The organism is Pseudomonas sp. B21-015 (genome assembly GCF_024749285.1).
Lineage (GTDB): Bacteria > Pseudomonadota > Gammaproteobacteria > Pseudomonadales > Pseudomonadaceae > Aquipseudomonas.
In genome coordinates, this window is sequence record NZ_CP087196.1 from 4,573,263 (window position 1) to 4,629,725 (window position 56,463).

Sequence of the window (56,463 nt, forward strand, 5' to 3'; positions counted from 1 at the left end):
CGTGGTGTTGAGCTTCAAAGTGTTCCGTCGGGATGTGCCGTTTGCCCCTTCGTGGTGGGCAATCAGCTTCCCCATCGCAGCTCTGAGCAACGCGGCGTTGAAATATGCACATGCCCAGGAGAACACCATGTTGATGGTCATCGCTGCTGTGATCCTGCTGTTCCTCACTGTGGCACTGACCGTGCTGATGGTGAAAACCCTGACCAGCCTTTTCAGCGGAAAACTGTTGGCCAACTGACCTTTTACCTCCCTTTGGCGAGCCTTAACCGGCTCGCTTTTTTTTGCCTATAAGGTTTTATCGAATGACTTACAACACATCGTGGTTGCTGCTGATCGTTGCCGGATTCCTGGAGATTTTCTTTGCAGTCGGATTGAAATCTGCAAACGGTCTTGAACGGCCCTGGCTGCTCCTGGGCACGGTCGTAACGTTGGCGGGCAGTTTGTGCTTATTGACGATAGCGTTGCGGGTGCTGCCCGTAGGAACCGCCTATGCGGTGTGGACCGGCATCGGCGCTGCCGGCACAGCCATCGTTGGAATGTACTGGTTGGGTGACGCGGTATCGTTCTGGAAACTTGTCTGGATTGGCTTGATTCTCTTGAGTGTCGCCGGACTACGCTGGGCGGCCTAAACAGAGCGAATACTTAATTGAATCGATAAACAACCCTATGTTGAAGACCATTGAGAAAGAGGGATTGTTGTCGTTCGTGACAGGAAGCAATCGGCCATAAGTAGCCCTTCGTGAAAAGTAGCTCACAACTAGAATCGGAACACGATTCACCCTTGTTACCTGGCGCTGACGTTGTGTATTGCCCTGGCGACTAATGAAGCGAACACCACGACGGCCAGGGCCATACCGACTTGCAAGGTCGAGTGTTGAAACAACAACACCAGGGCAATCGACACCAGCGTCATGTACCGATAGGACGAGTAACACGACACGGCACTGACCGACATGCCAACGGCAAACAGCATGACCAGCGCCTGGGCCAGCAGGTCGTCTGCCGGCATGACGGCTAACGCGCCAGCGCCCCAGATACCGGCAGACAACACCAGCGTCACCCAATAGATCCGCTCCCAGCGTTGCGGCGTGCGCTCACTGTCAGGGCTGCGAAAATAGACCACAAACATTAGGATACGCAGTAACGACGAGGCGCTCAGCAGGCCAATCCAGCCGATCATCACGCTGTGATCCATGCGCTCCCAGCACAGCCCGCAGAGCATAAGCGCGGCCAGGTAACTGCCGAACACTGCGGACACGGATTGGTGGAACAGTTGTCGCAATCGGTCACCGCGCACTTGCGCCGCGATGAAAGTCTCCTGGTCGTACCGAAATCCTGGGCCATCAATGTGAACCGCCTGATCATGATGCTGCGACAAAAAAAGCGATTGCGGCACCCTGCCACCTAGACAAACAAATGAATAACACGCCTGACCTCATGCCGATCACACGGACGACACCGCTGCATCACTGCATCACTGCATCACTGCATCACTGCATCACTGCTGCGGCGTAACCATCTTGAACCGGATATTGATGTCGTCGGAAACCATGGTATCGGCATATTCACCTTCGCCGATCTTGAAATCGCTGCGTTTGAGCGTTAACTCACCGTCGAAGATGCCGATGGTGTTCTCGGCTTTCAGCAGGACCGGAACCGCTACATCACGGGTAACGCCCCTGAGCGTCAGTTTGCCGATGATCGTGTATTTGTTGTCGCCAAGCGCCTTCACAACGGTCGATTCAAAAGTCGCCACGGGATAGGCCGCCGAATCGAACCAGGCGGGCTTTTGCAGTTCCGTGTTGGCGTCACTGCTGCCGGCATCGATACTGTCGAGCTGGATGGTGAGCGATGCCCGGGCTGCCGCAGGGTTGGTCGTGTCGAAATCCAGCTTGGCTTCGAATACGCCAATCGTGCCGTATACCCGCGAGGTGAATTGGTTTTACGTAAAGGAGATCTTGCTCGCGGCTTGGTTGACTTGTTTCCGCTTGCGCGCAGGGCAAGTAGCCAACAGTCAGCACGACGGCCAGAACAGCTAACCGCGGGAATCGAACATTCATGGGATACTCCGTCAGGGGGTTCCCATTATGAGCCGAACCGCCCGCACACGTGGGCCAGCGATAGGAGGACTAAAGCAAATAACTCGCGTTTCTTCCACTGGCTGCAGGACTTTCGACCACCTGTCGGCCACTCCGGGGCAGCGCCCGATATTGCCACCTTGGCGGGTGTTACTCCGGGCGTGAAGTAGGCGACACCATTCACCTGACGTCCGCCGCGTTGCAACCGGTGGCCTCGGACGATGTCGCGGCGGCGCTGACCGATATTGCGTTGAAAGCGCCGGTCAATCAGACCGTCGAAGTGGCCGGACCTGATAACCGCCCGCTCGTCGAGTTCGCCAGCGATTACCTCAAGCACACCCAGGACCCGCGCCAAACCGTCGCGGACGACACGGCTCCTTACTTTGGTGCGCCGATCAATGACCAGTCACTGACACCGGGCGCCAATCACATCATTGGCAAAACCCGGTTTCAGGACTGGCTCAAGACCCACTAGGCCACTGTTTGACCAGGAAAACTTAAACGCTGAACGGACCTAACATTGGCTCGCCACCGTCCGCGAAGAAATAGCGGCGTAGTCCTGTTGTTTCACTCGCTGCGTCAACACCAGCATGCTCAGGAAACCCAATGCGATCAGCACTGGATACGCCATCAACAGTTCGAACAGGGAGTATTTCCAGGCCAACGGCCGACCGACGCCCAGCATGGCCGCATACATCCAGGACACGGCCGACAGCGAGCCGCAGAACAGCGCGAGCATCCGTGCGCTGAACCCGAGATAGAGCAAGGAGCCTGCCTTTTGCAGCGCGGGCAATACCAGGCGATGCAACAAGATGCCGTTGTAGGTCAGCAGCATGACAATGATCACCTTGGCGTGAAGTTTCGGGTTCATGAAGTAGCTCATACCTTTTTCCAGGTAATCAATACCGATGACCGCGGCGCCCGTCACCCACAAGGCTATCAAAGCAACGATCACAGACTTCTGCAGACTTTCCATATGAGCATGATCGTGCTCAGTGAATGTTTTTCGCTTTAACAAATCTTTAACCATTGCAATATCACTGGTCAATACCAAACCAATGGCCACACAACAAGACACTAAATGAATGTAAATAACGCCCAACCGCAAAAACTCCATACATTCTTTATTTTCGAGCAGGCTCATAATTGTATTTATCGCCACGGTACTTTCTCCACCTTGTTCGATAGTACAGATCGACAACTAACAGGGCATTTAACTCTTCTAACCCCTGTGCGATCTTACTTTTATAAGAGATGCCAAATCGCAGACCTGACACTGCGTAGCCCATTGATTCACTTGGCAAACCAATGATCGACTTGTTTACTGCCTCCTGAATTTCAGATAAAAAAATCCCCATTTGCAGTCACTGCATATGAGGTTCGTTTTCCACTTCTTTTCTACGATTGCTGGAGCAGATCATGGTGACGCGCTGAAGTATCAGAGGGTGTTACGCCTCGAATGTTCATTTTTTAAGCAGACTACCGACAAACGGTTACTTCAGCGCAAATGATCTAAATCGACAATGAACCGATAACTTCTCCGTAAGCCGCCGGCTAACTGGCCCGCTTTAAATTAGATAAGCCTCAGACTCTTTCATTGGATCCATTAGTTGTTGCGTTACTTACGAAAAGTGCAATAGAGACCCGCTCGCATTTACCCCCATGCACGACTGAAACAGTCATACTTTTTCACGTCAGAAACTCGGGGACCCGCCCCCCCCTCAACCGTCGATCGCCGACGCGAGCGGGAGCCAGACGCACACTTCGAAACCCTCTTGCCGACCTGTTGCAGGGGAGCTCAATTTCATTCTCGCGTTAACCCCCTGCACAATCGTTTTGGCAATCGCCAGGCCCAATCCTGAACCGCTGATCTCACTGTGACCTCGTACAAAGCGCTCGGTCAGGTGCTGCAACACTGGCGCCGGCACCACCGGCCCGCCATTGACTATCCGCAGTTGGGCCTGTTCGGTGAGGCTGACTTCGATCGGTTGCGCCGTCGCGCCATACTTCAGAGCGTTCTCAATCAGGTTGCGCAACAAGATGCCAAAAGCGTCCGGGTCAATGTTCGAGTACACGCTGGCCTGGTGTGGCAGTTGCAACTTGATGCGCTGGCCGCTGCGTTGGTTCCACTCATCGACGCCATGGGCCAACAACGGAATCAGGTCCTGAGGCGTTTCGGACAGCAGCCCACCGCCCTCGGCCTTCGCCAGTTGCATGAGTTTTTCCGACAGCCGCGCCAGCTCGCGCAAGGCGTTTTCGATCTTCGCCGCACGCACTCGCAAAGGGCCTTCAGGCGCCTCCTGGTGCAAACGCTGGATCTGCGCGAGGGTCGCCGCCAGTGGCGTACGCAACTCATGAGCGCTGTTGGCGGTAAAGCTGCGCTCGGCTTCGAGGGCCTTGCGCAAGCGCTCCAGCAAGTGATTGACCGCCTCGGCCAACGGATCGATTTCTGCGGGCAGGCGGGCCACTTTGATCGGTGACAGATCACCCACACCACGCGCCTCGACCGCACGTCGATACGCCAACACGCTACGCAGGCTGATCCGCACGAACAACCAGGTGCCCAACAGGCTGACGGGAATCAGCGCCAACAGCGGCAACAACAAGGCAAACAAGGCTTCCCGCGCGGCTTCACGGCGATGATTCAGCGGCTCGGCGATTTCAATGAACAGCGTCCCGCGCAATGCACTGGCGCCATACAAGCGGTACTTCTCAGAGGTCGAAAAACCCTCGGTCGGCTGTCGATTGAAGATCTTCGGGTTGGCATCGTGGGACTGCATCAGGATCTTGCCACTGGCATCGCGCACCAGGTACGTCAGGTATTCCTTGTGCATTTTCAACGTCGCAACGTGCTGAGCTTCACGGGGTTCCTCCCGGTTGCTGATTTCCAGCACGGCCAACGGCAAGATGCGTTGCGCGGTCTCTTCCAGTGCGCTGTCGAATGCCTCGTCCAACTCATGTTGCACCACCAGCCAGGCGCCGACGGTTGCGCCCAGCCAGAGCAACGTCATGCCCAAGGTCAAACCCAGGCCGAGACGTTTTTGCAGGCTCACGGAAGGCTTCATACGGCCATCAACCGGTAGCCCATGCCGCGCACGGTTTCGATCAGATCGCGCCCCAGTTTTTTTACGCAGCCGGCTGATATAGACCTCGATGGTATTGCTCTCGATTTCGGCACCGAAGGCATACAGCCGTTCTTCCAGCTGCGACTTGGACAACAGTGCGCTGGGGCGCTGCACAAACGCTTCGAACAGCGCCCACTCACGCGCCGTCAGGTCCACGGTGGTGCCGGCCCGCTGCACGGTGCGGGCGTTCATGTCGACCTGCAAATCACCGAGTCTGATCTGCGGGTTGGGGTTGCCACTGTAACGTCGGGCCACCGCGGCCACACGGGCCGAGAGCTCAAACAGGTCGAACGGTTTGACCAGGTAATCATCGGCCCCGGCATTGAGGCCGGCGATACGGTCGGAGATCTGATCCTGAGCGGTCAGAATGATCACCGGGGTCACGTCCCCTGCCGAGCGCTGCTGACGCAAAAAATCCAGCCCGCGCCCATCCGGCAGCATCAGGTCAAGCAGGATCAGGTCGTAAGGCGTGGTGCGTACGCTGTTGCGCGCATGGTCCAGGCGCTGCACCCAATCAACGGCGTGGCCATCATCGGCGATCTGCTCGCGCACCGCCTCCCCCAACCCAGGTGCGTCCTCGACCAATAAAACCCGCATCTGGTACCCCCCGTGATGGTTGTCGTGCAACACCTTAATTGCCTTACCTGACGTCAATCTGAAGATTCAGCTGGTTGTCAGGAATACACCTTAGGGTATGCCACAGACGCCGACCTCGGCAGGAGACAGATCATGAAAACAGGTTTTATTGCCCATGCCGCGCTGTTGAGCCTGCTGCTCAGCGGTTACGCCCTGGCCGATGACGATTGCAGCGACCCGGTGAGCGACTGGCAACCGCGCGAAACCTTGCGCCAGCAGGTCGAGCGGCAATACGGCTGGAGCGTGCAGCGCATCAAGGTCGACGACGGTTGTTATGAGCTCAAGGGCCTGGACCGCAAAGGCAATGCCATCGAAGCCAGCTACTCACCGGCCTCGCTGCGCTTGCACACACTTGAGATTCATTTCCGCGACGACGGCGATGCCAGGGATTACCTCGGCAGCCCGCTCACCGAATGACGCCTCACTTGTCGATGAATTTTTCCTGCGCTTCAGGTTGCTGTCAGCCAGCAGGTCCAGTCTCTCGACCTAACGATCAAAAGGACACCCTCATGAAAAAGATCATCGCAGCCACCTGCCTCGCCAGCGCCATTGCCTTGCCGGGTCTGGCCCAGGCCCGTGAAGTGACCTTGACCACTCAGCTCAAGGACTACAGCGGCAATGATGCCTACCTGGCGATCTACGTCACCGACGCCAATGGCCAATACCAGAAAACCCTGTGGGTGGCCGGCAAGAAGGCCAAGTACTACAAGCACCTGGGCGACTGGGCCCGTGGCAGCGGGATGAACCCGAGCGAGTTTGACGGGGTCAGCGGCGCCAGTGTCGGCAGCGGGCGCACGCTCAAAGTCAGCGTCGAACTGGCAGACACCCTGATTGATGCCGGGTACCAGATCCGCATCGACAGTGCTGTCGAGGACAAACGCGACGCCCGCGCCGATGTCAGCGTTCCCCTGACCTCCAAAGGCTCAGGCAAGCCGGCGACCGGCAGCGCCTACGTCGACTCCTTTACTTACGATCTGTAGCACCCGCCATCTCTGGAGGCTGAACATGCTTCGCCAGTCCCATTCCCTGCCCGGCCTGATCGCTGCCCTGTTGGTCATGCTGTTGGCAATCAGCGGCGCGATCCTCTCGGTCAACCCGGCGCTGGAACGCTTGCACAGCACGTCCACGCCTGCCGGACAACTTAACGTCGGCCAACTGGCCGGGCGCGTTGCCAGCCACTTTTCGGGCGTAGAGCAGATCCAGCGCACAGCGTCTGGCACGGTGATCGTCTACTACAACCAGAACGGCCAGGCCGGGGCGGAAAAAGTCGACCCAATGACCGGCCAAGGCCTCGCGCCCGACGAGCCATCCGCGTTCTCACGCAGGGTGAAAGAACTGCACCGCTCGCTGTTCCTTGGCACGCCGGGCCATGGCGTGTCGGGTGTCGGCGCGCTGTTCATGCTGATGCTGTCGGTGTCCGGCGCGCTATTGCTGGCCCGGCGCCTGGGTGGCTGGCGCAACCTGCTGCGGCCGCTGCGGGGTACTTTCAGCCAGCGTTGGCATGCTGAAGTCGGGCGACTGGCCTTGCTGGGGCTGCTGCTGTCGGCATTGAGCGGGCTCTACATGTCCGCCACCACTTTTGGCTTTATCGCCGACGGCAGTCAGAGTGAGCCCGCCTTCCCCGCCCACGTCAGTGCCGGTCCGGCCTTGCCGGTGGCAAAGCTGCAAGCCTTGCAGGCCACCGACTTGAACGACCTGCGCGAGCTGGTCTACCCGAGCCCCGGCAACCCGCGCGATGTGTTTTCTCTGCGCACGGCCCAGGGCGACGGCTACGTGGACCAGGCCAGCGGCGCCTTGTTGTCCTATCAAGCCCACGACTCGATGCACAACCTCTACGAATTGATCTATCAATTGCACACCGGCGAAGGCCTCTGGTGGCTGGGCCTGCCGCTCGGGCTCTGCGCCCTCTGCGTACCGTTAATGAGCGTGACCGGCATTGTGTTGTGGTGGCGCCGCCGCAAGGCGAGCCCGACCCTCCGCCACAACAGCCCGGCCCACACTGCTGACTGCGTGATTCTGGTGGGCAGTGAAAACAACAGCACCTGGGGCTTTGCAAAAACCTTGCATGACGCTTTGCACCTGGCGGGACACCGGGTGCACAGCGCGACAATGAATCAATACGCCAACAAATACAGCAACGCCCAGCGGGTGTTCATCCTCACCGCGACCCACGGTGACGGCGATGCGCCGGCCTCGGCTTCGCAGTTTCTGGCGCAACTGGCAAAAACCGGCCTCAAGCCTGGGCTGCCCTTTGCCGTACTGGGCTTTGGTGATCGGCAGTTTACGCAGTTCTGTCAGTACGCCCATCAGGTGCAGAACGCGATGTTGCAGGCCGGTGGCTCGCCATTACTGGGGCTGGAAGCCGTCAACCGCCAGTCCTCTCAGGAGTTTGCGCGCTGGGGCCACGCCTTGGGCGAAGTGCTCCAGCATGACCTGACACTGGTCCATACCCCGCAGCAACCACAGACCCATCCATTGCAGCTGACGGAGCGCATTGTCTACGGTGAACAGGTGAACGCACCGACCCACGTCTTGCGCTTCAAGGCACCCGGCAAGCTGCCGGACTTTCTGGCCGGTGACCTGGTCGGGATTTTGCCCCCGGGCAGCCCGATCCCACGCTTCTACTCGCTGGCCAGCGGCTCCCAGGACGGCGTGTTGGAAATCTGTGTACGCAAACACAACGGTGGCGTGTGCTCGGAATTTCTCCATGGCCTGGACATCGGCGGGCCAATCGAAGCGTTTATCCAGCCCAACCCGCACTTTCGCCCGGCGTCGGGCACGCACCCGGTGATCCTCATCGGTGCCGGCACCGGCATCGGCCCCCTGGCGGGTTTTATCCGCAACAACACCGCTCGACACCCGATGCACTTGTATTGGGGCGGGCGTAACCCGGCCTCGGATTTCCTTTATGAACCGCAGCTCAACCAATACTTGTCGGACCGCCGCCTCACGGCATTGCGTGCAGCCTTCTCTCAGGTTCAGGACCGCAGCTACGTGCAAGACCGGCTGATCAGCGATGCCCTGGCCTTGCGCCGACTGATTGAAAAAGGCGCCCAGGTGCTGGTGTGTGGCAGTCGCGAGATGGCCAAAGGCGTGATGCAGGCCCTCGATGAAGTGTTGGCGCCTCTCAACCTGAGCGTGCTGACCCTCAAGGCACAAGGACGCTACCGTGAAGACGTCTACTGAGCTGCAACGCTACAGCCTGAACGGCGAGACCATGGGCACCCGCTACACCGCCCTGTTCTATGCCGCTGCCGGGATTGATACCGACGCAGTGAACCACAGCCTGGCCTGCGCCGTGGCCCGGGTGGATCAGCAAATGTCCACCTGGAAACCCGACTCTGACCTCAATCGCCTCAACGCCGCCCCAGAACAGCAATGGGTGTCAGTGCCTGAAGAACTGGCGACGGTGCTGTCTGCGGCACTGCGCGTCAGTCAGCAATCGGGCGGTGCCTTCGACATCGCGGTCGGTGATCTGGTTGACGCCTGGGGGTTCGGCCCCGGAGAACACGCGATCACAGCGCAGGCGCTCGCCACGCCGTCGTCGCACGCACGACTGTCCGCCAGCGCCGCGCTGGTGGTTGATGCGCAACGCAATCAGGTGCGCAAACGCGCACCACTGCAGCTTGATTTAAATGGCATCGCCAAAGGGTTTGGCGTGGATGAACTGGCCCGTTGCCTGGACGGATTGGGCATCACCCGCTACCTGGTCGGTATCGATGGCGAGATGCGCGCCCGGGGCGTCAAACCTGATGGCCAGTGCTGGGCCGTGGCCCTGGAAAAGCCCCGCCGGGGCGTGCGCGAAGTCATGGGCGTGATGGAACTGGGTGATGCCGCTATCGCGACCTCCGGGGACTATCGACACTGGGTCGACGTCGCCGGTCAGTCCTATGCCCATACCATGAACCCGGCCACCGGCGCGCCGTTGTGCAACCCGCTTGCCGCCGTCACCGTGGTGGCGTCCTCCTGCATGCTCGCCGATGCCTGGGCCACGGCATTGATGGTGCTGGGTGAAACCGCAGGTCCACGCCTGGCCCAGGAGCGCGGGATGGACGCCTTGTTCGTGCTGCGCGACGGCCAACAGTTCAAGGAAATATCCATTGTCGGCGGCCAATTGCAGGCGCAGATTGAAACCCGTCCGATGTGAACCGCCCAATGACAGTGAGTCGCGATCAACCATGAAATTCATGCACAGGCACACCGAGGCACACCGAAGCGATCGTATCGGCTGGCTGCGCGCCGCCGTCCTTGGGGCCAATGACGGGATAGTCTCCACCGCCAGCCTGCTGATTGGCGTTGCGGCCGCCAACGCCAGCCACGCCACGTTGCTGGTCACGGGGATGGCGGGGCTGATGGCCGGCGCCATGTCCATGGCTGCAGGCGAATACATTTCCGTGCACTCCCAGGCCGATACCGAGCGCGCCGACTTGTCCCGCGAACGGGCCGAGTTAGCCAATGATCCGAAAGCCGAACACATCGAACTCGCCAACATCTACAGGCATCGTGGTGTCTCCCCCAAGTTGGCGCATCAGGTGGCCGATCAATTGATGGCCCATGACGCACTCGGCTCTCACGCTCGGGACGAATTGGGCATCAGCGCCACGCTCACCGCCAAACCCTTGCAAGCCGCCCTGGCCTCAGCCGCCAGCTTCGTGGTGGGTGCCGCATTACCGTTGGCGGTCACGTTTGTCGCGCCGGAGCACAACGCAGTGCCGTGGATATCGGGCATGTCATTGGTGTTTCTCGGGACGCTGGGCGCCATCGCCGCCAAGGCCGGCGGGGCCAATGTCATGACCGGCGCCTGGCGGGTGACATTCTGGGGGGCACTGGCCATGGGCATTACCGCACTGGTGGGGCACTTGTTTGGCGCCGTGGTCTAGTTCAGGTTCCTTCGCACAAAAAACAAAGGGCACCCGTTAATGAAAACGGGCGCCCTTTGTACGCTGCCAACCTATGCCACGCCGACAAAATCACTCGCGGTAAGGGCCACATGCCCGACCAGATCAATCTGGAAATCGGCGCCATTGCCGCTGTTTACATTGCCCTCCACATAGGTGTGATCGACCCCGCCGACATTGACGAAGTGGTACTTCAATTGCGCCTGGTTGCTGAACTCGGTGCCGGCGCCGTTCCACTCGCCGAGGAAGGTGAAGTCCTGATTACCCGCGGAACCTGCGCCAAAGGTCCGGGCATCGATCGAGGTCAGATCGATGTGGTCGGAGCGTCATAGACGAAGGCATCGTTATTGAAACGCCCGTCAGCCTTGGCTCCCGAGGTCATCGGCTTGGGCACATAGGCGGTGATGCCGGCATCGTGACAAGCCAGGATTTGTTCACTTTTGAAGTAACCTCGGTCAGCCACTACCGACAACGTTTCTGACGCTATCGCCTCGCGGGCCTGCTTGGCCATTGAACTGAGTTGATCGCGGTCAGAACCGACGTTGGTCACCTCATGTGCAACGATCAAATGGTGCTGAGTATCGACCGCTGTCTGCACGTTGTAGCCGACGATTCCTGTGCCGCGCGTCATCATGGAACGGGCGTCTGGATCGGTCAGTGAGACCTGTTTATCCGGCGATTCGTTGAGCTGGATTTCGATCGCTTGAAGCTCCTTCATTTGCGTCTTCAGCTTGGCGATTTTCTCTTCCAGCCGCACGGCGCGGGGCTCAAAAGCTGTGGGTTCCTGCTGATCGGCAGCATCGAGTGCCGCCAGGTAACGATTGATGCTCGATTCAATTTCTTCCATGCGCCGTTTCAGTTTGGCACTGGTGAAATTGCGGTCGCGGTTGTTGACTGCTTTGAATTTACTGCCATCCCGGTCAGCCACATCAGCTCGACGTTGCGCTGGGCTTCTCGCTCCAAACGTCGGCTCGACTGGATGCGGTTGAGATAACCGTAGATGTAGATCTTCAGCAGGATCGCAGGGTGGTAAGCAGGCCGGCCAGTATCGGCTGGGATGGCACCTTCAAAACCCAGATTGACCAGGTCGAGTTCGTCGACAAAGACGTCGACTACGCGCACCGGATTGATATCGCTGACGTAGTCGTCGAGGCTCTCGGGAAGTAAGGTGCCTTGACCTCGATGTTCACCTTGGATAAAGCGCTTCATGGGCGATCCCTGCGATGAAATCCTCAGAAATCATAGCAAGGGTTCGCGGAGGCGTTTTTACACACTCTGGGCCGAAAGCAGCTCGCCATAGAATTTATAATTGACCATCGTTAGGCCCCTCCACAACGTTTGCTTATCGAAGGGGACATCGAATCACTGCTCAGTATCGCCACTCGCCAACTCGTTCAACTTGATCTCAGCCAGAGGATGCCCGGCCTTCAAAGCAATACGCCAAAACCGCGCCGCTTCCACCGGATCCGGCGCCTTGCTCGCCGTCCCTGCGAGGCTGATCACGCCAACCTGATACGCCGCCTTGCCATCCCCCGCCAACGCCGCCAGGCGCAGTAACCTCACCCCTTCCTCACGAGCCCCAAGACCGACGCCACGAAAGGTCAGAATGTGGCCGTAAAAGCTCTGGGCACCAACATCCCCCAAGTTCGCCATACGCGCGAACTGGCCCTCGAGCCAACGCCAGCCTCGCGGTTGACGCACAAACCACGACCAGTGAAACAACCGGCGGGCCAGCCAGTAGCCGGCTCGCGCCTTGATTCGTAAAAACACTCAGGCTTCCGCCGATTCCGGGTACTCGTATTCAAACACCCGCACCACTTCCGAGGCATGCCAGGACGCGGCAGCCACGCCATCGGAGGGCCCGGAGAAGCGCCCGAGGCGCTCGACACATTCGAAGAACCCGGTGCGCGGCAAGCGGCTCGCGCCCTGGCTGATCACCAACGAGCTGCGCAGCGGCTGCTCGGCCTTGGCGTCCAGCGCGGCCAGGTGCTCAAGGGCGGCGGTCAGGGTTTGCATGGCGGGTGTGGGTAGCTGCAAACGCTCCAGCAACGCCCGATAAGTCAAAAGATGGCGCTGACGACGCGCCTGATCCAGTTCCCCCAGCAATCCGTCCCAATGTTGACGACTGATGCGTACGCTCACGATTCATCCCTCCATCCTGGCACCGTCAATTCCCAGGCCAGGCTGCGGCGAATCGCAGCGTCGGGTTGACGCTCGCCACTTTCGATCAAGGCCAGATAAGACGGGCTGATGCCTACCGTGCGGGCCAGCGCCTCGATGGCGATGCCCTTCCCTTCGCGCAAACTGCGTAGTTGATCCAGACCTGGAAGAATCTGATCTGGTGCCGCCACGGGACGCGTAGTGGCGTCGTGTGGTGGTTGTTGCTTGATGCCTGCTGCTTTCAGTAGAGCCTGATACTGAGCCCATGGCAGAACCGCATATTCGGGTTCGCCTTCGCGTGTAATTATCTGAATATCCATGACTACCCCGTAGGACAACGACACTTAGCGAGTCGGCACTTTTCCCTAGAAGTGTAATCCTAACAGCGGCCAAGGTCGCGCGGGGGTATGAATATGGATGATCCTGAATCGGTTCAGTTTTTTTTCGGGCCCTGAAGTTGCAGCTGTTCCGGGGTATCGGGCAGGCGTTCGACCACTGCGAGCTTTTCCGGCAACTGACGTTTGCGCCAGGCGCGGAAGGCGTTGAGCTCGTCATCGAGGACTTTCATCAGCCAGGCCAGCACGGCAATGTCGTCGAGCATGCCGAATACCGGGATGAAATCCGGGATCGCATCCACCGGGCTCAGGAAATACATCAGGCCCGCCACCACCGAAACCAGTGCTTTCGGGCTGATGGCCCGGTACTCGCCACGCCAGTAGGCCAGGCAGAGTGCCTGCAACAGGCGCAGATCGTCTTTGAGCTTGCCCAGGCGATTGCCTTGGCTGGCCCCTTTGCTGGCAACTGCGAACAGCAGGGTCGGCAAACGACCACGGGCGAGCAGGCGTCCGGCCAGAGGCAGGAAACGAGCGAAATTCCAGGGCGTTTTCATCTTTTCCTCCCACTGAAATGTTATCCACACAAATTGTGGATAACCTTGTGAACAGAGCTGCATTTCACCGCTGGAAGCCCCGTTTCATAAGGGCCTGACTCAGATCGGGCGTTTTTTACTCACATAAAAAAACCCAAGAATTCATTGACTTGGCACCTCGGGCCGTCTAGCTCTGACGTCCTCACGGACTATGACTTCAGCGTGCTGCATCCGTTCGCTTTGTTTACCTCCACTGAACGCCAGATGCAACAACGCCCCGCATAAGCGAGGCGTTGTTTTTAGAGCAGACGCGAATTACTTGGCGGCGTCTTGTTTGGCTGGATCCTTGATGGCCAGCAGCTCCAGGTCGAATACCAGCACCGAGTTGGCTGGAATCGCCGGGCTTGGGCTTTGGGCGCCGTAAGCCAGGTCGCTAGGGATGTACAGTTTGTACTTCTCGCCAACGTGCATCAGTTGCAGGCCTTCGACCCAACCCGGAATCACACCGCTGACCGGCAGATCGATCGGGCTGCCGCGCTCGACGGAGCTGTCGAAAACAGTGCCGTTGGTCAGTTTACCGGTGTAGTGAACAGTCACTACGTCGGTCGGCTTGGGCTGTGCGCCATCGGCCTTCTTGACCACTTCATATTGCAGGCCGGAAGCCGTGGTGATGACACCGGCTTTCTTGCCGTTCTCTTCGAGGAATTTCTTGCCGGCAGCTGCCGACTCTTCGCTCATCTTGGCCAGACGCTCTTCAGCACGCTTCTGCAGTGCTGCGAAGGCTTCAACCAGTTCCTCATCCTTCAGCTTTTGTTCTTTCTTGCCGACGGCATCTTCGATGCCTTGGGCTACAGCTTTGGAATCCAGATCATCCATGCCTTCCTGAGCCAGGCTCTTGCCCATGTTCAGGCCAATGCCGTAGGAAGCTTTTTGCGCCGGGGTTTTCAGCTCTACGCTGGTCTGCGAATCACAACCCGCAAGTACCAGGCCAACCAGGGCCACCGCCGCCGCCAACCGATGCTGTTTCATGCTATTTCCTTGTTCATGCGCCTAAAGGGCAATCGAGTAAAGCCGCGAGCTTATCAGGCCGCCACGACCAATGGCTACCGGCATGAGAGCAGCAAACATCCGATAAGTTCAGGTGCCTAAACGCATTTGGGCAATAGAAGAATGAAGCTTCTGTCATCTTGCGCCCACAGCCCCGGATACCGGTTCCCACAGCCTCTGGAGTAATGGCCTCTTGCCGCACCTCGTCAGCTGAGGCATAAGAGAGCTACAAATTGACAAGGATGTTTCTCTTGCGCCTCATATTCCGCTTGCTGATTCTGATCGCCGTATTGCTGGGCCTGGGCCTCGCCGTGGTGCTGTACTACGTCGCCAACCCGAAATTGCCAGCCTGGTCCCCCGCGCAACAGGTGCATTACCTGGAGCAATGGAGCGCTGCCGACCGCCAGGCTTACTACTTCACGCCTCAGGGCACTCAGGTCAAAGGCTTGCGCTATGACTGGTTCAACGCCCTCGAACTGCCCTTTTCGCAAAGCCGGTTCGCCGCTCCCGAATACCTCGCGCGCTTTGGTTTTCTGATCGACCCAAGCCTGAAAGCCACGCCGAACAATCCCGCAAACCTGCCCGTGGGTTTTACCCGTCATCAAAACCCCGGCAGCCAGGACGAGTTTCTGGACATCACCTGCGCCGCCTGCCACACCGGCGAATTACGCTTCAATGGCCAGGCCGTGCGCATTGACGGCGGTTCGGCCCAGCATGTGTTGCCCTCCAGCGTCCCGACCCTGCGCGGCGGCAGCTTCGGCCAGGCACTGGTGGCCAGCCTCGCCTCGACTTACTACAACCCGTGGAAATTCGAACGTTTCGCGCGCAATGTTTTGGGTCAGGACTACGACGCGCGTCATCAACAGCTACGCCAGGACTTCAAAGTCTCCCTCGATACCTTCTTGAAAGTGGCCTGGAACGACACCCATCGCGGCCTTTACCCCACCGAAGAAGGCCCTGGCCGCACCGACGCCTTCGGGCGCATTGCCAACGCCAGCTTCGGCGACGCCATTTCGCCCGCCAACTACCGCGTGGCCAACGCGCCGGTGGACTACCCGCAACTGTGGGACATGTGGACCTTCGACTGGGTGCAGTGGAACGGTTCGGCGCAGCAACCGATGGCCCGCAATATCGGCGAGGCCCTGGGTGTGGGCGCCACGCTGAACTTCTTCAACAGCAGCGGGCAGCCCCTCAAGGGCGATGACCGCTACCCGTCCAGCGTCCGGGTGCGCGACCTGTACCGGATCGAGCAAACCCTGCAACGACTCAAACCGCCCGCCTGGCCGGAAACCCTGCTGGGCACCATCGACAAGCCCCTGGCCGCAAAAGGCCGCGCCCTGTTCACTGAAAACTGCGCCGGATGCCACGTGCCCCGCGTCACCCAAATCGATGGCAGACCGGTGCAACATCTGAAATTGCTGCCCGTGGAGGTGATGGGCACAGACCCCGGTGCCGCCAACAATATTGCCGACCATCGCTTCGATCTGACGGCTTTGCAATGGGATCCGGCAGAGCTTGCGCAACTGGACGTACAACTGCATCCCAAACCCACGGAACCCTTGGATTTGAGCCAGTTGTCAGTGGCCAAGGGGCTCGCTTATGTCACTGCTTTCGTGAGCAACCAGGCCTATCGCGAAGCCAATGTGACACCGGCGGAGCGCCCGAACCTGGACGGTTTCGGCCTGCCTATCGGCGTTCAGGAGTTGCGCAGCTACAAAGCCCGACCACTGGCGGGCGTCTGGGCCACACCGCCGTTTCTGCACAACGGTTCGGTGCCGAGCATTTATCAACTGCTTTCGCCCCAGGATGAACGCCCGACCACGTTCTACAAGGGCACCTTCGAATACGATCCGAAACACTTGGGCTATCGCACCGAAGCCTTCAACAACGGATTTGTGTTCGACACGCGTATCACCGGCAATCACAACAGTGGCCACGAGTTCCGCGCAGGCGAGCGTGGTAACGGCGTGATCGGTCGCCTGCTGCAACCGGAAGAACGCTGGGCGCTGCTGGAATACCTGAAAGTGTTGGGCGGCCCGCTGGAGTCGCAATTGCCTGACCATCTCCTCAGCGATAAGGATTGACCCATGCTGATCACTCTCTGGTTGCGCCTGGGCGCCTTCCTCGGCAAAACCCTGCTGTGGTTGTTGGGTCTGGGCCTGCTCGGCTGGGCGCTGGTCACGGCAGGGTCCGCCTGGCAGCATCGCGGCCCGGTATCGGCTGAAGAACTGATTCCGGGCGGCGAAGCGGCGATGACACAGGACATCATTCAGACGGCCGTGCGTATCGTCGATCAACACCGTGAAAGTACCCGCTACCTGCGCGACGCCCACGCCAAGGCCCATGGCTGTGTGAAGGCTGAAGTTCAGGTGTTGCCGGATCTGGCGACGGCGTTACGTCAAGGCGTGTTCAGCGAACCCGGCAAAACCTGGCAGGCGACGGTGCGGCTGTCCAACGGCAATGCCTATCCGCAGTTCGACAGCATCCGCGATGCCCGGGGCATGGCGATCAAGTTGTTCGATGTGCCGGGTAAACAGTTGCTGAGTGACCGACAAGGGCACAACGAACAGGACTTCGTGATGTTCAACCATCCGAACTTCTTCGTCAGCGATGTCGCCGAGTATCGTCAGAATGTGGCCGCTCAGGCAGACGGCAAAAAAGTGATGGCGTTCTTTCCGGGTTGGGACCCGCGCACCTGGCAGGTTCGCCATCTGTTTATTGCGTTGGCGACACTCTCCCCTGCCCCCGCAAGCCCGACCCAGACCACCTACTTTTCGGTTTCGCCGTACAAGTTTGGTGAAGCCAACGCCAAATTCCGGGTGATGCCGGATCCTGATAGCTGCCCGGCCTACGTGCTGCCCACGCAAAATCAAAACCTGCCGAACTTCCTGCGCAGCGCGTTGAACCAGCAGTTGTCGACTGACCGGGTGCCGGCGTGTTTCGTCTTGCAGATCCAGCGCCAGGATGCGGGCAAGTACATGCCGATCGAAGACACCAGTATCGAGTGGAGCGAAAGCGATGCACCCTTCGAAACCGTGGCCAGGATCAAACTGCCCGCCCAGGACTTCGACACCCCGGCGCTGAACCTGCAATGCGACAACCAGTCGTTCAACCCGTGGTTCGGCCTGGAAGCCCATAGGCCGATTGGTGGGATCAACCGGTTACGCAAAGCAGTGTACGAAGCCGTCAGCGACTACCGGCACAGCCGTAACGCCGAACAATAGGCAAGACAGAAACGAAAAAAGCGACCTGTTCGGGTAGTGCCAGTCAGTTAAGCAAAATCCCTGTGGGAGCGGGCTTGCCCGCGATGATGGCAGCACATTCACCATTGATGTGTCAGACAGTTCGCTATCGCGGGCAAGCCCCGCTCCCACAGGTTCCGGGCTTAACTGAATGGCATTGACCTGTTCGGGTCGCTTTTTCAGTGGATCCGCTAAAAAGCCAAATCTCAGACAGCAAAAAGCCCGCATTAAGCGGGCTTTCTGTGGTGATCTGGCGTTCAGTGTTCCAGATACCGAATATGGCGCAGCGGACGGGACTCGAACCCGCGACCCCCGGCGTGACAGGCCGGTATTCTAACCGACTGAACTACCGCTGCGCGTAGCGTTGAAAGTGGTGGGTGATGACGGGATCGAACCGCCGACATTCTGCTTGTAAGGCAGACGCTCTCCCAGCTGAGCTAATCACCCTTTACCTTCGTTGCGGGGCGCATTGTGCCACAGATTTTCATAAAGTGTTGATTTAATTGATAAAAAATCAAAAAAATCTGAAAACCGGTAAAACGACACGACCTGCAGGAACAACGTTCAAACCTTGGACAGAAAAAAACCCGCGTTAGCGGGCTTTTCCGTGGTGACCTGGCGTTCAGCGTTCCAGGTTACCGAATATGGCGCAGCGGACGGGACTCGAACCCGCGACCCCCGGCGTGACAGGCCGGTATTCTAACCGACTGAACTACCGCTGCGCGTAACACTAAAGCGAATGGTGGGTGATGACGGGATCGAACCGCCGACATTCTGCTTGTAAGGCAGACGCTCTCCCAGCTGAGCTAATCACCCTTCACTTTCGGTGTGGCGCGCATTCTACGGAGCGACCACACCTCTGGCAAGCACTTTTTTAAATAATTTTTTCAGGCCTTCCAAAGGCTTAGCGAAGGGTTGGCCTATGGCGCCGCTAAGAGAATAATGCCCCCCTTTGTATATAAGGAGAGACTTACCCCATGTGGTTCAAAAACCTGCTTATCTATCGCCTGACCCAAGATCTGCCTTTTGATGCCGAGGCGTTGGAAACTGCACTGGCCACCAAACTGGCGCGTCCATGTGCAAGCCAGGAGTTGACCACCTACGGTTTCGTCGCGCCATTCGGCAAGGGCGAAGACGCGCCGCTGGTGCACATCAGCGGAGACTTCCTGCTGATCGCCGCCCGTAAGGAAGAACGCATTCTGCCGGGCAGCGTCGTGCGTGATGCGGTGAAGGAAAAGGTCGAAGAGATCGAAGCCGAACAAATGCGCAAGGTCTACAAAAAGGAACGCGATCAGATCAAGGATGAAATCATCCAGGCGTTCCTGCCCCGCGCCTTTATTCGTCGCTCGTCGACCTTCGCCGCCATCGCGCCGAAACAGGGCCTGATCCTGGTGAACTCGGCCAGCCCGAAACGCGCCGAAGACCTGCTGTCCACCCTGCGCGAAGTGATCGGTTCGCTGCCGGTGCGTCCGTTGACGGTGAAAATGTCGCCGACCGCCACCATGACCGAGTGGGTCACCACCCAGAAAGCCGCGGACGACTTCTTCGTGCTGGATGAGTGCGAACTGCGCGACACCCACGAAGACGGCGGCATCGTGCGCTGCAAGCGTCAGGACCTGACCAGCGAAGAAATCCAGCTGCACCTGAGCACCGGCAAAGTGGTCACTCAACTGTCGCTGGCCTGGCAGGACAAACTGTCGTTCGTGCTCGACGACAAAATGGTGGTCAAGCGCCTGAAGTTCGAAGACCTGCTGCAAGATCAGGCGGAACAGGACGGTGGCGACGAAGCACTGGGCCAACTGGACGCCAGCTTCACCCTGATGATGCTGACCTTCGGCGACTTCCTGCCGGCACTGGTTGAAGCGTTGGGCGGTGAAGAGACGCCACAAGGCATCTAAAGGCAAATGATTGCCCCTGTGGGAGCGAGCCTGCTCGCGATAGCGGAGTTTCAGTCAACATCATTGTTGAATGTCAGTCCCTCATCGCGAGCAGGCTCGCTCCCACATTGGTTTTGTGGTGCTACTTAACAATAAGGATCAGGCCATGCGCGCATTGGCTGCATTGAGTCGTTTTGTCGGCAACACCTTCGCTTACTGGGTACTGATTTTCGCCGTCGTGGCGTTTGTGCAGCCGGCCTGGTTCATCGGCTTGAAAGGCGCCATTGTGCCGCTGCTGGGGCTGGTGATGTTCGGCATGGGCCTGACCCTCAAGCTCGAAGACTTCGCCGAAGTCGCTCGCCATCCATGGCGCGTGGCCCTGGGCGTGGTCGCCCATTTCGTGATCATGCCCGGTGTGGCGTGGTTGCTCTGCCAGGTTTTCCACCTGCCGCCGGAGATCGCCGTCGGTGTGATTCTGGTCGGCTGCTGCCCAAGCGGCACCTCCTCGAATGTCATGACCTGGCTGGCCCGCGGCGATCTGGCGTTGTCGGTGGCCATTGCCGCCGTCACCACCCTCCTCGCTCCGCTGCTGACGCCCGCGCTGATCTGGCTGCTAGCCTCGGCCTGGTTGCCGGTGTCGTTCATGGAGCTGTTCTGGTCGATCCTGCAAGTGGTGCTGCTGCCGATCGTGCTCGGCGTGGTTGCCCAGCGCGTGTTCGGGCATCGGGTTCGCCACGCGGTGGAGGTGTTGCCGCTGGTGTCGGTGGTGAGCATCGTGATCATCGTCACCGCTGTGGTGGCCGCCAGCCAGGCGAAGATTGCCGAATCCGGTCTGCTGATCATGGCCGTGGTGATGTTGCACAACAGCTTCGGCTACTTGTTGGGTTACTTCACCGGGCGCCTGTTCAACCTGCCACTGGCTCAGCGCAAATCCCTGGCACTGGAAGTCGGCATGCAGAACTCCGGCCTGGGCGCGGCACTGGCCAGTGCACACTTCTCGCCGCTGGCGGCGGTGCCAAGCGCGTTGTTCAGCGTCTGGCACAACATTTCCGGGGCGCTGCTCTCGACGTATTTCCGTCGCATGAGCGAGAAACAAGATCGGCAAATCGCGGCTCAGCAGGCCACTGACTAAGCCGAAACTTGATCCTCGGGTTAATGATCGGCACTCTATTGCGCAACGCGAGGACGACCTCGCGGCTCGATCGAGTGATTAATCCGGGGACGACCCCATCCATCGATGGAGGTCCTTGATGTCCTGGATCATTCTGTTTTTTGCCGGCCTGTTCGAAGTCGGCTGGGCTGTGGGCCTGAAATACACCGACGGCTTCAGTCGCCCTCTTCCTACCGCACTGACCGTTGCCGCCATGGCGATCAGCCTTGGCCTGCTGGGCCTTGCCATGAAGGAATTGCCGCTGGGCACGGCCTATGCGATCTGGACTGGCGTGGGTGCGGTGGGCACGGTGATCGCCGGGATCATTTTGTTTGGTGAATCCATGGCGCTGTTTCGGCTGGCCAGTGTGGCGTTGATCATTGCCGGGTTGGTAGGGCTCAAGGTTAGCGCTTAGGCCTCCGACGCCATCGCGGGCAAGCCCGGCTCCCACAGGTTTTGTGTTGTGCCACATAGTGTGGACACATCATCAATCCTTGTGGGAGCCGGGCTTGCCCGCGATGAGGCCCTCACGATCGCCGACTACCTGACGGCCCCACGCAATTCCCCCACCAACCCTTGCAACGTCGCTGGCTCAGCCACTTCAACGGCCACCGCCGGCCCCGCCACCAAGGTCACCCGCGACCACAGCCTGCGAAACACGCCCTTGTTCGGATCACGGCTGAAGAAACTCCCCCACAAACCCTGCAACGCCAATGGAATCACCGGCACCGGCGTTTCTTCGAGAATCCGCTTCAGCCCGCCCTTGAACTCATTGATCTCGCCATCGGCGGTCAATTTGCCTTCAGGGAAAATGCACACCAACTCACCGTCCTTCAGGTACTGGGCGATACGGGTGAAGGCTTTTTCGTAAATCTGGATGTCTTCCTGACGCCCCGCTATCGGAATTGTCCCGGCCGTGCGGAAGATGAAGTTCAGCACCGGCAGGTTGTAGATTTTGTAATACATCACAAAGCGAATCGGCCGACGCACTGCGCCGCCAATCAGCAACGCGTCGACGAACGACACATGGTTGCAAACCAGCAGCGCCGCGCCTTCATCGGGAATCAGGTCCAGGTTGCGATGCTCGACACGGTACATGGAATGGCCAAGCAGCCAGATCATGAAGCGCATGCTGAATTCCGGGACGATTTTGAAGATGTAAGCGTTGACGCCAATGTTCAGCAGCGAGACCACCAGGAACAGCTGCGGGATCGACAGTTTGGCGATGCTCAGCAAGACGATCGACACAATCGCCGACACCACCATGAACAGAGCGTTGAGAATGTTGTTGGCGGCGATCACTCGGGCCCGTTCGTTCTCGACGGTGCGCGACTGGATCAATGCATACAGCGGCACGATGTAGAAACCACCGAAGACCCCAAGCCCCAGAATGTCGATCAACACCATCCAGGTGTGACCGAAGCCAAGAACTTCGATCCAGCCATGGCCGGCAACGCTGTCCGGAATCCCACCGGAATGCCACCACAGCAACAGGCCAAATACGGTCAGACCGAACGAGCCGAACGGCACCAGACCGATCTCGACTTTGCGTCCGGAGAGTTTCTCGCAGAGCATCGAACCCAGTGCGATACCGACCGAGAACACCGTAAGAATCAACGTCACCACAGTCTCGTCGCCGTGCATCCATTCCTTGGCATACGCCGGGATTTGCGTCAGATAAATCGCCCCGACGAACCAGAACCAGGAGTTGCCGACGATCGAGCGCGATACCGCAGGGGTTTGCCCCAGGCCCAGTTTCAAGGTGGCCCAGGACTGGCTGAAGATGTTCCAGTTCAGGCGCATTTGCGGCGATGCCGCCGCGGCCCGGGGAATGCTGCGGCTGGCCAGGTAACCGAGCACCGCGATACCGATGATTGCCGTGGACACCACCGGCGCGTAGTTGCTGGCGGACATCATGATTCCGGCGCCAATCGTCCCGGCGAGAATTGCCAGAAAGGTGCCCATTTCCACCAGGCCGTTTCCGCCCACCAGCTCTTCTTCGCGCAAGGCCTGCGGCAGGATCGAGTATTTCACTGGCCCGAACAGCGCCGAGTGGGTGCCCATGGCAAACAGCGCCACCAGCATCAGCGACAGATGATCGAACATGAAACCGACCGCGCCCACCGCCATGATGACGATTTCCCCGAGCTTGATCAGACGGATCAGCGCGTCCTTGGCGAATTTTTCCCCGAACTGCCCGGCCAGCGCCGAGAACAGGAAGAACGGCAGGATAAACAGCAACGCACACAAGTTGACCCAGATCGAACGGTCACCCTCAATCGTCAGCTTGTACAAAATGGCGAGGATCAGCGACTGCTTGAAGATGTTGTCGTTGAAGGCCCCGAGGGACTGCGTGACAAAAAACGGCAGGAAGCGCCGAGTGCGAAGCAAGGTGAACTGCGAGGGGTGACTCATCTTCCATGTGTCCCTGATTTTGGGTAGCTGATTTTGGGTAGCTGATTTTGGGTAGAGAGTGGTGTGAATGCTGTTATTGGAATATCGAACGTCCATCCAGGCCACACATTACCTAATCTTTGCCGGTTATTTCTTTAATCCTGCGATACACGGCGACACAAACAACTCGCCCCGCCACGCCCCCTGCACGGTACGTTTGGCGACAATCAGCCACATCACCGCCAACATGGCCACCAACACGCAACCAAAGACACTGAAAAACGCCAGGTTCAAGGTGCTGGCCAGTTTCAGCGTGGCCAGGGAGTAGACGCCCAGCGGGAACGTGAAGCCCCACCAGCCGAGGTTGAACGGGATACCGGCGCGCAAGTAACGCACGGTGATCAGCAGCGCCATCAGCATCCACCAAAGCCCGAAGCCCCACAGCGTGATGCCGGCCACCAACCCAAGCCCCGCCGCTATTTCACCGATACCCGGCAGACCGTTGGCGGCAAAGATCGCCGGCGCGTCGGCGCCCAACAGCAACATACCCAACGCACCGGTGCCAATCGGGCCGAGGGCCAGCCAGCTCGAGGCAGCCATATTCTCGTGGGGCAACTTATGCAACGCCATGCGCAACAACAGGATAGTCAGAATGCTGAACGCCACCGGCAGGGAAAAGGCCCAGAGCACATAGCTGGTGACCAGCACCACCCATTGTGAATGAGCATCGGCTAGGTGCGGTGCCAGCAGGCCGCCGCTGGCAGCCGCCACTTCCGCCGCCACCACCGGCAACAGCCAGACGGCGGTCATCTGGTCGATGCTGTGTTCCTGACGGGTGAACATCATGTAGGGAATCAGTACGCCGCAAGCCAGCGACATCGCCACGTCCAGCCACCACAGTACTTCGGCGACATGGATCACGCCGTCGCCCCAGCGCGGCAGACCGAACAACAGAAAGCCATTGATGATGGTCGCAAGCCCCATGGGAATGGTGCCGAAAAACATCGAAACCGTGGAATGGCCGAAAATCCGCCGCGCCTCGTCGAAGAACATTGCCCAACGCGCGGCATACAGGGTCGTGAACAAAACAAACAAGGCGATATTGAACAGCCACAGGCTTTCGGCAAACGCATGCAAACCGGGAATCGACACCGGCAATTGCGCAAGCGCCAGCGCCAATACACCCGTGCCCATGGTCGCTGCGAACCAGTTGGGGGTGAATTGGCGGATGGCTTCTCGAGGGTGCTGCAAATGACTGAACGGTTTGATACCGGGCTTAACGCTTTGGGTGCAGGTCATGGTGAACTCCTGTCCTCTAGTGAGGTGGAGCTCATGGTAGATCCAAATCGAATATCGATATAACGGGTAATATCTCTATCTGTTATCTATTTTGCAGATAATAGATCAGACGCTGCCTTCCGTCTCGACCACCAATATTCTCGCCACACCCAACGGATGAGCCACATGCTCGGTGCCCACCGACGCATAAAAAATATCGCCGACCTCGAGCAGCGTTTCCTTCTCCAGGCCCTCTTCGCGATAACGCATTTGCACTTGCCCATCGAGCACCACGAACACTTCCTGGCCATCGTTCACGTGCCATTTATAGGGCTGATCGGTCCAGTGCAAACGAGTGGTGATGCCGTTCATGTTGGCAATGTCCAGCGCCGCCCAGGCACGATCGCCGGTGAAGGATTTGCTGCGGATGATCTTCATGGGGCGGTCCGTCGAAATGAATGGCAGCGCCAAGGCTAACGGTCATCGAACATCGACGCCACAGGCTTTGACGGACTGCATCGGTTGATCGATATTGCGTTGAGTCAGTGATACCGCCAATCGCGAGCAGGCTCGCTCCCACATTATTGGATTGAGGGTGCCCACCTATTTTGTGTTCACTGAAGATCAACTGTGGGAGCGAGCCTGCTCGCGATGAGGCCCGCAATGACGACCAGGATCTGACGGATACACAACCTGCGACACCCCGCCACGCCACGACCTTGGTCGACACTGACTAACTCAGGCGGTCATGCGAGACTATCCTGACCGGGCGGAGTCCCGGATGTCTTCTGTCTGGAGTTCCCATGTCACTGTCCACCGGGCTGATCGCCACCGTCGCCCTGGCCTATATGGCCATCCTGTTCGCCATCGCCTTTTACGGCGACCGTCGCAGCACGCCGTTGCCGCCACGGGTGCGTGCCTGGGTGTACAGCCTGTCGCTGGCCGTCTATTGCACCAGTTGGACGTTCTTTGGCGCCGTGGGCCAGGCGGCCGAACAACTCTGGTCATTCCTGCCGATCTACCTCGGGCCGATCCTGCTGCTGGTGTGCGCGCCGTGGGTCCTGCAAAAAATGGTGATGATCAGCAAACAGGAAAACATCACCTCCATCGCCGACTTCATCGCCGCCCGCTACGGCAAATCCCAGTCCCTGGCGGTGGTGGTGGCGCTGATCTGCCTGGTCGGCGTATTGCCTTACATCGCCTTGCAGCTCAAGGGCATCGTGCTGGGTGTAAACCTGCTGATCGGCGCCGGCGCCGACGCCATGGGCACGCGCGCACAGGACACGGCGCTGATCGTATCCCTGGTGTTGGCGCTGTTCACCATCGTTTTCGGCACCCGTAACCTCGACGCCACGGAACACCACCGCGGCATGGTGCTGGCGATTGCCTTTGAATCGCTGGTCAAACTGTTCGCTTTTCTCGCGGTCGGCGCGTTCGTGACCTACGGCCTGTACGACGGTTTCGACGACCTGTTCGACCAGGCCATGCTCGCCCCGCGCCTTGAAGCGTACTGGAAAGAAACCATCAACTGGCCGTCCATGGTGGTGCAGACCGGTGTGGCGATGATGGCGATCATCTGCCTGCCCCGGCAGTTCCATGTGACCGTGGTGGAAAACATCGACCCCCAGGACCTGCGTCTGGCCAAGTGGGTGTTCCCGGCCTATCTGGCGCTGGCGGCATTGTTTGTCGTGCCGATCGCACTGGCCGGTCAGATGATGCTGCCCAGTTCGGTGCTGCCGGATTCATTCGTCATCAGCCTGCCCCTGGCCCAATCTCACCCGGCCCTGGCGATGCTGGCGTTTATCGGTGGCGCTTCGGCGGCGACCGGCATGGTGATCGTCGCCAGCGTGGCGCTGTCGACCATGCTCTCCAACGACATGCTGCTGCCGTGGTTGCTGCGGCGTAACAACGCCGAGCGACCATTCGAAGTGTTCCGCCAGTGGATGCTTTCGGTACGCCGAGTCAGCATCGTGGTCATTCTGCTGCTGGCCTACGTCAGCTATCGTCTTCTGGGCTCGACCGCGAGCCTGGCGACCATCGGCCAGATCGCCTTCGCCGCCGTGACCCAACTGGCCCCCGCCATGCTCGGCGCGCTGTACTGGAAACAGGCTAACCGTCGTGGCGTGTTCGCCGGGCTGGCCACCGGGACGTTCCTCTGGTTCTACACCCTGGTGTTGCCGATCGCCGCCAACAGTCTCGGCTTGCCCCTGAGCAGTTTTCCGGGCCTGGCCTGGCTGCAAGGCAACCCGTTGAACCTGCCGATCACACCGCTGACTCAAGGCGTGGTGCTGTCCCTGGCGGGCAACTTCACTTTGTTCGCCTGGGTCTCAGTGTTGTCGCGCACGCGGGTTTCGGAGCACTGGCAGGCCGGTCGCTTCATTGGCCAGGAAATCAGCGCCCGCCCCAACGCTCGTTCGATGCTGGCGGTACAGATCAACGACTTGCTGCAACTGGCCGCCCGTTTCGTCGGCGAAGAACGGGCTCGTCAGAGTTTCATCCGTTTCGCCTACCGCCAGGGCAAAGGCTTCAACCCGAACCTGAACGCCGACGGTGAATGGATCGCCCATACCGAACGCTTGCTGGCCGGTGTACTCGGCGCGTCATCGACTCGGGCGGTGGTAAAAGCCGCCATCGAAGGTCGGGAGATGCAACTCGAGGATGTCGTGCGAATCGCCGACGAAACCTCGGAAGTGCTGCAGTTCAACCGCGCCCTGCTGCAAGGCGCCATCGAGAACATCACCCAGGGCATCAGCGTGGTCGACCAGTCGCTGAAACTGGTGGCCTGGAACCGGCGTTACCTTGAGCTGTTCAACTACCCCGACGGCTTGATCAGCGTTGGCCGGCCGATCGCCGACATTATTCGCTACAACGCCGAGCGCGGCCTGTGCGGCCCCGGCGAAGCGGAAGTGCACGTTGCCCGCCGCTTGCACTGGATGCGTCAGGGCCGGGCTCATACCTCCGAGCGGCTGTTCCCCAACGGCCGAGTGATCGAGCTGATCGGCAACCCGATGCCCGGCGGTGGTTTCGTCATGAGTTTCACCGACATCACCGCGTTCCGCGAGGCCGAGAAGGCGCTGACCGAAGCCAATGAAGGCCTCGAACAACGGGTCACCGAACGGACCCACGAATTGTCGCAACTCAACCTTGCCCTGACCGAAGCCAAGGGCACCGCCGAATCGGCCAACCAGTCGAAAACCCGTTTCCTGGCCGCCGTCAGCCATGACTTGATGCAACCGCTGAACGCCGCGCGACTGTTCTCTGCCGCCCTCTCCCATCAGGAAGACGGCTTGTCCAGCGAGACCCGGAAACTGGTTCATCACCTGGACAGTTCACTGCGCTCGGCCGAAGACTTGATCAGCGACCTGCTGGACATTTCCCGCCTGGAAAGCGGCAAGATCAACCCTGATCGCAAGCCCTTCGTGCTCAATGAGTTGTTTGACACGCTGGGTGCCGAGTTCAAGGCTCTGGCGCAAGAACAAGGGCTGAAATTCCGCGTCCGGGGCAGTTCGCTGCGGGTCGACAGCGACATCAAACTGTTGCGGCGGATCTTGCAGAACTTCCTGACCAATGCCTTCCGCTACGCCAAAGGGCCAATACTGCTTGGCGTTCGGCGATGCAAGGGTGAGCTGTGCCTGGAAGTCTGGGACCGTGGACCGGGCATTCCGGAAGACAAACAGCAGGTGATTTTCGAAGAGTTCAAACGCCTCGACAGCCACCAGACCCGGGCCGAGAAAGGGCTGGGCCTGGGGCTGGCGATTGCCGATGGGTTGTGTCGCGTACTGGGTCACTCCTTGCGCGTGCGTTCCTGGCCGGGTCGCGGCAGCGTGTTCAGTGTCAGCGTGCCGTTGGCTCGGGCACAAACCGCGACGCCGGCCAAAGTCGCCGAACTCAATGGTCATTTGCTCAGCGGCGCGCAGGTGCTGTGTATCGATAACGAAGACAGCATCCTGATCGGCATGAACAGTTTGTTGACACGCTGGGGTTGCCAGGTCTGGACCGCACGCAACCGTGATGAATGCGCGACGCTGCTTGGCGACGGGGTGCGCCCGCAGTTGGCACTGGTGGATTACCACCTGGACGATGGCGAGACCGGAACCGAGTTGATGGCGTGGTTGCGCACGCAACTGGGCGAGCCGGTGCCGGGGGTGGTGATCAGTGCCGATGGACGGCCAGAGACGGTGGCCCAGGTGCATGCCGCGGGCCTGGATTACCTGGCCAAACCGGTGAAACCGGCGGCGTTGCGGGCGTTGTTGAGTCGGCATTTGCCGTTGTAAAGCGGCAAGCTTGCACCCTGTAGTGGGGCGATTGACGCCTTCGCGGGCAAGCCCGCTCCCACAGGGGTTTGTGGTGTTTCACTCTATTTGTGCAACAACACCAATCCACTGTGGGAGCGGGCTTGCCCGCGAAGCTTTTCGGCTACTCCGGCAATTCGGCCAAGCCATCGACATCGGTCATCGCCCGCTCCAGCAGGTCCGCCGGCAAGCTCTTGCTGGCCCGCGCCCCAAGCAATTTGAGCTGTTCACTGCGACTGACCAGGTTGCCACGGCCTTCTGTCAGTTTATTGCGTGCAGAGCTGTAGGCCTTGTCCAGTTGCTGCAAGCGATTGCCGACCTCGTCCAGATCCTGAATGAACAACACGAACTTGTCGTACAGCCAACCGGCACGCTCGGCGATTTCCCGGGCGTTCTGGCTCTGCCGCTCCTGTTTCCACAGGCTGTCGATGACCCGCAAGGTGGCCAGCAACGTGGTCGGACTGACAATCACGATATTGCGGTCGAAAGCCTCCTGAAACAGCGTTGGCTCAGCTTGCAACGCCGCGGAAAATGCCGCTTCGATCGGGACGAAAAGCAGGACGAAATCCAGGCTGTGCAAACCGTCGAGCCGCTTGTAGTCCTTACCCGCCAGGCCTTTGACGTGATTTCGCAGGGACAGCACGTGCTGCTTGATGGCGATCTGGCCGATGCTGTCGTCCTCTGCCGCCACATATTGTTGATAGGCCGTGAGGCTGACCTTGGAATCGACCACAACCTGTTTGTCGCCGGGCAGATAAATAATCACATCCGGCTGGAATCGCTCACCATCCGGCCCCTTGAGATTGACCTGAGTCTGGTACTCACGCCCCTTCTCCAGGCCCGCGTGCTCAAGCACCCGTTCGAGAATCAGTTCGCCCCAATTGCCTTGGGTTTTCTGCCCTTTCAAGGCGCGCGTCAGGTTGGTGGCTTCGTCGCTCAGGCGCAGGTTCAGTTGTTGCAGCCGTTCCAGTTCCCTGGCCAGGGAAAAGCGCTCGCGGGCCTCGGCCTGATAACTTTCCTCGACGCGTTTTTCGAACGACTGGATACGTTCCTTCAACGGATCGAGCAATTGCCCCAATCGCTGCTGGCTGGTTTCGGCAAAGCGCTGCTCACGCTCATCGAAAATCTTGCCCGCCAGCTCGGCGAACTGCGCCCGCAGCTCGTCTCGCGAGCCTTGCAGGTCGTTGAGGCGCTGTTGATGGCTTTCCTGTTGCTCGCGCAGCTCGGCATTGAGGGAGGCGGCCTGAGCGTCCAGGCGACGCAACTCAGCCTCTTTGCCGGCGCGTTCGATGTTCCAGGCGTGGGCCGCGTCGCGGGCGTCGTCGCGTTCGATCTGGAGCAGTTCGACCTCACGGCGCACGGCGGCCAGATCAGCCTGTTTGGCGGCGTTGGCCTGGCTCAGGTCAGCGATTTCATCACGGCAGGTGTCGAGCTGGGCATTCAAGCCGTCCTGCGTCAGCTGGGCCATGGCGAGGCGCTCTTCCAGCAACGCCAGTTCGGCCTGCCCCGCGCTCGCCCGACGCTGAAGTTGCCAGGCCAGTACCAGTAACGGCAACGCAGCGCCCGCCAGCCCCAGCAATGCGCTGGTCAAGTCCATCGCCATAGCCACTCCTGCCGATTCGATAAAGCGTGAAGGTTAACCAAGGCGTCAGGTCTTGGACAGCTCAGTCTTCGATCAGGCCGAGTTCCTGTCGGGCGCGTCGGTCCCCGGCACGCGCGGCCTGACGCAACAGCTCCTGGCCAATGCGGCGATCCCGGGCATTACCGCATTCGCGGCACATCAGCTGGCCGAGGCGGCTTTGCGCGGCCACGACGCCGTCACGGGCAGGCTGCTTGAGCAGACGTCCGGCCAAGTGTTTGACGTTGGAATTTTCGCCCAGGCGCGGGCTGTCCAGTAGCCACTCGGCCACACGCATCGAAAAGCGCTTGGGTGGGGTAACACTGGAGGTTGTTGAGGCAGCAGAGACTGATACTGAGCGAAACTTCATAAAGCACTGTGGGGCAGATCGGAAGGCGCGCACTCTACTCTTTTTTTCGTACAGGTAAAGCCGGAAAAAGCCTGCACGCCCGTCCTAGAGCAAGTGCTTGGGACAATCCACAGAAGCTGTGGATAACTCAGTGGACAACCGCCCTTGAACTCGCGCAAAGCCGTGTGGAATGGGGCCCGCAGTCAAACTGACGATTTTTTCACCAGTAAAAAAAAGCGATGTTTTTCATTGACTTAAATTTTCGTTACAGGCAGCCACCCCCGTTGAGGCGAGGATGACAGTGGAATGACAACCCGCGCAACTTATGTGCACAAGTCCCTGCGAGGCGGTTATATCGATGCGCTTTTTCGGCGCGTTTTGTCGGCAACACCTGGGGATAAACCCGGGCAACCCGCGCTACCGATTGATCCTGGCTCGATCGTCCTCTCAGGACAACAGCCGGGTTCCGGGCTATTAGGGGGCACATGTCTGCAAGTAGACTTTTCCGATAACTCATCCAGGCGTGGTCGGCAGGCACTCCAGCGATCTTTTTACGAACAGGCTTCCCTTCGGCCACTCAATCCGTTAGTATCCGCGGCGTTAGTACCAAGCTGAAAGTCAATTCTGGTCGAACAAATCCCCCCGGTCAGCCTTCCTGAAGAAGCCTCCACCGACAAAGCGGGATCGACCACCTCGATGGTTTCCAGGTAAATCTTGCGCCAACACAGCCTTTGAATCGAAAGCAAAGGGTGTTGCGAAGCTCACTTACTCTGACCGAACCAACCTGCAAATTGATCAGGATCTTCACCCCGGGCCCAGAACCTTTGCCCTTGATGTGTCGCCTGCCCTCCTAAGTACCTACCTGCCAGCCCAAGCGCGCCAACTTATCAGCGCTTCAAACTGGCTGCTTTGTTCCAGTCGGGTTCTTCGTTCGACCAATGGTGGTCGTCGTCACTGGAACGTTTTAACTTTGCACGGTTCTTATCCGTGTCGCTTGTAGGAACACCCAATCATGTCTACTCAAATCCACACTCAGGATGCCATTCGCACCCTAACCAACGCTTTTGCACCAATGAACTGCCTGATCATGGCCGCTCGCAAAGGCTGCTTCAGCTTTACTCTGGTCAACGAACACGGCATCGCTCGTCATAGCGAACGCCTGTACCCCGATCAATACTCCAGCGCAGAACCGCTGCAGGCTGTGATCGAGCGTACTCGCCAGGCACTGGTTGCCTGAGACGCCAGAAAGGCTGAAAACCTCAAAAGCCCCGCTGAAAAGCGGGGCTTTTTATTGCCCGATATTTCTCATTTCGTGCCCCACGGCTAAGCACCAACCGATATAACGGTTATAACTCGAAGCCGGAAATATTTTAAAAACAGTCCTTTACAGCAAAATAATGACACTACACTTCAACTCAAGCGGCTTGAGCCGCTTCCGGCGAACCTGATTCGATTCATTGCTGCCAAGGCCTCCTTCAGGTATCGCCGACCACTTCATGTTTCGAGGGCGTTATGGGTATCGCTGCCAGCGAACTGTGCCGTTATGTGATCCGTCCGACATTGATCTACCTCGGACGCCATAGCGCGACTGCCGAATCCCTGCTGCTGGGCATTGCCGCCAGTCAGTCTGCCCTTGGCTCAGCCCTGCATGACCGCCGTGGACATGGCCTGTACCGAATCGCCGAACCCCGCCACCAGGCCCTTTGGGATCACTACCTGGCCCTGGACCCGGAACGGGCGAGCCTGGTCCGCGGACTGGCCAGTCAGCATGCTTTTTTAAGCGGACCGCACCTCGAATTGACCGTCAACCTGCGCTACGCCACCGCCATCGCCTGGCTGCTGGTAGAAGAACAGAACACTCCCCTCCCCGCCGCCGATGACTTGTTGGGAATGGCCCGAATCTGGCGCCAGACCTTCCAGCCCCAAGGACGTCTCAGAGATTTCACCTGCGCCTGGCAAACCTGTGTTTCACCGCTGAATCAGGTCGCCTGCTGACCACCCCCGTTTCAAAAATCGCCAAATAGGCGCGAATTTGGTCGGATTGTCCTACAAAACCGCTCTAACTCAAGCGATACGGGCTATAGCGCCCGGACGAAAATATTGGTAATTTCCGCTCCGGTGATCACCAGGAGTTCTAATAATGAAAAAAGTAATGCTCAAAACCACCCTTAGCCTCGCCGTTGCCTTGGCATCCACCCAGATCTTTGCAGCTGGCTTTGCCATCAACGAACAAAGCATCAGCGGGATGGGTACAGGTTTTGCCGGGCGATCTTCCTCTGCCGACGACGCAAGCACCATTTTCGGCAACCCTGCTGGCATGTCTCGCCTCAAGCGCGAACAAGTGACCGGCGGCGTCGCACTGCTCGACGCACACACGGATATCAGCCACGCCAGCTCCCGCCCGAACAGCGGCAGCAACGATGGCGACATGGTTCCCCTCCTCGCCGTGCCGATGGGTTACTACGTCAAGCCAATCGATGACCATTGGGCATTCGGTATTGGCATGTACGCCCCGTTCGGCCTGGTGACTGACTACGAGAAAGGCTTTGCCGGCCGTTACTTCGGCAGCAAGAGCGACGTAAAAGTCATGACCTTGCAACCGACTGTCAGCTACGCCTTCAACGATAAGGTGTCGATCGGCTTCGGTCCGACCATCAACCGCATTACCGGCACCCTGGAATCGAATCTGTCGATCACCCAGGCCGCGCCGGACGGCAAGGTCAAGATCAAGGGTGACGACACCGCGCTGGGCTACAACGTCGGCGTACTGGTTCAAGCCACCGACAGCACGCGCGTCGGCCTGACCTACCACTCGAAAGTGAAGTACAAGCTCGAAGGCGACACCAAGGTCAACTACAACGTCCTCGCGGCCGTGGGCCAAAGCCCAAGCCAGAAGTATGATGCTTCGCTGGACGTGACCACGCCTGAGTCGGTCGACCTCTCGCTCACTCATCAGCTGGATGACAAGTGGACCCTCTACGCAGGCAGCACCTGGACTCGCTGGAGCCGCCTGAAAGAAATCTCCGCCGAAAACAAAGGCGTGCCGACCATCCTGAATGGCCAGTTCGGCACCATCACCGAAGAGCAGAACTGGCACGACACCTGGGCTCACGCCATCGGCGCGTCCTACCAGTTGAACAAGGAATGGGTACTGCGTACCGGCCTGTCCTTCGACCAGGCACCGACCAACAACGTCAACCGTTCCCCACGGATCCCGACGGGCGATCGCAAGATTTTCAGCCTGGGCGCCGGCTGGAGCCCGACCGACGACCTGACCATCGATGTGGCGTACTCGTACCTGCGTGAAGAGTCGGTCAAGATCAACAACAGCAACAACCGTGGCCAGACCTACAACGCCACGTATGAAAACTCGGCGAACGGTTTCGGTGTAGGCGCGACCTACCGTTTCTGATGATTCACGGCGAACCTGAACCCCTCGCCGCCTGAATTGAAAAAGCCCCGCACTCTTGTATAGAGGCAGGGCTTTTTAGTGCGCGTCGATCAGGGTTTCGAGGCAAGGGCTTTCTCCACCGCCTCGATGAACTCGGGATTGTCGGGCTTGGTCAGGCTGGAGAAATTGGCGATCACCTTGCCCTGGCGATCAACCACGTACTTGTAGAAATTCCACTTCGGCGAACTGCTTTGTTCAGCAAGAACCTTGAATAAATGCGTTGCGTCATCGCCGCGGACCTTTTGCGACTCGGTCATGGTGAAGGTTACGCCGTAGTTCACGTAGCAGACCTTGGCAGTCTCTGCGCCATCTTTGGACTCTTGTTTGAAGTCATTGGACGGAACACCGATCACCTCAAGCCCTTGATCCTTGTAACGCTGATACAGCGCCTCAAGCCCTTTGAACTGCGGGGCGAAGCCACAGAAGCTCGCGGTATTGACCACCACCAGTGGCTTGCCGGCGAAGCGCTGGCACAGATCGATGGATTCCTTGGCACGCAGCTTGGGCAATGAGCCTTGCAACAACTCCGGGCATTCTGCCGCCTGGGCCAACCCGGCAAAAGCCGTCAGCAACGCGGGGACTGCAAGCCAGCGCATCAGCATGTCGGTGCATCCTTGAGCAATCGTCAGAAAACGAAATTACGCGCCTTCGCCGCTTGCTAGCAAGCCCCCATGCCCAACTGCATCAACGCCAGCCCACCCCGATGCCAGCCCCACCATGCCAAGGCCAGCAGCAATACGCCGAGGGCGATTGCAGCCATCCGCGGCCAGAGACTGTTCATGCGGCACTCATCCGGGTTTGCAGACGCGCCACCGGCTGCTCGCGCACCGGCCAGTTCAGGGCTGCCGCCACCAGACTCAAGAGAACCGCCACCTGCCAGATCAAGTCGTAGCTCCCGGTTCGGTCATACACCACCCCGCCCAACCAGCCACCAAGGAACGAGCCCAGTTGGTGGAACAGGAAAACAATCCCACCGAGCATGGACAGATTTCGTACGCCGAACAAGGTCGCTACCGTGCCGTTGGTCAAGGGCACCGTCGACAACCAGAGGAACCCCATGGCCATGCCGAACAAATAAGCCGTGACTTGAGTGACCGGCGCCCAGAGGAACAGCACAATCACCACCGCTCGCAACAGATACAGAGCGGTGAGCAAGCGCGGCTTGGACATCCGCCCGCCAAGCCAGCCCGCGGTATAAGTACCGAAAATATTGAACAGCCCGATCAGCGCCAGCACCGTGGTGCCGACGGAGGCCGGCAAATGTTGATCCACCAGATAGGCCGGCAGGTGCACACCAATGAACACCACTTGAAAACCACAGACAAAAAAGCCGAACGCCAACAGCCAGAACCCCGAATGGGAGCAGGCTTCGCGCAGCGCTTCAGAAAGGGTTTGCTCGTGCCCGAGGATCGGCAGCGGTTTGTCTTTAAGCATGCTCACCAGCGGCACGATCAGCGCCACCAGCAGGCCCAGCACCAGCAAAGCCGCGGACCAGCCAAGCCAGCCGATCAACCCCAGCGTACCGGGCAACATGGCGAATTGACCAAAGGAACCGGCAGCACTGGCGATGCCCATGCCCATGCTGCGTTTTTCCGGTGGCACGGCACGGCCGACCACGCCGAGAATCACCGAGAACGAAGTGCCGGACAGACCGATACCGATCAACAACCCTGCGCTCAAGGACAAGGTTAGCGCCGAATCGGACAAGCCCATGAACACCAGACCCAGGGCGTACAGCACACCCCCGATCAACACCACCTTCGCGGCGCCAAAGCGGTCGGCCAGTGCACCGGTGAACGGCTGCGCCAGGCCCCAGATCAGGTTCTGCAGGGCAATGGCGAAGGCAAACACTTCGCGGCCCCAGCCGAACTCGGCACTCATGGGCGCCAGAAACAACCCGAAGCCGTGTCGCACTCCCAGGGACAACGCCAGAATCAGCGCACTGCCCAACAGCACCCAACCGCATGTACGCCACATTGATGTCATTCTTGCTCTCCGGTAGCGGGTATATACCCGCTTAAGATCGAACAAACTGGCCTCAAGCCAGTTCGTCCAGCAGTTTCAGCAAGGTTTCACGCTTGTCGGCACCCAGACGGTCGATCAACCGCTGCTGCGCCGCTTCCCAGGCCGGCAAGGCCGCTGCCAGACGTTCGCGCCCCGTTTCAGTGAGCAGGACGATGCGATTGCGCATGTCTTCGCCCTCGACCAGCGTCACCAGGCCTTCACCCTCCAGCACCCGCAGATTGCGCCCCAGGGTGCTGCGATCCAGGCCCATGGCCTCGGCCAGAGACGAGATGCTCGGTTGATCCAGACGCTGCAGATTGCACAACAGAGAATACTGGGCAACGTTGATCCCGAAGCCGTCGAGAGCGCCGTCATAATGCCTGGTGACGCCACGAGCGGCGCGACGCAGGTTGGTGCACAAACATTGAGAAGGAAGCATGGTGCGTGTATATACCCGCGGTTAAATGAAAGCAAATTTTTGATACATATTACCTGTGGGATTCAGAGCAGCGCCAAGCCCACCAGTAGCGCCACTTCCAGCAACTCCAGCAACGCCCCGGCGGTATCGCCCGTCGTCCCTCCCAGTCGCCGCAACATCACTTGCCGCAACCAGACAAACACCACAATGGCCAGCACAAGCGCCCATACACCACTGAGGCCCGCCATCAACACACAAGCCACCGCACTGATCGCCAACACCTGCCGCCCGACCAAACGCGGCAGATGATCGGCCAGCGCCTGCCCCAATCCGCCAGGACGCACATAAGGCGTGGTCAGGAATAACCCCAATAACGCGCCGCGGCCAATCAACGGAACGATGATCAGGACCACGCTGTGCTGCTGCTCGATCAATGCCAGCAATGCGGCAAACTTGAGCAGCAACACCAGCACCAGCGTCACCACCGCGATCGGCCCGCTGCGAGGGTCTTTCATGATGGTCAGGGTGCGTTCACGGTCGCCGTAACCACCGAGCCATGCATCGGCGCTATCGGCCAGGCCATCCAGGTGCAACGCACCGCTGAGCAATACCCAGACGCTCAGCAGCAGTGCGGCGTGAAGCAATAATGGCGTGCCTAGCAACAGCCAGTTCAGTGCCCACAAGATCCCGCCGAACAGCAAACCGACCAGCGGATAGAACAGCAGCGACCGGCCCAATTCCTCGGGCGTCGGCATGCCCGGCAGGCGAATCGGCAGGCTGCTCAGAAATTGCAGGGCGATCCAGAACGCCAGCATGATCAGCTCGCTTCCGTTAACAAGGTGCCGGATTCAACCGATAGCGAGAACAGCGCACCATGGCCGACCTCAACATTGAGCAACTGCTCACGCGGTAATTCGCGTGCTTGCGCCAGCAACAAGCGCATGACGCCGCCATGGCTGATCAGCAAGATTCGCTCACCCGCATAGGCCGCGTGCAGCCGCTCGATCGCCGCCAACACCCGTGCCGAAAAGTCCGCCACCGGTTCACCGTCAGGCGGTGTGAACGAATAGGGATCAGCCCAGAACAAGCCCAACGCCTCGGCGCTGGTTTCCATCAGCGCCGCTGCGCTCTGCCCTTCCCAGACACCGAAGTGCAGCTCTTGCAGGTCTTTGTCCAGCTGCACCGGCAAACCCAGTTGTGCCCCAAGCTCTTGCGCAAAGCGTGCACAGCGCTGCAACGGCGAACTGACCAAGCGATCCCAAGGGCCCTGCTCGACCACCGCAGCGCGCATCTGCTCCCAACCCTTACCGGTCAGCGCATCGTCGAGGCTGCCGCGCAAACCGCCGCCGAGTTCGGTTTCGCCATGGCGCAACAGGTCCAGGCGCAAGGTCATGCCGGGCGATCCGCCACCGCGGCTTCGGCGAACGTTGCCATCTGCCCGTGAAGGTCGCAGGCCAGCCGCAACAATGGCACGGCCAACGCCGCACCACTGCCCTCGCCCAGCCGCAGACCGAGGTCCAGCAACGGTTCGGCGTTCAGGGTTTCCAGCACATGGCGATGGCCCGGCTCGGCGCCACGATGACCGAACAGCAACCACTCACGGCAAGCCGGATTCAAACGCACCGCCACCAGCGCGGCAACACTGCAAATAAACCCGTCGACCAATACCGCGACACCTTCCTGGGCACAGGCCAGATACGCACCGACCAGCGCAGCGATTTCGAAGCCACCGAGATTGAACAAGGTTTGCAGCGCATCGCCACGCTGAGTGCCATGCAACGCCAAGGCACGCTCGATGACCCGGGCTTTATGGCTGACACCCGCCGCGTTCAGTCCGGTGCCCGGCCCGGCCAGGTGCACCACCGGGCAATCGAGCAAGGCACAGGCCAACGCGCTGGCCGCCGTGGTGTTGCCGATGCCCATTTCGCCACCGATGAACAACTGCGCGCCTGCTGCGATAGCGCGCTGCACACTGTCGCGGCCGACCTGCAAGGCGAGCTCGCCCTGGGCCTGAGTCATCGCCGGCCCCTGGACGAAATTCGCCGTGCCCGGGCCGATGTTCAGATGACGCACACCCGGCAGATTCAACGACGGTGTAACGGTGCCGAGGTCGACCACTTCAAGAGAAGCCCCCAACTGTCGCGCCAACACGCTGATCGCCGCGCCACCGCTGACAAAGTTGTGCAGCATCTGCCCGGTGACTTCCTGGGGAAACGCCGACACCCCTTCGGCGACCACGCCATGGTCACCGGCAAAAATAGCAATCCACAGCTGATCGAGCGTCGGCTTGACCTGCCCCTGCAACCCGGCCAGTTGCACCGCCACCGATTCGAGCTGGCCGAGCGAGCCGGCAGGCTTGGTCAGTTGCTGTTGGCGCGCCTGCGCCTGTTCGACCACTTGCGCATCGATCGGCTTGCATGGGTTCAGCCACCAGGAGTGAGTCATAACGCAGTTCCTTTCAAAGTCAGGGGCAGGCCGGCGACGGTCAGGACGACACGTTGGCAGCGCTCGGCCAAGGCTTGATGCAGCCAACCGGCTTCATCGACATAGCGGCGAGTCAATTCGCCCAGCGGCACGACACCCATTCCGGTCTCGTTGCTGACAAAAATGATTTCACCCGGCAACGACGCCAGGCAGTCCAGCAGGGCTTCGCGCTCGGCGGCGAGGCGCTCGGCGTCGTCGAGCATCAGCAGATTGGTCAGCCACAGCGTCAGGCAATCCACCAGCAAGCAACGATCGGCACTGGCGCTTTCGCACAACACGCGGGCCAGTTCCAGCGGTTCCTCGATCAACGCCCATTCGGCCGGACGACGGGCGCGGTGATGGGCAACTCGTTCGTTCATTTCACCGTCCAGGGGTTGGCTGGTGGCGATGTAGGTGACGTGTAGCTGACTGTCTGTCGCCAGTTTTTCAGCCAGGCGACTTTTGCCGGATCGGGCGCCGCCGAGGATCAGTTGCAGCATGGTTCAGTCCTTCAAATGTGCGGTGAGGCGACGGGCGTCATCGCGGGCAAGCCCGCTCCCACAAGGATCGAGGCTGTGCACAGATTTTGGTCCACCCAGGGAACCTGTGGGAGCGGGCTTGCCCGCGATGGGGCCTGTGCAGCCACCTCAAATCCCACAGAGTTCACGCAGCAATGAAGTATCCAGATGCTTCTCCACCAGATCCGCCAGTCGCTCGATATCGCGCTCGCGCAGCCCGTGGTAATCGACTTCCTGCACATCCTGCAAACCGGCCCAGCGCAACAACGCACTGCACGCCGCCGGGGATTCGAACAGGCCATGCAGATACGTGCCGAAAATCTGTCCATCGACACTTTGCGCGCCGTCGCAGCGACCATCGTCCAGCCGCACGGCGGCGTTTTCCAGCGCCGGTCCCGTGGTCACGCCGGCATGAATTTCATAGCCGCTGACCTGCGCATCTTCCAGTGCCAGGCGCCCACGCACATTGCGCAACTGCTTCTCTTCTTCAAGTTGCGTTTCGAACGACAGCCAGCCCAAACCGGCACTGGAACCCGGTGCGCCTTCGAGGCCCAGCGGGTCATGCACCTGCTCGCCGAGCATTTGCAGACCGCCGCAGATCCCCAGCACCTTTCCGCCATAGCGCAAGTGCCGCGAGATAGCCGTGTCCCAGCCGTTGGCCCGCAGATACGCGAGGTCGCTGCGCACGCTTTTCGAACCGGGAAGAATCATCAGGTCGGCCGGCGGAATCGTCTGGCCGGGGCCGATGAATTGCAGGTCCACTTGCGGATGCAGGCGCAGTGGATCGAAATCGGTGTGGTTGCTGATGCGCGGCAGTACCGGTACCACCACTTTGAGCACTTGATCGGCCTTGTCGTTCTGACGCTGATCGAGGCCGTCCTCGGCTTCAAGATGCAGGTCCATCACATAAGGCAACACGCCGATCACCGGTTTGCCGGTGCGTGCTTCCAGCCAGTCCAGCCCCGGTTGCAGCAAAGCGATGTCGCCGCGAAAACGGTTGATGATGAAGCCTTTGACCCGCGCCTGTTCGCTGGGCGACAGCAGCTCCAGCGTCCCGACCAAATGCGCGAAAACCCCGCCGCGATTGATGTCGGCGATCAGCACCACCGGGCAATCCACCGCCTCGGCAAACCCCATGTTGGCGATGTCGCCGGCGCGCAGGTTGATCTCTGCCGGCGAACCCGCCCCTTCGACCATCACCAGCGGATACGCCGCGCTCAAACGCTCATGAGAGGCCAGCACCGCTTGCATCGCGATGGCTTTGTAGTCGTGATAGGCGACGGCATTCATCGTAGTGACCGCGCGACCATGAATGATCACCTGGGCACCGGTATCGCTGTTGGGTTTGAGCAGCACCGGGTTCATGTCGGTGTGCGGTTCGAGGTTGGCGGCCTGGGCCTGCACCGCTTGAGCACGGCCGATCTCGCCACCGTCGGCGGTCACGGCGCTGTTGAGGGCCATGTTCTGCGGTTTGAACGGCACGACACTCACGCCCTGACGCGTGACCCAGCGACACAGCGCCGTCACCAGTGTGCTTTTACCGGCGTCGGATGTGGTGCCTTGCACCATCAACGTTGTCATGGGTTTTCCTTGGCATAGGTTTGCAGGGCTTGTTCGAGGCGCGACCAATCCGCTTCATCCGCCGGCAAGCCAAACCGCAGGCTGCTGTTGTGGGTGAACAATCGCAGCAGAATGCCGCGTCGGGCCATGAACTCATGCAGTGCTTCGGCGCGCTCGGTGATCAGCCATTGGAACAACGCGCAGCCGCCCTGAGGTTTGAAACCATACTGTTCAAGCAACAGTGCCAGACGCTCGCCAGCCTCGTCAGTACGAATGCGCTGTCGGGTGTGCCCGTGCGTATCCGTCAGGCACGCCTGGCCCAGCACTCGGGTCGGCCCACTGACGGCCCATGGCCCCACTTGCTCGGCCAGCAGCTTGAGCAACTTGCGCTCAGCCAGCACAAACCCCAGCCGCACACCGGCCAGGCCGAAAAACTTGCCGAAGGAGCGCAGCACGATCAAGCCGATCTGGTTGGCAAACGGCGCCAGGCTCAAATGCGGTGTGTTGTCCATGAACGCTTCGTCAACCACCAGCCAGCCACCGCGTCGGGCCAGCCGCGAATGCCAATCCAGCAGGCGAGCCGGGGTCAGGCTCAGCCCCGTGGGATTGTTCGGATTGACCACCACCAGCACATCAAGGCTGTCGAGAAAGAAATCGACTTCCGACTCCAGCACTTCACGCACGATGTAACCGTTGCGGCGCCAGGCTTCGGCGTGTTCGGCGTAACACGGTGACAGCACGCCGACCTTGCCGGCCCGGCGCAAACGCGGCAGCAACTGGATAGCCATTTGCGAACCCGCCACTGGCAACACCTGAGCCGCACCGTAATAGTCACAGGCGGCCTGCTCCAGACCATCATCGGTTTCCGGCAACCGCGCCCAGGCCCGCAACGGGATGTCCGGAACCGGGAATGGCCAGGGCGCCAGGCCACTGGACAGGTCGAGCCAATCGGCTTCGGCGATACCGTATTCACGCGCAGCCTTGCGCAACCGGCCACCGTGCTCAAGCATAGAATTCAGCCCCCACGCAGAGAATCAGCAGCCATAACCATACCCCGCGCTGGACCAATTGCCAGCCACGGTCGATGGAATCGGCATCCGCCGGCACGCCTTCGCCCAATTGCGGACGTTGATGCAGTTCACCGTGATAAATCGCCGCCCCGCCCAACTCGACACCCAGCGCACCGGCACCGGCCGCCATCACCGGCCCGGCATTCGGACTGTCCCAAGTCGGGCCTTGTGTACGCCAGCACTTCAGCGCCAGCCGGGTTTTGCCCAGCAGCGCGTAGGTCAACGCCACCAGGCGTGCGGGAATGTAGTTCAGGACATCGTCGATCTTTGCCGCGGCCCAGCCGAAACGCTCGAAGCGTTCGTTGCGATAACCCCACATCGCATCCAGGGTATTGCTCAGACGATAGAGCACCACGCCGGGCGCACCCGCCACGGCAAACCAGAACAGTGCGGCGAACACCGCATCGCTGCCGTTCTCCAGCACCGATTCGGTGGCGGCGCGGGCGACTTCGGTTTTGTCCAGCTCGCTGGTCTGGCGGCTGACCAGATAACCGACGCGTGTGCGCGCCTCAACCAAATCATCGCTGCGCAGGGCCTTGGCCACCGGCTCGACATGCTCGCCGAGGCTGCGCATGCCCAGAGCACAATAGAGCGCGAGAATCTCGACGATCCAGCCAACGTAAGGCGCCCAGGACAGCGCGGTGACCAGCAAGGTCAGCGGCACGACCGCCATCACCCAGGCCGTCACACCATGACTGCGCCAGCCGCGGCCAGCGGAGTTGAAACGTTGTTCGATGCGATCGGCAAAACGACCGAACGCCACCAGCGGATGCCAGCGTTTAGGTTCACCCAGCAGCGCATCCAGCGCGACCGCGGCGACACTCAACAACGCCACACTCATTGACTCACTCCCCAATAATTTTCATACAGCAACTCGTTGAGCTGACGCGCCTGCGCCCAGCCTTCGAGTACCAGCATCGGCGCCGGATAGAATTCCTTGACCGGCCCCAGACAAAGAACGGCCAAAGGCTTGGCCCCGGTCGGTAAACCCAGCAAATCCGCCAGGGCTTGCGGCTCGAACAGCGACACCCAGCCCATGCCCAGGCCTTCGGCGCGGGACGCCAGCCAAAGGTTCTGGATGGCGCAGGACAGCGAGGCCATGTCCATTTCCGGCAATGTCCGACGACCGAAAATGTGGCGCTCGCGATCGTCCATCAGCGCGGCGACCAGCACCTCGGCGCAGTCATTGATGCCTTCGACCTTGAGCTTCATGAATTCGTCGGAGCGCTCGCCGAGGGCTTCGGCGGTGCGGATGCGTTCGTCTTCCACCAGGTGCTGGATCTTGCCGCGCAGTGCCCGGTCGCTGATGCGGATGAAACGCCAGGGCTGCATCAGGCCGACGCTCGGTGCCTGGTGTGCGGCTTCGAGCAGACGACGAAGTAACTCAGGCTCGACGGTGCCGCCGCTGAAGTGGCGCATGTCGCGGCGTTCAGCGATTGCCCGATAGACCGCTTCGCGTTCGGCTTCGGAGAATGCGTTGTCAGTCATGGCCTCTTCGCGAGCAGGCTCGCTCCCACATTAGAAACGGTGTTGTCTGACGAAACGCGGTCCACTGTGGGAGCGAGCCTGCTCGCGAAGGCGTCCTGGCGGTCAGGCACAAACAACGCGGCAATCGCCGATGGATTGGACGGAAAATAAAAGTGCACATAAGAGGCCGTCATCCGCCCCTCACGATAAACCGCCTCCGCCCCTCGCCCGCCATTGGGGCTCAAACCTCGAGCAATCGGCTCAAGTTCGGTGCTGGTCAGCGAGTGGTGATAGGTGTGCCCACGCAGCAAACCTTCCGGCAGTTCCACCGCCTGCAAAGCCAACGCGGCAAGACGCTTCTGCATCACCGCGTCACCGGTCAGCAAGCCGACCAGTTCAGCGCGAGTGCCCTCGACATCGGTCAACGAATCCAACAGATACAACATGCCGCCACACTCGGCCAGCAACGGCTTGCCCGCCGCGTGGTGAGCGCGGATGGCGGTCAGCATCGATGTGTTTTGCGACAACGCCACATGGTGCAATTCGGGGTAGCCGCCCGGCAGATAAAGACTGTCTGCCTCCGGCAAGCCGGTGTCGCGGATAGGCGAGAAGAACGACAATTCGGCGCCCATGGCCCGTAGCAGATCCAGGCTCGCGCCATAGGTAAACGCGAAGGCTTCGTCCCGGGCCACGGCAATCCGCACACCGGCCAGCAACGGTTCGGCGGCGATCATTTCAGGCGCAGCGAACTCTACGGCCGGCGGCAACGCCACATCGCAACTGCTGGCCAGTGAGGCGGCCGCCGCATCAAGGCGCAGGTCGAGGTCATTCAGTTCGCTGGCCTGAACCAGGCCGAGATGCCGGCTCGGCAATTCGATCCCGGTCTCCCGGGACAACGCGCCGTACCAGCGCAAGCCTTCCGTCAGGCTACCTTCAAGCAATTGCGCGTGACGCAAGGTGCCGACCCGGTTGGCCAACACACCGGCAAACGGCAAATCCGGCTGATAGCGCGCAAGCCCCAGGGCCAGTGCGCCAAAGGTCTGCGCCATCGCGGTGCCGTCGATCACGCCGAGCACCGGCACACCGAAGTGCCGCGCCAGGTCAGCGCTGGACGGCGTACCGTCGAACAGCCCCATGACGCCTTCGATGAGGATCAGGTCCGCCTCACCGGCAGCCTCCCACAACAGGCGGCGACTTTCCTGCTCGCCGACCATCCACATGTCCAGTTGATACACCGGCGCACCGCTGGCACGCTCGAGAATCATCGGGTCGAGAAAGTCCGGGCCGCATTTGAACACACGGACCTTGCGCCCCTGATTGCGGTGCAACCGGGCCAGCGCGGCGGTGACGGTGGTCTTGCCCTGACCGGAGGCCGGCGCGGCAATCAGCACCGCCGGGCAATGACGTGGCTGTCTCACAACTCGACGCCTTTTTGCGCTTTGATTCCGGCCTGGAACGCGTGCTTGATCACACCCATTTCGGTGACGGTATCGGCCAGCTCGATCATCTCCGGTTTGGCGCCACGACCGGTGACCACCACGTGTTGCATCGGCGGACGGGCCTGCAAGTCGCTGAGCACCTGATCGAGATCGAGATAACCGTGCTTGAGGGCAATGTTCAGTTCATCGAGCACCACCAGACCAATGGACGGATCGCGCAGCAGTTCCTGAGACACAGCCCAGGCGGCTTCGGCGGCGGCGATGTCGCGCTGGCGGTCCTGGGTTTCCCAGGTGAAGCCCTCGCCCATCACATGAAAACGCACTTGCTCCGGGAAACGCCGGAAGAACAGTTCTTCGCCGGTGCTGTTGCGGCCCTTGATGAACTGCACCACGCCACACTGCATACCGTGGCCCATGGATCGGGCGAGCATGCCGAACGCCGAGCTGCTCTTGCCTTTGCCGTTGCCGGTCAACACCAGCAGCAGGCCGCATTCATTCGGGGAGTTGGCGATGCGTTCGTCGATCACGGCTTTTTTGCGCTGCATGCGCGCCAGGTGGCGTTCGTCACGATCGGGGGTATCAGTCATGGGGGAGCTCTCCGTTGAGGCTGGATAACGGCGGGCAGGCACAAGAATAGACGGCAAGAAGCCTGGCATCGCCCACCGTGATGCCGTTGGATGGATCAGGCCGGTCTCCGGGCTCATGAGCGGCACTTGGCCCAACTGCGCGCCTTCCCATGTCGAGACTCGACACAGTGGCTCCAGGCGCAGCCTTCACTCATTTACCGTTGCGGGGGCAGCGTCGGGATCATGACTCTTCGTTGCTTGAAGATAGTCACTCACCGACTTCCCTGTTTCACTCTGTCGACCAAGGCCACAGAGCACCTGAAACAAGCCGCGAAGGTTAGAGGGTTGGGGGTGGAGCGTCAATTAAAGCCGGACCGCCTGCCAGCGAATAACTGCCGTCGATCAATTAACTGACGCCAATCTTGTGCCACACCGCCAGCAGTGATATCAAAGAGCCACAACCTCACAACACAATAACAAAGGTGAGCCACATGCAAGGCATGATCATCAGCAATCCGAAGCTGGAATTCCTGCGCCCGGTGCTGGAACGCTGGTTTGACTGTATCGACCGCTACAATGCCGTGCGCGGCGATAACGATACGCCTTACTGGTACGACGAAAACGCCAACCTCGGCCTGCTCTCTGCCGCGGCCTGGATGGCGGAAATGATCACGCTGCAGCAAACGCAGACCCGCAAACAAACCGAAGAAGGCGAACGCAACGCCCGCGCCGATCTGTTCATCGCCACCAGCGAAGAACGCGCGTACCTCCAGGTGACCCAGCGTTGGCCGCGAGTCAATAGCCTGAACCTGACCCAGGCACTGGCGGACATCACCAGCGACGCAAAGCGAATCAGCTATGCCAGCGACCTGAAGCTCGGCTGTCTGTTTGTCGCGCCACAAAAAGCCCAGCACAGCGCCACCCCGGAAGAGCTCCAGGACATGCTCGACGATCTGCAAAAGGAACACACCTGCGCCGCGGCCTGGTATTTCCCCTACGCCTATCGCAAGTTGCGCAATGAAGCCGGCAACTACCACCCGGGCATCGCCGTGCTGTTCAAGGAAGCCCGCGGCTGACCGGTTGAACCATCGGGTGCCTACGCTTCTCTATGATTACGTCAATGCATTCATAGGGAAGATCAGTAATGCGCAAACCCCAGCTCGTTTTCATCATCGCGCTCGCCGGAGGGCTCGCCGCCTGTGGTGAAACCTCCAGCCTGCAAGTCTCGGACGGCACCGGACCGTCGCCCAAGCTGCCAGAACCGAACAAAACCCTGATCCCGACGGTGAACATCGCCCCGGCGATCGGCTGGCCTCAAGGTGCAAAACCTGTCGCCGCGGCGGGGACTCAGGTGGCGGCGTTTGCCGAAGGCCTCGATCATCCGCGCTGGCTTTACGTGTTGCCCAATGGCGACGTGCTGGTGGCCGAAACCAATGCGCCACCTAAACCTGACGACGGCAAAGGCATTCGCGGCTGGGTCATGGGCAAAGTCATGGGGCGCGCAGGTGCCGGCGTCCCCAGCCCGAACCGCATCACCCTGCTGCGGGACAAGGACCACGACGGCGTCGCCGAAACCCGCACGGTGTTCCTGGAAAACCTCAACTCGCCCTTCGGCATGACCCTGGTCGGCAATGACCTGTACGTTGCCGACACCGACCGCCTGCTGCGTTTCCACTATGAAAACGGCGAAACGGCGATCAAGTTGCCGCCGATCAAGGTGGTCGATCTGCCGGGCGGCACGCTGAATCACCACTGGACCAAAAACGTCATCGCCAGCAAGGACGGCAGCAAGTTGTACGTCACCGTAGGCTCGAACAGCAACGTCGGCGAAAACGGCATGGATCAGGAAGAAGGCCGCGCGGCGATCTGGGAAGTGGACCGCGCCACCGGCAACCATCGGATCTTCGCCTCAGGGATTCGCAACCCAAACGGTCTGGCCTGGGAGCCACAGAGCGGCGCACTGTGGACCGCGGTCAACGAGCGTGACGAAATCGGCAGCGACCTGGTGCCGGACTACATCACTTCAGTGAAGGATGGCGGGTTCTACGGCTGGCCTTACAGCTATTACGGGCAGCATGTCGATGTTCGCGTCGAGCCGCAAAACCCTGCTCTGGTCGCCAAGGCCATTGCGCCAGATTACGCGGTGGGGCCCCATACCGCGTCGCTGGGCCTGACGTTCGCCGAAGGCAGCAAACTGCCGGCGCCGTTCACCCAAGGTGCCTTCATCGGCCAGCACGGCTCGTGGAACCGCAAGCCACACAGCGGCTACAAAGTGATTTTCGTGCCGTTCAGCGCCGGCAAACCGACCGGGAAGCCAGTGGATGTGCTCACCGGTTTCCTCAACGACGAGGAAAAAGCCATGGGCCGGCCGGTGGGCGTGGTAATCGATCAGCAGGGCGGCCTGCTGGTGGCGGATGATGCGGGGAACAAGGTGTGGCGCGTTTCGGCGGCTCAATAACTGCGACACACATCACTGTGGGAGCGAGCCTGCTCGCGATGGGGTCAGCACATTCAAAGACGATGTGGCCTGACGCACCGCTATCGCGAGCAGGCTCGCTCCCACAAGGGATCAGCGTTTACGACAGAGCGTGAGGCCATCCCCCAGCGGCAACAACGACAGATCCACACGCGAGTCATCCTTCAAGGCGCGATTGAGCGCCTGGATGGCTCGGGTGTCTTCGCTCTCGGGATTCGCCTCAAGCACCCGCCCGCTCCATAGCGTGTTGTCGAACACTGCCAGACCACCGACCCGCAGCAAACGCAGCGCATGCTCCAGGTAAGTCGGATAATTGGCCTTGTCGGCATCAATGAAAATCAGATCGTAGTGCTCGCCTTGCCCTTGCCGCTCAAGCTGCGCGAGGGTTTCCAGCGCAGGAGCCAGACGCAGATCAATGCGCCCGGCGAGACCTGCTTCCTGCCAGTAACGACGAGCAGTGGCATTGTAATCGCCTGGCATATCGCAACAGATCAGCGAACCGTCATCCGGCAATGCAGCGGCCATGCACAAGGCGCTGTAACCGGTGAAGGTACCGACTTCCAGCAAACGCCTGGCGCCGATGAGTTTGACCAGCAACGCGAGGAACTGCCCCTGCTCCGGCGCCACCTGCCAGCGAGCCATGGGCAGCGCCTGGGTTTCGTCGCGCAGGCGCTTGAGCAGCGGCGTTTCTCGCAGGGAAACGTCGAGCAGGTAGTGGTACAGGGAATCGTCGAGATTGAGCGTGCGAGCGGTCATGACAACCTCCGTTAAGCCATTCTCAATGAGCTTCCCCATCGCGCCGGGAATTCATTGAGAACGCCCCCCTATGGATTATGTGCCAAGTGCTCAGGCTGCAGGACGCGCTTGGCGCTCAGATAGGCTTTCTGCCAATAAGCTTTGGACAAGCTGTCCAGCTTGACCGTGCCGCCCGTGGCTGGCGCATGGACGAAGCGGCCTTCGCCGACGTAGATGCCAGCATGGCTGACCTGGGAGCCGCCATTAGTGGCGAAGAAAATCAGGTCGCCGGTTTGCAGGCCTTCCTTGCCGACATTGGGGGCTTGCATGCCGATCATCTCTCGTGTGGACCGCGGCAAGGAAATACCCGCGACATCGCGATAGACGTAACCGATCAGACCACTGCAATCAAACCCGGAATCCGGCGTGTTGCCGCCCCAGCGATAAGGTGTTCCCACCAGGCCGAGCGCGCGAAACAACACATCTTCTGCCGCCGGGGAAAAGGCTTGGGAGGAACCGAAAACAATGGGCGCGCGAACTACCGGCGCAGGTGGCGGTGTGCGGCTGGCGCAGGCGCTGAGCAGCGCTGCGAAGACCATGAGTGCGAGGCGGGCCGACATCGTCATAAACAGAACATCCTGATCTGGCTGCGGCTTTTTCTGCCACAAAGGCAGAAAAGAAAACCGCCTGCGCAGAACGCAGGCGGTTTGCCATCAATAATAGATCAGGATTCTAGCGGCTACGCGGCAAACTTCAAGTAAGACTTTAAGTTCACCTTATAAACTGTCTGCTTACTTGCGTGCAGTGACGATAGCCGGGGCCACAGTCGGCGCCATCGCGAGTGCGCGCTTGGCTTCGATGAAGGTCTTGTTCCAGTAGCTGTCGCCCAGGCTATCGATCCGGACACCGCCGCTTTTGCGGCTGCTGGAGTGGATGAACTGGTTGTCACCCAGGTAGATCCCGGCGTGACTGACACGACCGCGACGGCCATTGGTGGCGAAGAACAGCAGATCACCCGGCTTGAGGGCGCTGCGAGCAACCTGCGGAGCGTCAACGTTGATCATTTCGCGGGTGGAGCGCGGCAGGTTCATGCCGGCCTCTTCACGAAACAGATAACCGATGAAGCCGCTGCAGTCGAAGCCTGCCTCGGAGGTGCCGCCGAAACGGTAACGGGTACCGATCAGGGACATGCCACGTTCGAGGATGCTGTCGGCCAGAACCGGAAGTTGGTATGACTTGCCGCCGGCGAAGTCTGCCAGTTCTTTATTGGTGGCTAGCTCTTCCTGGAAAAGAACGGAAGAAGACTGCGCGGTAACTGAATTTGAAACCCGCTGTTGTTGCTCTTGCTGAGACACTGGAGAGTGGGCAGCGCAACCGAACAACAGGGTGACGAGTGCGAGAGGCACGAGGGGTGCGAAGCGATTTAGCATGGGCACGACCGTGGCTGATAGTTGTAAAGAAGCCGAGACTATGCCCGCTATCAACCTCATTTGCAAATTCAATCGATCTTTATGTGACTTATCGGCTTCTCGTTTACATCTAAGCGCTTAAGCCCATTTTGAATCTTTGCGCAGCCTGCCCCCTTGCAGGAAAGCGGATTTGTTGACGCCTGAAATATGCCTAGCCCGCGTAAAACCTGGGCTTTACCAGGTTTTTTACCAACCGAGGGTTTCTTTCAGGAACGGGATTGTCAGCTTGCGCTGAGCTTGAAGGGAGGCCTGATCGAGGCGCTCAAGCAACTCGAAAAGCGCACTCATGCTGCGGGTCCCGCGGGTCAAAATAAAATGCCCGACTTCATCGGTCAGGTGCAGGCCACGACGAGATGCGCGCAACTGCAAGGCACGCAATTTGTCTTCGTCAGAGAGCGGGCGCATCTGGAAGATGAGTGCCAGTGTCAGCCGCGACTTGAGGTCCGCCAGCTTCACCGGTAGTTCGCGCGGGGATGTCGAGGCGGCGATCAGCAGACGTCGACCGCTGTCACGCAGACGATTGAACAGATGGAACAGCGCCTCTTCCCAATCCGCCTTGCCGGCGACCGCCTGCAAATCGTCCAGGCAGACCAGCTCGTATTGTTCGAGGTTGTCGAGGATTTCGATACCGCGGTCCAGCAACTCGGCCAACGGCAGGTACACCGCCGGCTCCCCCAGCTGTTCGAAGCGCAGACACGCCGCCTGCAACAAATGCGTGCGCCCTACCCCGTCCTTGCCCCAGAGATAAATCAGGCTTTCCGTCCAGCCGGCGTCGGCTTCGCAGAGCCGCTCGACATAGCCGAGTGCAGCGGCATTGGCGCCTGGGTAGTAATTGATAAAGGTAGCGTCATCACGCAGACGCACACCTAGGGGCAGCTGAATCGGTTTCATGCTGACTGAACAGTTCCAAAGGAACCGTTAGTGGCCTCTGTGTAAAGTTTGCGAAGTTTATACCCGTGAAGCTGACCGCACAATGCGACAGACCACAAGCAAAATCAAAGGTTTGCGTTAACCAGTTTCTTTGGCGGCGCATGTGACAGCCGCGCGAGGGAGGCGGGCAAACCTGGCATGAAACCAGGATGCCCGCTACGAGCGATCAAAAAGCCTTACTGCCCAGACTCGTCGACACCGCCATAGATATCCGAATCCTTGTACAAATCATGCACGTGGCGCACAAGCACCATGATCACCGCCGCCACCGGCAATGCCAGCAGCACACCGGTAAAACCGAACAGTTCGCCGCCGGCCAGGATGGCGAAGATCACCGCCACCGGATGCAAACCGATCCGATCCCCCACCAGCAACGGCGTCAGGACCATGCCTTCCAGTGCCTGGCCGACCATGAACACCGCGACGATACCGATCATGGGGTACAGATCGCCCCCGAACTGGAACAGACCGGCAATCAATGCCGCGCCAATCCCGATGACGAACCCCATGTACGGCACGATCGCCGCCAGACCGGCGATCAGACCGATCAACAACCCCAACTCCAACCCGACGATCATCAAGCCTGAGGCATAGATCACACCCAGCGCCAGCATCACCAGCAACTGCCCACGCACGAACGCTCCAAGCACTTCATGGCATTCCCCGGCCAGGGACATGACGCGCTCTTCACGATCACGCGGCAGCAGGCTACGGATCTTGGCCATCATCAGGTCCCAGTCCCGCAGCAGATAAAAACTCACCACCGGGATCAGCACCAGATTGGCCAGCCAGCCAATCAGCGCAAGGCCTGAGGCCGTCGCCTGACTCAGCACCACGCCGACAATGTCGCTGGTCTGGCCCATGTGCTCGCTGATCGCCGCCTTGAGCTTGTCGAACTTCCAGAAGCCCTCCGACAAACCCAACTTCGATTGCGCCCACGGCAACGCGGTGTGCTGCAACCAGTCGAGCATCTGCGGCGCCAGTTCATACAGGCGAAACAGCTGCTTGGCGAGCATCGGCACCAACACCAACAGCAGCGTGGTAAGGATCAACGTGAACAAGGCGAACACCGCCACCACGCCCCAGGTCCGCGACAGACCGAACTTCTCCAGCCGATCCACCAGCGGGTCGAACAGATAAGCCAACAGCAGCGCCACCAGGAACGGCGTCAGGATCGGATGCAACAGGTAAACAAACGCGCAAAGCAGGACCACCCCACCAAGCCAGAACCAACGCCGCGTATCGGCCATGTACCACTCCTGCTTCTATATAAAGAAAAACTACCAGCGAAAACGTAACTGCGGCGTAGGTGCCGGGCCTGGCGCTGCGGCCGGCGCCGAACCAGCAGCCACGGGAACAGGTGCCGTGGGTGCCGGGGCCTGACCGGCCGGAACTTCCTGCAATTTCGCCAGGGACAACTGAGCTCGCAGCTGATCGGCACTGCCGTTGACGCGATAAAGCACGCGGTCGCCATCGACACTCAGCAAACGCGCGCCAAAAGGCTCCAGCAAACGCCCGAGCGTGGCATAACGCTCCAGATTCATTCCCTGCACTTCCAGCAATTGCTCGCCGGACGCACCCGGTTTAGCGACGAAACGCGACGCCAGACGCTCGCTGACCGCCAGCATCACCGCATCGGCCACGGCGGCGGCATCGGCGCCCTGCACGCTACCGGCCTCTTTCTGATCGCCCAACCACAGACGCCACTTGGCTTGCCATTGGCCACCCTCTTCACGGGCATGCACCGCCAGCAAGGCGTCGGCATTGTAACGGTCGGAGGCGCCCTGCAGCGGCGCAGGGTCAGCACTTTCCAGATTCGGCGCGGTAGCGACGATCTGTTCATTCAGGTCCGCCAGCGGCAAACGCAGCGGCAGGCCACGGTGTTGAGCCGCCCGACGCAGGGGCGCAGCGCTGGCCTGACCATCGCCCACCAGGCTCGAGCCTTCGGCGGAGTCGTTCAACCACCAGCCGAGGATCGACGGCCGATTGGCACCCCACACGGCCAACCCGGCACGGCGCAAGGCCTGTTCGGTGGTGGCCGGATCGAAATCGACTTTCAGCACCTCCGGCGGCCCGGCGTCGTAACCGAACTGACTGATGATTTGCTGAGGCTCTTTGCGCACGGCCGCCAGACCGGGGCTTTGCGCCGCCCTGGGGTCGCCGGTCAGGCGCAACACCAACGTATCCAGCGCCCGCTGAGTCGCCTGATCGCGCTCCTCCGGCGTCTGGCCGCTGACGGGCTCGCGCACTTGATAGAGGCCTTTGACGGTTTCGGCATGGCTGGTCAGGCTGACCACGGCTAAACAGCCCACGAACAAGAATTTAAGAAAACGCATGAAAGATTCCTGACGACAAGAGCGGCTGGAACAGACCGCATGAACTAGGCTGTGACCACACGCCCAAGCAAAACATTCACCCGATCCCGGTAAGTTTTCGTACTGTCATAACGATAGACGGTTAACGTCGATACCTTATACAGCCATGTGGGACGCCACCAACACGGGCAGTATCGATTTTTTTTAACGCAATATGCCCCTGCCCGTCGGCACGAGGATGGCCGCTGCCCCTCAAGCCTGATAAAATCGCGCGCCTTCGCAGACCGGCAACAGCCGGGCGCCCTGAAATTCGCGTACGGCAATTGCCCTTCGCCAGCTTCAGTGGCCCCACTGGACTCGGTCGTTACCCCTGAATCCCCCCTAAAGGCCTGGATCATGAGCAAGCAACCCTCCCTGAGCTACAAGGACGCCGGTGTAGACATCGACGCCGGTGAAGCATTGGTCGAACGCATCAAGAGCGTCGCCAAGCGCACTGCGCGCCCGGAAGTCATGGGCGGCCTGGGCGGTTTCGGCGCCCTCTGCGAAATCCCGGCCGGTTACAAGCAACCGGTGCTGGTCTCGGGCACTGACGGCGTCGGTACCAAGCTGCGCCTGGCGCTGAACCTGAACAAACACGACAGCATCGGCATCGACCTGGTTGCCATGTGCGTGAATGACCTGGTGGTGTGCGGCGCAGAGCCGCTGTTCTTCCTCGACTACTACGCCACCGGCAAACTGAACGTCGACACCGCCGCACAAGTTGTGACCGGCATCGGCGCAGGCTGCGAACTGTCCGGCTGCTCCCTGGTCGGCGGCGAAACCGCTGAAATGCCAGGTATGTACGAAGGTGAAGACTACGACCTGGCCGGTTTCTGCGTCGGCGTCGTGGAAAAATCCGAAATCATCGACGGTTCGAAAGTCGCTGCCGGCGATGCCCTGCTCGCCCTGCCGTCTTCCGGCCCGCACTCCAACGGCTACTCGCTGATCCGCAAGATCATCGAAGTGTCGGGTTCCGACATCGAGAACATCCAGCTCGACGGCAAACCGCTGACCGACCTGCTGATGGCCCCGACCCGTATCTACGTGAAGCCGCTGCTCAAGCTGATCAAAGACACCGGTGCCGTCAAAGCCATGGCCCACATCACCGGTGGCGGCCTGCTGGACAACATCCCGCGCGTACTGCCAAAAGGCGCTCAAGCGGTAGTTGACGTTGCGAGCTGGACCCGCCCGGCGGTGTTCGACTGGCTGCAAGAGAAAGGCAACGTCGACGAAACCGAAATGCACCGTGTGCTGAACTGCGGCGTCGGCATGGTTATCTGCGTGGCTCAAGAGCACGTCGAAACCGCCCTGAACGTCCTGCGTGAAGCCGGCGAGCAGCCTTGGGTCATCGGTCAGATCGCCACCGCTGCCGAAGGCGCGGCTCAGGTCGAACTGAAGAACCTTAAGGCGCACTGATGTCCGCCACCTGTGATGTCGTGGTGCTGCTCTCCGGCACCGGCAGTAACTTGCAGGCCTTGATCGACAGCACGCGGACCGGCGAAAGCCCGGTTCGCATCGCTGCGGTGATTTCCAACCGCGCCGACGCCTACGGCCTGCTACGCGCCAGGGACGCGGGTATCGACACCCGCACCCTGGATCACAAGGCGTTCGAAGGTCGCGAGGCCTTCGATGCCGCGCTGATCGAACTGATCGACGCCTTCAACCCCAAACTCGTGGTACTGGCCGGCTTCATGCGCATTCTCAGCGCTGACTTCGTGCGCCACTATCAGGGTCGCCTGCTTAATATCCATCCCTCGCTGCTGCCCAAATACAAAGGGTTACACACCCATCAGCGCGCGCTGGAGGCCGGCGACACGGAACACGGCTGCTCCGTGCACTTCGTCACCGAGGAACTCGATGGCGGACCACTGGTCGTACAGGCAGTAATACCGGTAGAGTTGCACGATTCGCCGCAGAGTCTGGCGCAGCGAGTCCACACCCAGGAACACCTGATCTACCCGATGGCCGTACGCTGGTTTGCCGAAGGTCGTTTATCGCTTGGCGAACAAGGTGCTTTACTGGACGGACAGTTACTCGCGGCCAGCGGCCACTTGATTCGAACCTAGGAGATTTTATGCGTCGTGCCCTGCTCTTCGCTTGCGCTCTGCTCGCCCTGCCGTTTGCGCAGGCCGCAGACCTTCAACCCTTCTCCGCCAGCTACACCGCCGACTGGAAGCAGTTGCCCATGAGCGGCACCGCCGAACGCAGCCTGACCAAGGAAGCCAACGGCATCTGGAAACTCAGTTTCAAGGCGTCGATGATGATCGCCAGCCTGACCGAAGAAAGCACCCTCACCCTGGACAAGGACACGCTGCTGCCACAGTCCTACCACTTCGAACGCGGTGGCCTGGGCAAGGCCAAAAAGGCTGATCTGGACTTCGACTGGACCAACAAGATGGTCACCGGCACCGATCGCGGTGACGCCGTCAAGCTCCCGCTCAACCGCGGAATGGTCGACAAGTCCACCTATCAGCTGGCGCTGCAGCATGACGTGGCCGCCGGCAAGAAAAGCATGAGCTATCAGGTCGTCG

Annotated in this window: 54 protein-coding genes, 4 tRNA genes, 5 pseudogenes and 1 riboswitch (2 of these 64 running past the window's edge); of the genes and pseudogenes, 23 read left to right on the top strand and 40 right to left on the bottom strand. The window is 60.0% G+C overall.

Annotated elements, in window-relative coordinates:
• Together LOY38_RS20845 and LOY38_RS20850 are read left to right on the top strand one after the other, a co-directional pair.
• On the top strand, positions 1-238 hold the 3' portion of the coding sequence (locus LOY38_RS20845) for an SLAC1 anion channel family protein (protein ID WP_258696853.1). Its footprint begins 764 nt before the window's first position; the window shows 238 of its 1,002 coding nt (coding positions 765-1,002); the start codon falls outside the window, past its left edge; its stop codon occupies positions 236-238.
• 64 nt (positions 239-302) lie between these two features.
• Positions 303-629 carry a multidrug efflux SMR transporter gene (locus LOY38_RS20850; RefSeq protein ID WP_084321209.1) on the top strand — a complete coding sequence of 109 codons (327 nt, stop codon included), beginning with the start codon at positions 303-305 and terminating at the stop codon, positions 627-629.
• Positions 630-793: 164 nt separating this feature from the next.
• On the opposite strand, the pseudogene LOY38_RS20855 reads toward LOY38_RS20850, so the two are convergent.
• Together LOY38_RS20855 and LOY38_RS20860 are read right to left on the bottom strand one after the other, a co-directional pair.
• Positions 794-1,348, bottom strand: a pseudogene (locus LOY38_RS20855) (GGDEF domain-containing protein); the annotation flags it as partial.
• 150 nt (positions 1,349-1,498) lie between these two features.
• Positions 1,499-2,060: pseudogene (locus LOY38_RS20860) on the bottom strand (YceI family protein).
• A 169-nt stretch (positions 2,061-2,229) separates the two neighbouring features.
• Here LOY38_RS20860 and LOY38_RS20865 point away from each other — a divergent pair.
• Positions 2,230-2,553, top strand: a pseudogene (locus LOY38_RS20865) (NmrA family transcriptional regulator); the annotation flags it as partial.
• Positions 2,554-2,592: 39 nt separating this feature from the next.
• On the opposite strand, the gene LOY38_RS20870 reads toward LOY38_RS20865, so the two are convergent.
• The 3 genes and pseudogenes from LOY38_RS20870 to LOY38_RS20880 form a co-directional block, all read right to left on the bottom strand.
• Positions 2,593-3,240, bottom strand: coding sequence for a hypothetical protein (locus LOY38_RS20870; protein WP_258696854.1), 648 nt, complete (start codon positions 3,238-3,240; stop codon positions 2,593-2,595).
• Positions 3,241-3,799: 559 nt separating this feature from the next.
• The gene (locus tag LOY38_RS20875) at positions 3,800-5,143 is read right to left on the bottom strand and encodes a HAMP domain-containing sensor histidine kinase (protein ID WP_258696855.1); all 1,344 of its coding nucleotides are present in this window, start codon (positions 5,141-5,143) and stop codon (positions 3,800-3,802) included.
• Positions 5,140-5,800: pseudogene (locus LOY38_RS20880) on the bottom strand (response regulator transcription factor). Before LOY38_RS20880 ends, LOY38_RS20875 begins: the two are co-directional and overlap by 4 nt.
• Positions 5,801-5,932: 132 nt before the next feature.
• On the opposite strand from LOY38_RS20880, the gene LOY38_RS20885 reads away from it, so the two are divergent.
• The 6 genes from LOY38_RS20885 (at position 5,933) to LOY38_RS20910 (ending at position 11,069) form a co-directional block, all read left to right on the top strand.
• Positions 5,933-6,256 carry a PepSY domain-containing protein gene (locus LOY38_RS20885; protein WP_258696856.1) on the top strand — a complete coding sequence of 108 codons (324 nt, stop codon included), beginning with the start codon at positions 5,933-5,935 and terminating at the stop codon, positions 6,254-6,256.
• Between the two features lie 92 nt (positions 6,257-6,348).
• Positions 6,349-6,819: a DUF2271 domain-containing protein gene (locus tag LOY38_RS20890; protein WP_027926045.1), complete on the top strand. Its 471-nt coding sequence runs from the start codon at positions 6,349-6,351 to the stop codon at positions 6,817-6,819.
• A gap of 25 nt (positions 6,820-6,844) precedes the next feature.
• Entirely contained in the window at positions 6,845-9,025 is a 2,181-nt protein-coding gene (locus LOY38_RS20895; protein WP_258696857.1) for a PepSY domain-containing protein, read from the top strand.
• Positions 9,009-9,986, top strand: a complete 978-nt coding sequence (locus tag LOY38_RS20900; RefSeq protein WP_258696858.1) for an FAD:protein FMN transferase — start codon at positions 9,009-9,011, stop codon at positions 9,984-9,986. The genes LOY38_RS20895 and LOY38_RS20900 overlap by 17 nt, the downstream gene beginning before the upstream one ends.
• 31 nt (positions 9,987-10,017) lie before the next feature.
• Positions 10,018-10,719, top strand: a complete 702-nt coding sequence (locus tag LOY38_RS20905; RefSeq protein ID WP_258696859.1) for a VIT family protein — start codon at positions 10,018-10,020, stop codon at positions 10,717-10,719.
• A 110-nt stretch (positions 10,720-10,829) separates the two neighbouring features.
• Positions 10,830-11,069, top strand: a complete 240-nt coding sequence (locus LOY38_RS20910; RefSeq protein ID WP_258696860.1) for a hypothetical protein — start codon at positions 10,830-10,832, stop codon at positions 11,067-11,069.
• Here the strand turns inward: LOY38_RS20910 and LOY38_RS20915 are convergent.
• The 6 genes and pseudogenes from LOY38_RS20915 to LOY38_RS20940 form a co-directional block, all read right to left on the bottom strand.
• Positions 11,060-11,946, bottom strand: a pseudogene (locus tag LOY38_RS20915) (transposase); the annotation flags it as partial. The gene LOY38_RS20910 and the pseudogene LOY38_RS20915 sit on opposite strands and share 10 nt — an antisense overlap.
• 153 nt (positions 11,947-12,099) lie before the next feature.
• Positions 12,100-12,507, bottom strand: coding sequence for a sel1 repeat family protein (locus tag LOY38_RS20920; RefSeq protein WP_258696861.1), 408 nt, complete (start codon positions 12,505-12,507; stop codon positions 12,100-12,102).
• Positions 12,508-12,879, bottom strand: a complete 372-nt coding sequence (locus LOY38_RS20925; RefSeq protein WP_003223109.1) for a hypothetical protein — start codon at positions 12,877-12,879, stop codon at positions 12,508-12,510.
• Positions 12,876-13,217, bottom strand: coding sequence for a helix-turn-helix domain-containing protein (locus LOY38_RS20930; RefSeq protein WP_258696862.1), 342 nt, complete (start codon positions 13,215-13,217; stop codon positions 12,876-12,878). The genes LOY38_RS20925 and LOY38_RS20930 overlap by 4 nt, the downstream gene beginning before the upstream one ends.
• Positions 13,218-13,330: 113 nt before the next feature.
• Positions 13,331-13,786, bottom strand: coding sequence for a YkvA family protein (locus LOY38_RS20935; protein ID WP_007898895.1), 456 nt, complete (start codon positions 13,784-13,786; stop codon positions 13,331-13,333).
• 294 nt (positions 13,787-14,080) lie between these two features.
• Complete coding sequence (locus LOY38_RS20940) at positions 14,081-14,794, bottom strand: FKBP-type peptidyl-prolyl cis-trans isomerase (protein ID WP_258696863.1); 714 nt, start codon at positions 14,792-14,794, stop codon at positions 14,081-14,083.
• 269 nt (positions 14,795-15,063) lie between these two features.
• Between LOY38_RS20940 and LOY38_RS20945 the strand changes: the two genes are divergently transcribed.
• Together LOY38_RS20945 and LOY38_RS20950 are read left to right on the top strand one after the other, a co-directional pair.
• The gene (locus tag LOY38_RS20945; protein WP_258696864.1) at positions 15,064-16,896 is read left to right on the top strand and encodes a cytochrome c; all 1,833 of its coding nucleotides are present in this window, start codon (positions 15,064-15,066) and stop codon (positions 16,894-16,896) included.
• A gap of 3 nt (positions 16,897-16,899) precedes the next feature.
• Positions 16,900-18,036, top strand: coding sequence for a catalase family protein (locus LOY38_RS20950; RefSeq protein ID WP_258696865.1), 1,137 nt, complete (start codon positions 16,900-16,902; stop codon positions 18,034-18,036).
• Between the two features lie 297 nt (positions 18,037-18,333).
• Here LOY38_RS20950 and LOY38_RS20955 read toward each other — a convergent pair.
• The 4 genes from LOY38_RS20955 to LOY38_RS20970 all read right to left on the bottom strand — a co-directional run bounded on the left by LOY38_RS20955 (position 18,334) and on the right by LOY38_RS20970 (position 18,870).
• A tRNA-Asp gene (locus tag LOY38_RS20955) sits at positions 18,334-18,410 on the bottom strand.
• Between the two features lie 15 nt (positions 18,411-18,425).
• A tRNA-Val gene (locus tag LOY38_RS20960) sits at positions 18,426-18,501 on the bottom strand.
• 198 nt (positions 18,502-18,699) lie between these two features.
• A tRNA-Asp gene (locus LOY38_RS20965) sits at positions 18,700-18,776 on the bottom strand.
• Between the two features lie 18 nt (positions 18,777-18,794).
• A tRNA-Val gene (locus LOY38_RS20970) sits at positions 18,795-18,870 on the bottom strand.
• Between the two features lie 161 nt (positions 18,871-19,031).
• On the opposite strand from LOY38_RS20970, the gene rdgC reads away from it, so the two are divergent.
• From rdgC to sugE, 3 genes are all read left to right on the top strand, one after another.
• Positions 19,032-19,952 carry a recombination-associated protein RdgC gene (gene rdgC, locus LOY38_RS20975; protein ID WP_258696866.1) on the top strand — a complete coding sequence of 307 codons (921 nt, stop codon included), beginning with the start codon at positions 19,032-19,034 and terminating at the stop codon, positions 19,950-19,952.
• A gap of 145 nt (positions 19,953-20,097) precedes the next feature.
• A complete protein-coding gene (locus LOY38_RS20980) occupies positions 20,098-21,063 on the top strand; it encodes a bile acid:sodium symporter family protein (protein WP_258696867.1) in 966 nt (321 codons plus the stop codon).
• A 118-nt stretch (positions 21,064-21,181) separates the two neighbouring features.
• Entirely contained in the window at positions 21,182-21,496 is a 315-nt protein-coding gene (gene sugE / locus LOY38_RS20985) for a quaternary ammonium compound efflux SMR transporter SugE (RefSeq protein WP_027922462.1), read from the top strand.
• 125 nt (positions 21,497-21,621) lie between these two features.
• On the opposite strand, the gene LOY38_RS20990 is transcribed toward sugE, so the two are convergent.
• The 3 genes from LOY38_RS20990 to LOY38_RS21000 form a co-directional block, all read right to left on the bottom strand.
• Positions 21,622-23,496, bottom strand: a complete 1,875-nt coding sequence (locus LOY38_RS20990; RefSeq protein WP_258696868.1) for an MFS transporter — start codon at positions 23,494-23,496, stop codon at positions 21,622-21,624.
• Positions 23,497-23,622: 126 nt separating this feature from the next.
• Positions 23,623-24,774, bottom strand: coding sequence for a TDT family transporter (locus tag LOY38_RS20995; protein WP_258696869.1), 1,152 nt, complete (start codon positions 24,772-24,774; stop codon positions 23,623-23,625).
• Between the two features lie 105 nt (positions 24,775-24,879).
• Positions 24,880-25,191 (bottom strand): cupin, encoded by a 312-nt coding sequence (locus tag LOY38_RS21000; protein ID WP_258696870.1) that lies wholly within the window; start codon positions 25,189-25,191, stop codon positions 24,880-24,882.
• A 365-nt stretch (positions 25,192-25,556) separates the two neighbouring features.
• Here LOY38_RS21000 and LOY38_RS21005 point away from each other — a divergent pair, with 365 nt between their 5' ends.
• Positions 25,557-29,027 (top strand): PAS domain-containing hybrid sensor histidine kinase/response regulator, encoded by a 3,471-nt coding sequence (locus LOY38_RS21005; protein ID WP_258696871.1) that lies wholly within the window; start codon positions 25,557-25,559, stop codon positions 29,025-29,027.
• Positions 29,028-29,169: 142 nt separating this feature from the next.
• Here LOY38_RS21005 and rmuC read toward each other — a convergent pair whose 3' ends face one another.
• Complete coding sequence (rmuC, locus tag LOY38_RS21010; protein ID WP_258700770.1) at positions 29,170-30,534, bottom strand: DNA recombination protein RmuC; 1,365 nt, start codon at positions 30,532-30,534, stop codon at positions 29,170-29,172.
• A gap of 175 nt (positions 30,535-30,709) precedes the next feature.
• Positions 30,710-31,033 carry a sel1 repeat family protein gene (locus tag LOY38_RS21015; protein WP_258696872.1) on the bottom strand — a complete coding sequence of 108 codons (324 nt, stop codon included), beginning with the start codon at positions 31,031-31,033 and terminating at the stop codon, positions 30,710-30,712.
• A 991-nt stretch (positions 31,034-32,024) separates the two neighbouring features.
• Between LOY38_RS21015 and LOY38_RS21020 the strand changes: the two genes are divergently transcribed.
• From LOY38_RS21020 to LOY38_RS21030, 3 genes are all read left to right on the top strand, one after another.
• On the top strand, positions 32,025-32,249 hold the full coding sequence (locus LOY38_RS21020) for a hypothetical protein (RefSeq protein WP_007898912.1): 225 nt from the start codon (positions 32,025-32,027) through the stop codon (positions 32,247-32,249).
• Between the two features lie 275 nt (positions 32,250-32,524).
• Positions 32,525-33,007, top strand: coding sequence for a hypothetical protein (locus LOY38_RS21025; protein ID WP_046032924.1), 483 nt, complete (start codon positions 32,525-32,527; stop codon positions 33,005-33,007).
• Positions 33,008-33,152: 145 nt separating this feature from the next.
• Complete coding sequence (locus tag LOY38_RS21030) at positions 33,153-34,424, top strand: OmpP1/FadL family transporter (protein ID WP_258696873.1); 1,272 nt, start codon at positions 33,153-33,155, stop codon at positions 34,422-34,424.
• Between the two features lie 89 nt (positions 34,425-34,513).
• Here the strand turns inward: LOY38_RS21030 and LOY38_RS21035 are convergent, their stop codons facing one another.
• The 14 genes from LOY38_RS21035 to cobO form a co-directional block, all read right to left on the bottom strand.
• On the bottom strand, positions 34,514-35,065 hold the full coding sequence (locus LOY38_RS21035; protein ID WP_258696874.1) for a glutathione peroxidase: 552 nt from the start codon (positions 35,063-35,065) through the stop codon (positions 34,514-34,516).
• A gap of 56 nt (positions 35,066-35,121) precedes the next feature.
• Complete coding sequence (locus LOY38_RS21040) at positions 35,122-35,244, bottom strand: hypothetical protein (protein WP_258696875.1); 123 nt, start codon at positions 35,242-35,244, stop codon at positions 35,122-35,124.
• Positions 35,241-36,449 carry an MFS transporter gene (locus LOY38_RS21045; RefSeq protein WP_258696876.1) on the bottom strand — a complete coding sequence of 403 codons (1,209 nt, stop codon included), beginning with the start codon at positions 36,447-36,449 and terminating at the stop codon, positions 35,241-35,243. Before LOY38_RS21045 ends, LOY38_RS21040 begins: the two co-directional genes overlap by 4 nt.
• A 52-nt stretch (positions 36,450-36,501) precedes the next feature.
• Positions 36,502-36,906 carry a MarR family winged helix-turn-helix transcriptional regulator gene (locus LOY38_RS21050; protein ID WP_258696877.1) on the bottom strand — a complete coding sequence of 135 codons (405 nt, stop codon included), beginning with the start codon at positions 36,904-36,906 and terminating at the stop codon, positions 36,502-36,504.
• A 62-nt stretch (positions 36,907-36,968) separates the two neighbouring features.
• Positions 36,969-37,700 carry an adenosylcobinamide-GDP ribazoletransferase gene (locus tag LOY38_RS21055; RefSeq protein ID WP_258696878.1) on the bottom strand — a complete coding sequence of 244 codons (732 nt, stop codon included), beginning with the start codon at positions 37,698-37,700 and terminating at the stop codon, positions 36,969-36,971.
• A gap of 2 nt (positions 37,701-37,702) precedes the next feature.
• The gene (cobC, locus tag LOY38_RS21060; RefSeq protein ID WP_258696879.1) at positions 37,703-38,278 is read right to left on the bottom strand and encodes an alpha-ribazole phosphatase family protein; all 576 of its coding nucleotides are present in this window, start codon (positions 38,276-38,278) and stop codon (positions 37,703-37,705) included.
• Positions 38,275-39,330 (bottom strand): nicotinate-nucleotide--dimethylbenzimidazole phosphoribosyltransferase, encoded by a 1,056-nt coding sequence (gene cobT / locus LOY38_RS21065; RefSeq protein ID WP_258696880.1) that lies wholly within the window; start codon positions 39,328-39,330, stop codon positions 38,275-38,277. Before cobT ends, cobC begins: the two co-directional genes overlap by 4 nt.
• Complete coding sequence (cobU, locus tag LOY38_RS21070; RefSeq protein WP_258696881.1) at positions 39,327-39,848, bottom strand: bifunctional adenosylcobinamide kinase/adenosylcobinamide-phosphate guanylyltransferase; 522 nt, start codon at positions 39,846-39,848, stop codon at positions 39,327-39,329. The genes cobT and cobU overlap by 4 nt, the downstream gene beginning before the upstream one ends.
• Positions 39,849-39,995: 147 nt before the next feature.
• Positions 39,996-41,447, bottom strand: coding sequence for a cobyric acid synthase (locus LOY38_RS21075; protein ID WP_258696882.1), 1,452 nt, complete (start codon positions 41,445-41,447; stop codon positions 39,996-39,998).
• A complete protein-coding gene (cobD, locus tag LOY38_RS21080; protein ID WP_258696883.1) occupies positions 41,444-42,436 on the bottom strand; it encodes a threonine-phosphate decarboxylase CobD in 993 nt (330 codons plus the stop codon). Before cobD ends, LOY38_RS21075 begins: the two co-directional genes overlap by 4 nt.
• The gene (gene cbiB, locus LOY38_RS21085) at positions 42,429-43,337 is read right to left on the bottom strand and encodes an adenosylcobinamide-phosphate synthase CbiB (protein WP_018925130.1); all 909 of its coding nucleotides are present in this window, start codon (positions 43,335-43,337) and stop codon (positions 42,429-42,431) included. The genes cobD and cbiB overlap by 8 nt, the downstream gene beginning before the upstream one ends.
• A complete protein-coding gene (bluB, locus tag LOY38_RS21090) occupies positions 43,334-43,984 on the bottom strand; it encodes a 5,6-dimethylbenzimidazole synthase (protein WP_258696884.1) in 651 nt (216 codons plus the stop codon). The genes cbiB and bluB overlap by 4 nt, the downstream gene beginning before the upstream one ends.
• Positions 43,981-45,381 carry a cobyrinate a,c-diamide synthase gene (locus LOY38_RS21095; RefSeq protein ID WP_258696885.1) on the bottom strand — a complete coding sequence of 467 codons (1,401 nt, stop codon included), beginning with the start codon at positions 45,379-45,381 and terminating at the stop codon, positions 43,981-43,983. The genes bluB and LOY38_RS21095 overlap by 4 nt, the downstream gene beginning before the upstream one ends.
• A complete protein-coding gene (gene cobO / locus LOY38_RS21100) occupies positions 45,378-45,989 on the bottom strand; it encodes a cob(I)yrinic acid a,c-diamide adenosyltransferase (RefSeq protein WP_059402199.1) in 612 nt (203 codons plus the stop codon). Before cobO ends, LOY38_RS21095 begins: the two co-directional genes overlap by 4 nt.
• Before the next feature lie 80 nt (positions 45,990-46,069).
• Positions 46,070-46,305, bottom strand: a riboswitch (cobalamin riboswitch).
• Between the two features lie 154 nt (positions 46,306-46,459).
• Here cobO and LOY38_RS21105 point away from each other — a divergent pair.
• Complete coding sequence (locus LOY38_RS21105; protein ID WP_258696886.1) at positions 46,460-47,044, top strand: hypothetical protein; 585 nt, start codon at positions 46,460-46,462, stop codon at positions 47,042-47,044.
• A gap of 68 nt (positions 47,045-47,112) precedes the next feature.
• A complete protein-coding gene (locus LOY38_RS21110; protein ID WP_258696887.1) occupies positions 47,113-48,426 on the top strand; it encodes a sorbosone dehydrogenase family protein in 1,314 nt (437 codons plus the stop codon).
• A 111-nt stretch (positions 48,427-48,537) separates the two neighbouring features.
• On the opposite strand, the gene LOY38_RS21115 is transcribed toward LOY38_RS21110, so the two are convergent.
• The 6 genes from LOY38_RS21115 to LOY38_RS21140 all read right to left on the bottom strand — a co-directional run bounded on the left by LOY38_RS21115 (position 48,538) and on the right by LOY38_RS21140 (position 53,914).
• Positions 48,538-49,200 carry an O-methyltransferase gene (locus LOY38_RS21115; RefSeq protein WP_258696888.1) on the bottom strand — a complete coding sequence of 221 codons (663 nt, stop codon included), beginning with the start codon at positions 49,198-49,200 and terminating at the stop codon, positions 48,538-48,540.
• Positions 49,201-49,268: 68 nt separating this feature from the next.
• Positions 49,269-49,805: a C40 family peptidase gene (locus LOY38_RS21120; protein WP_258696889.1), complete on the bottom strand. Its 537-nt coding sequence runs from the start codon at positions 49,803-49,805 to the stop codon at positions 49,269-49,271.
• A 165-nt stretch (positions 49,806-49,970) separates the two neighbouring features.
• A complete protein-coding gene (locus tag LOY38_RS21125; protein ID WP_258696890.1) occupies positions 49,971-50,609 on the bottom strand; it encodes a C40 family peptidase in 639 nt (212 codons plus the stop codon).
• A gap of 225 nt (positions 50,610-50,834) precedes the next feature.
• Complete coding sequence (gene hda, locus LOY38_RS21130; RefSeq protein ID WP_007898944.1) at positions 50,835-51,539, bottom strand: DnaA regulatory inactivator Hda; 705 nt, start codon at positions 51,537-51,539, stop codon at positions 50,835-50,837.
• Positions 51,540-51,754: 215 nt separating this feature from the next.
• The gene (locus LOY38_RS21135; protein WP_258696891.1) at positions 51,755-52,828 is read right to left on the bottom strand and encodes an AI-2E family transporter; all 1,074 of its coding nucleotides are present in this window, start codon (positions 52,826-52,828) and stop codon (positions 51,755-51,757) included.
• A 30-nt stretch (positions 52,829-52,858) separates the two neighbouring features.
• Positions 52,859-53,914, bottom strand: coding sequence for a DUF2066 domain-containing protein (locus tag LOY38_RS21140; protein WP_258696892.1), 1,056 nt, complete (start codon positions 53,912-53,914; stop codon positions 52,859-52,861).
• A gap of 375 nt (positions 53,915-54,289) precedes the next feature.
• Between LOY38_RS21140 and purM the strand changes: the two genes are divergently transcribed.
• The 3 genes in view from purM to LOY38_RS21155 are tightly spaced (at most 8 nt apart) and all read left to right on the top strand, a layout consistent with a single transcriptional unit that may run on beyond the window.
• Entirely contained in the window at positions 54,290-55,348 is a 1,059-nt protein-coding gene (gene purM, locus LOY38_RS21145; RefSeq protein WP_007936066.1) for a phosphoribosylformylglycinamidine cyclo-ligase, read from the top strand.
• Positions 55,348-55,998: a phosphoribosylglycinamide formyltransferase gene (gene purN / locus LOY38_RS21150; RefSeq protein WP_258696893.1), complete on the top strand. Its 651-nt coding sequence runs from the start codon at positions 55,348-55,350 to the stop codon at positions 55,996-55,998. The genes purM and purN overlap by 1 nt, the downstream gene beginning before the upstream one ends.
• Before the next feature lie 8 nt (positions 55,999-56,006).
• Positions 56,007-56,463: the 5' portion of a DUF3108 domain-containing protein gene (locus LOY38_RS21155; RefSeq protein WP_258696894.1), read on the top strand. The gene runs 257 nt beyond the window's last position; 457 of the gene's 714 nt are visible here — the first part of the coding sequence; it begins with the start codon at positions 56,007-56,009; its stop codon lies off the right edge, out of view.

Coding starts and splice junctions, on each gene's coding strand:
- LOY38_RS20850 (WP_084321209.1), top strand. CDS start 303: ATGACTTACAACACATCGTGGTTGCTGCTGATCGTTGCCGGATTCCTG.
- LOY38_RS20875 (WP_258696855.1), bottom strand. CDS start 5,143: ATGAAGCCTTCCGTGAGCCTGCAAAAACGTCTCGGCCTGGGTTTGACC.
- LOY38_RS20885 (WP_258696856.1), top strand. CDS start 5,933: ATGAAAACAGGTTTTATTGCCCATGCCGCGCTGTTGAGCCTGCTGCTC.
- LOY38_RS20890 (WP_027926045.1), top strand. CDS start 6,349: ATGAAAAAGATCATCGCAGCCACCTGCCTCGCCAGCGCCATTGCCTTG.
- LOY38_RS20895 (WP_258696857.1), top strand. CDS start 6,845: ATGCTTCGCCAGTCCCATTCCCTGCCCGGCCTGATCGCTGCCCTGTTG.
- LOY38_RS20905 (WP_258696859.1), top strand. CDS start 10,018: ATGAAATTCATGCACAGGCACACCGAGGCACACCGAAGCGATCGTATC.
- LOY38_RS20910 (WP_258696860.1), top strand. CDS start 10,830: ATGCCCGACCAGATCAATCTGGAAATCGGCGCCATTGCCGCTGTTTAC.
- LOY38_RS20930 (WP_258696862.1), bottom strand. CDS start 13,217: ATGGATATTCAGATAATTACACGCGAAGGCGAACCCGAATATGCGGTT.
- LOY38_RS20935 (WP_007898895.1), bottom strand. CDS start 13,786: ATGAAAACGCCCTGGAATTTCGCTCGTTTCCTGCCTCTGGCCGGACGC.
- LOY38_RS20940 (WP_258696863.1), bottom strand. CDS start 14,794: ATGAAACAGCATCGGTTGGCGGCGGCGGTGGCCCTGGTTGGCCTGGTA.
- LOY38_RS20950 (WP_258696865.1), top strand. CDS start 16,900: ATGCTGATCACTCTCTGGTTGCGCCTGGGCGCCTTCCTCGGCAAAACC.
- rdgC (WP_258696866.1), top strand. CDS start 19,032: ATGTGGTTCAAAAACCTGCTTATCTATCGCCTGACCCAAGATCTGCCT.
- LOY38_RS20980 (WP_258696867.1), top strand. CDS start 20,098: ATGCGCGCATTGGCTGCATTGAGTCGTTTTGTCGGCAACACCTTCGCT.
- sugE (WP_027922462.1), top strand. CDS start 21,182: ATGTCCTGGATCATTCTGTTTTTTGCCGGCCTGTTCGAAGTCGGCTGG.
- LOY38_RS20990 (WP_258696868.1), bottom strand. CDS start 23,496: ATGAGTCACCCCTCGCAGTTCACCTTGCTTCGCACTCGGCGCTTCCTG.
- LOY38_RS20995 (WP_258696869.1), bottom strand. CDS start 24,774: ATGACCTGCACCCAAAGCGTTAAGCCCGGTATCAAACCGTTCAGTCAT.
- LOY38_RS21000 (WP_258696870.1), bottom strand. CDS start 25,191: ATGAAGATCATCCGCAGCAAATCCTTCACCGGCGATCGTGCCTGGGCG.
- LOY38_RS21005 (WP_258696871.1), top strand. CDS start 25,557: ATGTCACTGTCCACCGGGCTGATCGCCACCGTCGCCCTGGCCTATATG.
- LOY38_RS21015 (WP_258696872.1), bottom strand. CDS start 31,033: ATGAAGTTTCGCTCAGTATCAGTCTCTGCTGCCTCAACAACCTCCAGT.
- LOY38_RS21020 (WP_007898912.1), top strand. CDS start 32,025: ATGTCTACTCAAATCCACACTCAGGATGCCATTCGCACCCTAACCAAC.
- LOY38_RS21025 (WP_046032924.1), top strand. CDS start 32,525: ATGGGTATCGCTGCCAGCGAACTGTGCCGTTATGTGATCCGTCCGACA.
- LOY38_RS21030 (WP_258696873.1), top strand. CDS start 33,153: ATGAAAAAAGTAATGCTCAAAACCACCCTTAGCCTCGCCGTTGCCTTG.
- LOY38_RS21035 (WP_258696874.1), bottom strand. CDS start 35,065: ATGCTGATGCGCTGGCTTGCAGTCCCCGCGTTGCTGACGGCTTTTGCC.
- LOY38_RS21040 (WP_258696875.1), bottom strand. CDS start 35,244: ATGAACAGTCTCTGGCCGCGGATGGCTGCAATCGCCCTCGGCGTATTG.
- LOY38_RS21045 (WP_258696876.1), bottom strand. CDS start 36,449: ATGACATCAATGTGGCGTACATGCGGTTGGGTGCTGTTGGGCAGTGCG.
- LOY38_RS21050 (WP_258696877.1), bottom strand. CDS start 36,906: ATGCTTCCTTCTCAATGTTTGTGCACCAACCTGCGTCGCGCCGCTCGT.
- LOY38_RS21055 (WP_258696878.1), bottom strand. CDS start 37,700: ATGCTGGCGTTCTGGATCGCCCTGCAATTTCTGAGCAGCCTGCCGATT.
- cobC (WP_258696879.1), bottom strand. CDS start 38,278: ATGACCTTGCGCCTGGACCTGTTGCGCCATGGCGAAACCGAACTCGGC.
- cobT (WP_258696880.1), bottom strand. CDS start 39,330: ATGACTCACTCCTGGTGGCTGAACCCATGCAAGCCGATCGATGCGCAA.
- cobU (WP_258696881.1), bottom strand. CDS start 39,848: ATGCTGCAACTGATCCTCGGCGGCGCCCGATCCGGCAAAAGTCGCCTG.
- LOY38_RS21075 (WP_258696882.1), bottom strand. CDS start 41,447: ATGACAACGTTGATGGTGCAAGGCACCACATCCGACGCCGGTAAAAGC.
- cobD (WP_258696883.1), bottom strand. CDS start 42,436: ATGCTTGAGCACGGTGGCCGGTTGCGCAAGGCTGCGCGTGAATACGGT.
- cbiB (WP_018925130.1), bottom strand. CDS start 43,337: ATGAGTGTGGCGTTGTTGAGTGTCGCCGCGGTCGCGCTGGATGCGCTG.
- bluB (WP_258696884.1), bottom strand. CDS start 43,984: ATGACTGACAACGCATTCTCCGAAGCCGAACGCGAAGCGGTCTATCGG.
- cobO (WP_059402199.1), bottom strand. CDS start 45,989: ATGACTGATACCCCCGATCGTGACGAACGCCACCTGGCGCGCATGCAG.
- LOY38_RS21105 (WP_258696886.1), top strand. CDS start 46,460: ATGCAAGGCATGATCATCAGCAATCCGAAGCTGGAATTCCTGCGCCCG.
- LOY38_RS21110 (WP_258696887.1), top strand. CDS start 47,113: ATGCGCAAACCCCAGCTCGTTTTCATCATCGCGCTCGCCGGAGGGCTC.
- LOY38_RS21115 (WP_258696888.1), bottom strand. CDS start 49,200: ATGACCGCTCGCACGCTCAATCTCGACGATTCCCTGTACCACTACCTG.
- LOY38_RS21120 (WP_258696889.1), bottom strand. CDS start 49,805: ATGACGATGTCGGCCCGCCTCGCACTCATGGTCTTCGCAGCGCTGCTC.
- LOY38_RS21125 (WP_258696890.1), bottom strand. CDS start 50,609: ATGCTAAATCGCTTCGCACCCCTCGTGCCTCTCGCACTCGTCACCCTG.
- hda (WP_007898944.1), bottom strand. CDS start 51,539: ATGAAACCGATTCAGCTGCCCCTAGGTGTGCGTCTGCGTGATGACGCT.
- LOY38_RS21135 (WP_258696891.1), bottom strand. CDS start 52,828: ATGGCCGATACGCGGCGTTGGTTCTGGCTTGGTGGGGTGGTCCTGCTT.
- LOY38_RS21140 (WP_258696892.1), bottom strand. CDS start 53,914: ATGCGTTTTCTTAAATTCTTGTTCGTGGGCTGTTTAGCCGTGGTCAGC.
- purM (WP_007936066.1), top strand. CDS start 54,290: ATGAGCAAGCAACCCTCCCTGAGCTACAAGGACGCCGGTGTAGACATC.
- purN (WP_258696893.1), top strand. CDS start 55,348: ATGTCCGCCACCTGTGATGTCGTGGTGCTGCTCTCCGGCACCGGCAGT.